This window comes from Ruegeria sp. HKCCD6428 (assembly GCF_013110595.1).
In the GTDB taxonomy this organism is placed as follows: Bacteria; Pseudomonadota; Alphaproteobacteria; order Rhodobacterales; family Rhodobacteraceae; genus Ruegeria.
On sequence record NZ_WVQX01000015.1, the window covers coordinates 1 to 42615 of the forward strand.

The following is a 42615-nucleotide window of genomic DNA, read 5'->3' on the forward strand; positions in this document are numbered from 1 at the left end:
CCTCGTCAGGCTCATAACCTGAAGGTCGCAGGTTCAAATCCTGCTCCCGCAACCACCTTGGTCGAACAAAGTGCCGAACAAGCCGCCTTAGGGCGGCTTTGTTCATTTTGGGCCAACCCAATCATTGCTGCCAGGGCACCCTCCAGTTCGATCTGAACGCCCTCGTTGGGGTGCTCGACCGTGACACGTTCGATAAGGCCCCGGATGATCTCCAAGGCCCCGGTGCGGATCGACGGATCCGATAGAGCCTGCGCCAGATCTGCGACTTTGGAGCGATAGAGTTGGGACAGATTCGGCTGCAGTCGCACCGATGAGGGCTTAGGTTCGAAGAGCTTTGCGTCAAGCTCGGCTATCTGCGCTTCGAGTTCTTCGAGCCGCGTTTGAAGCCCGGGGGTGCGAATGCCCTCAGCGATTGCGTCATAAAACCCATTCAGTTTGCGTGCAGCTTTGTCCCGTTCGGATTGTAGACGGGTCCGGGCTGCCTCCTCTGTACCAGCTTCTGCGTTGGCGGCTTCGTTGAAGGATTTGATAAAAGCGGCCACTGCGTCGGGCTGCATCAGACGCTGACGAAGTAAATCCAGAACGGCGTCTTCCAGGACATTGCGGCGAATGGATTGCCTGTGCGTGCAGGTGCCGAGTTTGCGGGCGGCTGAACAGGCGAGGTAATCGCGCCCGACAGTGGCGAGTGGCCCACCGCAGTTGCTGCAGAATACTAGACCTGTCAGAAGGTGCTTTTTGCGACGCTTCTCCCAAAACTTGGTTTGCTTGATGGCTTTGACGCGGGGATCAGCCTCGATCTCGCCTTGCCGCTGCTTGACCGCCTCCCAAAGTTCATCCCCGACGATCCGCAGCTCAGGGACCTCCGCGATGATCCATTTGGACGGATCGTTGAGACGGGAAACACGTCTGCCGGTCTCCGGGTCCTTGATGTAGCGCAGCCGGTTCCAAACAAGGCGGCCGATGTAGAGCTCATTGTTGAGAAGGCCCGTCCCACGCACTCGGTGCCCCCGGATGGCGGTGTCACGCCATAACTTGCCACGGGGACCGGGAATACCTTCGGCGTTCAGGCGGCGCGCAATGGCTTTCGGGGAGTGCCCTTCGGTGAAGTCATGTAACACCCGCCGGACGATCTCAGCTTCTGCTGCGTTGATCACTCGTTCTCCCGTAACGGGTTGGCCGTCCGGCCCGAGACGCCGGACGACGTCATAGCCGTAGCTGTTGCCGCCACCGGAGCGTCCAAGCTCGACACGCCCGCGCAAACCACGCCGGGTTTTGTCGGCCAAGTCTTTGAGGAACAGTTGGTTCATGGTGCCTTTGAGACCTACGTGCAATTCGCTGATCTCGCCCTCAGCCAGCGTCACGATGCAAACCCCTGCAAAGTTCAGCCGTTTGAAGATCGCAGCGATGTCTGCCTGGTCCCGGCTCAACCGATCCAGCGCCTCTGCCAAGATCAGATCAACCCGTCCTTCCTGGGTTGCATTGAAGAGCGCTTGTAGCCCGGGACGCAACATGGACGCACCAGAGACCGCCCGATCCGAATAGGCGTCGACAACAGTCCAGCCTTCCCGCTCTGCACGTTCCCGGCACAAACGCATCTGGTCATCGATAGATGCGTCTCTCTGCATCTGGCTGGAGAAGCGGGCATAGATTGCAACTCGGGTCATCGTCTGGTCTTTCTCTTTAAGTCGATCAAAGCCGCGTAGTCGCGGCCCGCTTCAATGGTTTGGGCGTGGATGTAGTGGCGCTCAGCCGTTCCGAAGCTCGCATGAGCCAATATTGGTCGGATCAGCTTCGCGTGTTCCGGAGAGGAGCGCGCCAATGTCGTTGCGGCGGCATCCCGGAAGAAATGCGGTGGAATGCGGCGACCCGTCAGCTTCAGGGTCTGCTCCGCGATCCGGGGGCTCAGCGCATCTTGCTTTAATGGTGCGCCTGTCCTGCCGACCCACAAGACATCGTGTTGTTGTTGGCCACGCTCCATTAAAAAGGGACGGGCTTCATTGACATAACGACGCAAGAGCGGCTCAACGCTCTGGGGAACATCAGCCTCCCATGGCTGCCCTGATTTGGTCAGATCCCCTGGGAGCGCGACGGTCATGGTGTTTGTTGTTACATGCAAGGATATGCCTATCCGAAGGCCCGCAAAGGCGCGTCGCCGCATCGGCATCAAAGCCATCATGGCTATCATGCTGCCATCCCGCAGGCATATCATACGGCGCAGCGGTGTTGGCTCCGCTTCTGCATGACCCGTCGCTAGAGACATTCCCGCCTTGAATAGAACCTCGCTGGACAACACACGCCCAAGTTTGCGATCCCGATCACCCCGTCCTGCGGTGCGCTTCAATCCCGCTTTCAATCTCCGCTGAGCGGACCAGTCCTGTGTCTGGTCAGCCGCGGAGAGGATACGCAACACACCGTCAATGAACATAAACCGGGTCATCGGCCGGGTGTGTGAGAGGTCCCTAAGCCAAGCGGAAAGGCGCGGCAGAGTCGCGCGTCGAGCCGGAGGCAGTGTGATCGCCTTCGCATTGCTGTTAATCAGCCATTGCAGCCATCGGGCATAGCGCAGTTCTAACGTCTTCAACGAGGTCGCACGCAGGTGTGAGAGCGCGCCGCAATCGTCGAGTGGGCCACCTTCTATCTGAAGGTTGAGCCACATCTCCCGGTCTTGCACGGGCCAAGCAGACAGAGGCAGAACAAGGCTCATCAGCGACGCCCTTTCTTAGCTTCTATCAGGTCAGCAAAGGCGCGTGTTGCCGAACGTGCCTCAAGACCGGAATACATGTTGATCGTGTGGCTGACCTCCGAATGTCCGAGCAACCGGCGCGCGACCTCATAGCCGCCGGGATTGGCGTCGAGCCAGTTCATCACCGCAAAATGCCGAAACAGGTGGGCATTCATCTCCAACCCCGTTTCCTTCCGGATCCGTTTGGAGACGCGCGCAGACAGAACGCCAGGATCAACCGAATGCTGATCATCCCTCCGGGGAAACAGCCAAGGCGTTCCCGCGGGGCAGAGTTCCGGACAGCGAGATTTGAGATGCACGTCGATCATGCGCAATACATCACGCGGGATCTCGAACTCGACAGGTCGCTCATTTTTGGTCTCGCCGTCTTCCAGAACCAGGTAGGCTCGGCCATCACCAGGACGGTGCAGGTGGCGTTCCAGGTGGATGCCAGCCAGGTTCTTCACGCGAACCGGGCAGACCAGCAAGATGGCGATGGCGAGTGCATCTTCGCGCGCCAGAGCCCAGCCATACGGTTTGGATGTGCCGCGTGGTCGCGTGAAAATCCGTTCAGGCAGGAGCAGCAGGCGCTGTTGATGCCGATCCTCTTGCAACACCCGCAGCCGGCTTCGGTTCTTTTGGGTCATGCCATTCTGAGGTTTGACCGCCAGGCGCGCGGCAAGCCCGGTCAGTGCATCGCGAGCGTCATCGGGTGCATTAAGTATCCGGGCCAGGTTGCGGAGCAGCGCGGCGATCTCACTGATCATCTTTGTGGTCTGGTTGTTGGTGCGCGATAACATCTGGCGCAAACCCTGTTCAGCCATCACCGGATTGATCAGGACGTCCAATCCGCCAATCTCCGCGATCGGGATACCAGAGTGAACGAGTTCGGAGGCAAATCGAACCAACTGTCTTTGGTATTGGGACAGGGTCGCGGGTCGGAGTACCCTGTTCTGACCGTCATCTGCCAGCGGGTCCGGAGTTGCAAGACGGTGCATCAATTTTGCAAGCTCGCTTTGGAACGGCGTAGGAAATGCTGTCACGGGAAAGGTGATGACCTTCTGGCGCGTTTCCAGAGGCAGGATGGCCTTGGGCCATTCAGAAATACGTCGGACCGCCAGGTTCCAGCCGTTGACCGCAGCCCGATATGCGACATCCGGTGATTTGCTGATCTCGTTATGCGCAAGGGCTTCTCGATAGGCCGCGGCATGGTCTGAACATACGTTGGCAGGCTCAACGCTCTGCCGGTTCAAAAAATGCACGAAGCGGCAGAGCGCGGGTTGCAATGTCTTGTCGCCGGACGCCAGTACATTCGCCCAGAGCGCGTGCCAATCGGGAGACAGATCATCGATCCGGTTGAAGCGCCGTTCCACCAGCCCGAAATGCGCGAGGGCGGCACGCGCATCACTCACCGCGTTTTGCCAACTCTTCGGTGTAAGACCGAGTGCTGCCGGTGTGACTTTGGACAGACGGGGCTGCAACCAGCGACTGTCGCAGGGCACATCCTCTGGCGGCAGCCCAAGGGCTTTGGCCACGCGGCGTAGACCGGAGATCATGTCGCGGCGGCGTCCGTCCGACAGAGAGCTATCGGAGCGCAGTTGGTCGATGAGCTCGGCGAACATCGGTGTGTCGGCTTTGACGAAGGCCAATCTCAATGGAACGGGGCTCTGGCTAGTCATCGGGTTTACGTTCCTTTGGACATGTCGGGTCTCGGGCGGACGGGTGTGGACAGGAGGTCCGATTCGGGAAAAGCGTAGCACAGAAAGTTAGAAACTTACGGGCAATCCCTCTTCCCGAAGATGCCATAACCTATTGACATTAATGTACATTAATGGTCTCGATTACCTACCAGCACTGTGCCTGCCTGTAGGCGGCATGAGCTGCCGGATCAATGCGGATGAGGCGTCCGCCAGGGCCCACCCGAATAACCTCAAGCAGGCCAGCCGCAATCGCACGGCGCACCGTCTTCTCGGAGCAATTGTCCAGTTCAGCGACGTCCTTCACCGTCAGCAGCTTGCGGGGTCGGTTCTTCTTGGCATTGATCTGTGGCATCCTGATGCGCCTCCTTTTGGTCAGAGGCGTCCCGGCCCAGTTCCTGTACTACCTGGGCAGCCAGCAATCGGACCAACTGGTCAATCGCTGTCTCAACCTGCTTGTGCGCGTGGTCGTCAGAAGGGGATATGGCAGGAACGCGTGTCATGCCATGACCATGACAACGCGGGCTTGCTCATTCTAAGTGTATTGATTGCCCAATTCCGGCGGCGCCCAACGCTCTTGCTCTTCGCGCTCAAGCTTGTCGCGAAAACCGTCAATGTCCACGCGGATCGTCTCACCGCTCAGGATTTGCCCCGGCTCGGTGATCATCTTCACGACAGCCTGGATAAAGTTGACGAGCGGACCTTGCCGTTGTCCTCCGGGGCGACCGTCTGAGTATGTCGTATAGGTTAGGGGGCGACCGGCATCCTTCCAGATGTAACAGCAGCTCTCGACAATGTACTGACGGCGTTTGTCGCGCGAGAACCGCTTGTCCCGAGGCGACATCTCTGCAATCGCACCAGGTGTCCCATGGATGCGTCGAATGTCATTGATGACATCCTGAGTAAGTGCCGTTGCGGTCTCGAGCTTGTCGAGCACTTGGGGAAGAAGGTCTGCGTCTTCTGGCGTCGAAGCGAAATAAGTCGAAAGCGAGCCCAATGCGTTCCGGAGCTCTTGGGGACCAATGGAACTCTGTTTGGCTTTCCGCAAAAGTTGCTTGAGGTACTTTTGACCTCGTTCAATCGCTTGCGAGCGTCGGACCTCAGTCAGGTTGATTGCGATGTCGTCGTCGTTATTGAGGCAGTTCCCAAGAAGCACAGAGAGTTCGCGTACGAGCTTAAATGGCAGGTCAAACCGTTCGGCCAAGCTCTCGATCATGTCATCAGAGAGAGCACCGCGTTCGCCATAACTGCCGAGCTTCCATGACATCGAGGACTTGATCCCATCCATGTGCGGATAGACGGAATAGTCACCTTCAGTATCTGTAACGTCTCGATTGTCCTTCAGACCGCTGTCCGCGTTGGCGCTCATGTTATTCTCCGTTTGGCACACTCTGGGGTTTGGTCGCACGTCCAAAAGCTTACGCGCATCAAGGCAGTACCGTTTGCTCAGAAAGGGCTGGTTGAAACAAGGCGACCCCTTCAAAGCTTGCACACAAATAAAAGAACGGGAAGAGAACAATTTGGCTAGGTTCTGTGTCGTGTCGCTGGCCCGAACCGCCTGCGCTATTGGAGGGCTGCGGCGCTTCGGGCCAGCTATGTTTTGTACAACTTGGGTCGGGCGAAACACAAAGATCCCCCAAAAAAAGCAGATCAATACACTTAGTCAGCAAGAGCGTAAAATCGGATGTTCCGGGTCGGGATGGATCTCCCCGTCTCCGTTGCGCCCGGTTTATTCTTGCTGCTTTCCCTCGCAAACGATCAAAAAAAGTGGTGACCACGGTGTGTTCACGACCGGCCTCCAATTGTGAACTATGGTTCGGGGACTACCCCATCCCGCACCGACGCGGCTCCTTCTGGCCCGGTGCAGAAACGCGACTACGGAACCCACCGGCCGACGGGCGTCTTCAGACACTCGTCGGACCGGGGACCGCCGAGACCTTGCGCGGTCAAAGCGGGGCAGGTGAGAAGCCTGCGGGGAAGCGGCTGGCCTCCGACAAAAGGCATCGCGCGGATACGAACCTGAAAGCGAAGGGCCTTCTCCCGCAAGACCGGGGGGAAGGAGCGGGGGCCGGATATTGCCTGGCAAAATGTCGGAATAAGTCCGATAAAATAAGACAGAAGCACAAGAGTCGCTCACGTCCTATCCAACAAATAGTCCAACACCGTCAGCAAAGTGCTGATGCAACTTGCGTTCCTACTGAATGATTGAGTGTCGTTTTTTTCAACCGATCGGCGTCGAGGCAAGTGGCTCAGAACTCACGGGAGTGGATCGGTCGTCCGCCAAGCCTGCTTTCTCCGCCGTTGGTCGAATGCTAGGTTTAGTAGAAAGACCAATAACGGTGGTTTTGGCCGCCAGCTACTTGGCAACAACAAAACCCTTGAAAAGTTGTGAAGTTCGTTTGGCCACCAAGCGGCCGTTCGCTGTGATTGCAGTACTTAAGCCCAATTGCGACAGCTTTGCGCGGAAAGCGATCTTCGCGAAGCCTGTGCAGCATCCCCGAAATCGGACCTCCAACTAGGTTACAGAGATCAGCAGGTTAGTGCGATGCTTAGAAAAAATTTACAGGCCTCAATAATCATGCCGTGCTCTGGTGATCTCAGGGGCAATAAACATGGATGGGGTCGCGGAATCTTCTGTTGTTTGAGTATCGTTCGAAATAAACAAGGGCTAAAGCTTCCGACCAATCACCAAAAACGGTAAGTCTTTAAAATGCCATTGAATCTACTGAGAATTGAAATCCTACGGGACCATTGCAAGCGTCATCTTGAAGCTCTCGAAGCCTGGCTTCGTCGACTAATACATGATGAGTTCAAGAACGAGTACGGAGCAAACTATTTGGACGCCAAGTTGCCCGATGGAAGTTTTCTTCTGAACTCAAGCATCAGGAAACATATTAATGCTCGCATGGCCGATCAACCAGAGAGGTTCGCTAGACCCATTGATGCCGCGATGTTGGATCAGGCGATTGCAATTATCTCAAATCCTCGCCATTTCGACGCCCATTTCCGTGCCCCGCTAGAAAGAGCTTTCCCTCTTGGAGATAGGCATGCAAAGGAGACGCTGTCACGGCTCATCGAACCAAGAAATCGTTTGTACCATGCAAACCCGATTTCTACGCGCCAAGCTGAACAGATAATCTGTTATGCTGGTGACACCATTGACTCTATCAAAGCTCACTACAGAGAAATTGGTATGGAAAAAGAATATATTGCCCCTATGATAATTCGATTGTCAGATAACTACGGAAGTGAATACCACGAAGGTGATTTTCAACGAAATAGCACGGGACGCGCGAGCTTGGGTATTCCAGGCGATGCCCAGCTTAGATTAAGACCAGGTGATGTTTATAGAGCGCAGGTCGAGATACATAATCCTGACCCTGAGTCTAACTACCATGTAGATTGGGTGATCACTCAGAACGATGGCGTTACACCCTCTGGTACTGACCTCATTCTAAATATCACCACGGACCACGTCAGAAAAGATTTTTCTATTTGGTGTCGCGTAGTTAGTGACAAAGATTGGCACCGTTGTGGTGACGTAGATGATTCGCTGCATATCCCGCTAAAGATATTGCCACCCGCCGACTAATGGGTTTTCAGCCATGTTCAACGAAATGGTGGTTCGCACTATGGTGTGAGGTAGATTGAATTTTAGTGATAGTTCAGTTTAGAACGCACACCGTTTCTGGTCCAATGTATACGTGCCGCACATGCAAAAGACCGAAGCTCGGTCGACGGCAGCAATGGGCTCATATGACTTGTTCATGCTCACCGCAGAGAAAGTTGGCAGCGAGCCCCAAATGCCCCTGATCCACGAACATCGGAAAACAAAAAACTGCAAGTAATCGGCATTCTATGCAGCTAAGTGAGCTACGAGACGGTATGAGCATAAGTCCGAATTGTTAAATCCGGTGCGTCGGGCATGGCAGAGCAGAAGTGAACCACTACAATGCCGTTAAACAGATACTGCGGACCTTAGTTGTTCTTTGCCAATTTGGCATTTGGAGCCGCGTAGAAGAGGGGTGCCTCGCTCGAGAACCAAGAATTCATCGCCTAACGAATAAGCAAACTCAAAGAACTGCTCGACCAAGATTATGGCCATTTCACCCTGATCACGCAGCAGACGAATGACTTCGCCAATCTGCTTGATGATGTTGGGTTGAATGCCCTCGGTCGGCTCGTCCAACAGCAAGAGTTTTGGCTTTGTGATCAACGCACGTGCAATGGCAAGTTGCTGCTGTTGACCACCAGACAGGTCGCCTCCGCGCCGCGACAGGAACTCTTTGAGGATCGGGAAAAGGTCAAAGATATAGTCGGGGATGGTGTGATCGCTGCGGGGCAGGCAGGCAAAGCCGGTTTCGAGGTTTTCGCGCACCGTCAAAAACGGGAAAATCTCGCGCCCTTGCGGAACGTAAGCCACGCCTTTTCTGGCCAGCTCGAAGGATGTGGTGTTGCCGATCTCTTCGCCGGTTAGCACATAGTCGCCACCGCTGCGGGGATGCGTGCCGGATATCGCTTTCAAAAGGCTTGTTTTTCCGACGCCGTTTGTACCCATCACGCAGGTCACCTGACCCTCACGCGCGGTGATGTCGACGCCGTTCAAGATCTGGCTGCCGCCATAGTGCAGAGTCAAATCAGAGATGTTCAGAAGGTCAGCGGCCAAGATAAACCTCGATTACTTTCTCGTTCCGGGTGACATGGTCCAACGATCCTTCGGCCAGGACCGAACCCTCGTGCAGCACGGTGACTTTGCAGTTCAGGCGACGGACAAACTCCAAATCGTGTTCGACAACAACGACGGCCCGGGTTTTGGCCGCTTCGACAAGAATGTCGGTCGTATGCTTGCGCTCTGCCGGGGTCATCCCGGCCGCAGGCTCATCGACCAGCAGCAATTGTGGGTCCTGAGCCAGCAGCATCCCGATCTCGAGCCATTGCTTTTGCCCGTGGCTAAGTTCACCCGCCTTGCGGCCCAAGGCGCTCTGCAGTCCGATTTCCTCGGCCAGCGTTGCGACTTTCTCATGATCTTCCTGACGCGCCCGGAACCGCAGCACAGCCAACGGCCCGCGTTTGTTTTTCAGGGCAAGCATCAGGTTTTCGCGGATGCTTTGGTCTTCGAACACAGTTGGTCGCTGGAACTTTCTTCCCACTCCGGCCTGCGCGATCTGGCTTTCGCTCATCGACAGTAGTGAGACAGATTTCTCACCCCACAGAACATGACCATCTTCCGGCTTGGTCTTGCCCGTGATGATGTCCATGAACGTCGTCTTTCCCGCCCCGTTCGGGCCGATGACAGCGCGCATTTCGGCCGGACCGATTTGGAACGTCAGGTTGTTGATGGCCTTGAACCCGTCGAAGGATACGGAAACGCCAGAGACTTCGAGCAGCGTGCTCATTCATTCGCCTCCTTTTCGCGCAACGACCCAAGGTCTGGTCCCAGGTCGGCCCCATGTCGATCCGGTGCGCGGCGTTCTGTAAGCTTGTCGATCAGTCCCCCTATGCCGCGGGGCGCGAACAGCGTGACCGCAACAAACGAGAAACCAAGCAGGATGGTCCACCAATCGACCCATTGGATCGTATAGAACTCTAGCGAGATGTCGGGGGTTTGCCCGCCTGTAAACCATGTCGACAGCAACGAGACAAAGGCCGCACCGATCACCGCTCCGTACAGCCGTCCGCGTCCGCCGATTGCCACCCAAACGGCCAGGTAGATTGACGCGATGGGCGCAATTTCGGCCGGGTTAATGATGCCCGCTTGCGGATAGTACAAAGCGCCCGCGATACCGCAGATCACGGCGGTGAAGGTGAAGATGAAAAGCTTGTAGGCCTCGACTGAGTATCCAAGGAACCGAACGCGGCTTTCATCGTCTCGGATGGCGCGAATGACCGATCCGAATTTGCCGGACACCACCCATGCGCAGACAAGGTAGCCAAGGCCAAGCGCTAGGGCGGACGCCCAAAAGAACAGGATCGAAACCGTTGATTGCGGCACCGAGTCCAGACCCGGCAGGTTCTGCAGCCCCGACAAGCCGTTATTCCCGCGCAGCCCACTGTCGTTCTGGAACAGGTAAAGGGACAGCGCCAGCGTCATCGCCTGCGTCAGGATCGACAGGTAAACCCCGGTCACCCGACTGCGAAACGCCAACCACCCAAAAACAAGCGCCAGCAGACCGGGTACCAACACCACCGCAGCCAGTTGTAGCGGTAAGGAATGTGCAAAAGCCCAGATCGGGGGAAACTCGGACGCACCGACAACGCCGAAAATCTGAGCGGCAATGCCATCCGATATTTCCTGGACCGTCGGCGGCAATGCAGACGCCGCGAGGCTGTCGACCACGATAATCTCGGTCCGGGCGTACATCAGCCACATGCCGATGGCGTAGCCGCCAATGCCAAAAAATGCCATGTGCCCCAGCGACAGGATACCTGTGTATCCCCACACCAGATCCATCGCCAGTGCAGCAAGACACAGGCACAGCGTTTTGCCCAAAGTTTTGATAAAGCTGGTGGAAATCAGCCCGATGCCAAACCCTTCGCCCAAAACAGTAATGATAACCGTAAACAGGGACAGGATGATCAGAAAGATCGCGACAGAGGGATAGCGCAGCACCAGCGGCTTGCGTACAGGCTTGGCTGTAGAAGTCATGTCAACCATATCACGCTTCCGCCGCCCGACCTTTGAGCGCGATGATACCGCGCGGTCGGAATTGAATGAACAGGATGATGAAAAGGATCATGTACGTCTGCGCCGCCAGCGTATTGGACGGGTTGAGCCACTCGATCCCCTTTTGCAGCGTTCCGACCATCGTCGCACCCAGCAGCGTGCCCCAGATGTTGCCAACACCGCCAACGACAACTGTCATAAAGCTTTGCACAATGTAGTCAGAGCCCATCTCGGAAGTGACTTTGGCATAAAGCCCGATGGCCACGCCGGCGATGCCCGCGATGCCTGAGCCCAGGCCGAATGTCAGCATGTTGATCCGGTCCGGGTTAATACCCATGGAGGACGCCATGCGGGGGTTTTGAGTGACCGCTCTCACCTCAAGCCCCACCCGGGTTCGGTTCATGACGATAAGGAACAGGGCCAGAAACATCAACGCCAGAACGAAGATCGCGATGCGGATATAGCTGATCGAGACGATGTCGTTCAGCACCATCGACCCGTCCAACCATGCCGGAGCAGTCAGAGGACGCGCCTGCGTGCCAAAGATGTTCTTGGCCAGTTGCTGCAAGGCAATGGAAACGCCGAAGGTTGCCAGCAGCGTCTCTAGCGGCCGGTGATACAGCCACCGAATGACCAGCCGCTCCAGTAGAACACCGGCCCCGAAGGTCACCAGAAACGCGCAGGGAATGGCCACAAGGATCGAAAGCGTCAGGTCAGGAATGAACAACTGCACCACATAGCCGGTGTAGGCGCCCATCATGATGAACTCACCATGCGCCATATTGATCACGCCCATGACTCCGAAGGTGATCGCAAGACCGATCGCCGCAAGGAAATAGATCGAGGCCAAAGACAGCGCGTCCAGCACCAGATCCGCTGTCTGGTTCAAAGCAACTTGCGTTTCAATGTTGTCCAAAGCCGCCTGTGCAGCAAGAGCGATGGGCAAGGGGGCTGAGACGTAAACCTTGAAAAACTTATGTTTTTGAACAGCTTCGGCAATATCTTCCTGTGTCACCAGCGGGGTCGCAAGACCTTGCTGGGCCAACACCTGATACGCGGCCTCTCGGGCGACGTCCTCGTCAAGGCTCGCCACTTGTACACCCGCAACAGTATCGCCGTTTATGTTGGCGATCAGGGCTTGCTTTACCGCTGCTGCATCCACCGGCTCCGGGGCCAACCCGTTTGCGACAAGCAGGTCATAGGCCTGGTCCTGCGTCAGATCGTCCGATCCGACCTCAATGCCAACCGCACCGTCCGGGATTTCATCTGCGACCTTGATTTCGGATGAAACCAAAGGATTGAGCGTTGCCCTGACATCAACACCCAGATCGCCGGCAAAGCTGTCGATTGCAGCAAGCCTCGCGGCCTCATCCTCATCAAAGCGAATGGTGAGCAAGCGTTCCAACCGGTCTTTGCGCGCCTTGAGGTTGGCGTCTTGTTCAGCCTCGTTGGAACCCCGCAGGGCAGACAGGTGCGACGCTTCGGCGTCTCGCTCAATCGCTGTCAAAGCAGCGACGCGTGTCCTTGGATTGGGGTCGTTCAACTGAAACTGCACCAGAGCAGACGCGATCAACCCGCGAATGCCAGAATTGGGCTTGAGTTGTTTGTATTTCTTTTTCTCGACAACCCCGATCTCGGCCCCGTCAGATACATCGAAGACTTGCAACCCACCGTCAGCCTTTGAGGCAAAGACAAAAAGACCGGTTTCTTTGTTGAACCACATGTCCTTGGCCTGCCAACGCTCCAGAACGGTCTGCGCTTCCGGCAGCCCACTTTGCGCCAGCGCGTCGATCGCAGGGCCAATCGTCTTGCGAGAGGATTTCTGGATCACCTCCGCGTGAGACTGCAATATCTGCTGCACCGGGGCGTCTGCGGATTGCGCTTGCAAAAGGGTAGGGGCCACAAGGACCAGCAGGGCAAGCACTGCCCGCCTGAACGGAAGCGTCATTTAGGAAGACCTTTGTATTGAGCCTCGGGGCACAACTCGCGCGCCCCGAGGAATTCAGGTTAAGACCTTAGTAGTTGGACTTGATCTGTACGCAGCTCTCGGTTTCGGTGTTGTACATCCCGCAACCCAGCTCTTTCCAATCCGACACGAGAACAGCGGACTCAGGCAGATAGTCGGTCCAGGCGTCGCCCGGAACTTCTTCGGTCTGGCTGATGATGTCGAACTGACCGTCTTCCTGGATTTCACCGATCAGGACCGGCTTGGCCAGATGGTGGTTGGGCAGCATCACAGCGGTGCCGCCTGTCAGGTTCGGGAATTCCTGACCGTACATGGCGGTCCGAACGGCATCGACATCGGTGGTGTCGGCAGCCGTCGCCGCGTTCACCCACATGTTGAAGCCGATATAGTGGGCCTCCATCGGGTCATTGGTCACACGGTCCTCACCCATTCGGGCTTTCCAAGCTTCAACCCATGCTTCGTTCGCATCGCTTTCGGCCGACTGGAAATAGTTCCAGGCCGCCAGGTGACCGACGAGGTTGGTGGTATCCAGACCGGCCAACTCTTCCTCACCGACCGAGAATGCGACAACCGGAATGTCATCAGCCGAGATGCCCGCAGCAGCAAGTTCCTTGTAGAACCCGACGTTCGCGTCGCCATTGATTGTCGAAATCACGCCGACTTTCTTGCCATCCGCGCCAAGTGCAACCACGTCGGCCACGATCTTGGACCAGTCCGAATGACCGAACGGCGTGTAGTTGACGAAAATGTCCTCTTCCGCGATGCCCTTCTGCTTCAGGTAACTTTCAAGGATATTGTTCGTGGTCCGCGGATAGACGTAGTCGGTTCCCAGCAGCGCGAATTTCTCAACTTCCAGCTCATCCAGGAAGTAATCCGTGGCTGGGATCGCCTGCTGGTTCGGCGCAGCACCTGTGTAGAACACGTTTTTCGAGCTCTCTTCACCCTCATACTGAACCGGATAGAACAGCAGGCCGTTCAGTTCTTCGATCACCGGCAGGACGGATTTGCGGGAAACCGATGTCCAGTTGCCAAAGATCACGTCAACCTCGTGGACTGTGAGCAACTCACGCGCCTTTTCGGCAAACAGTGGCCAGTCCGAGGCCGGGTCTACAACGACGGCTTCAAGCTCACACCCCAGAAGACCACCCGCTTCGTTTTGCTGTTCGACTAGCATTTCCATCGTGTCTTTCAGCGTGGTTTCCGAAATGGCCATGGTACCGGACAACGAATGAAGGACGCCAACCTTGATCGGGCAATCAGCCAGTGCAGGCAATGAACTGGCCAACAGGACTGCGGCGGTTGTGGTGAGAATTTTGGTGTGCATCAGCATTTCCTTTTATGCGACGCGCAGCAGGGTTGTTCGGGGCGCCGAAACGTCCCATATACCCCCCACGCATAATTGCGGTGTGCGAGGGCGTCTTCAGGTTCCTAGGCCGGGCACCTTCGCACATGTTCCAAGCCGTCTTGCGGCACTCCATAGTGCTAGGACAGTTCTTTGCAGCTCTTAGAGTCTCATAGCCCGAGTTCTTGGATTGATTGAGGGTATTGCCCAATTTCGCGGCAATGCAGCACGTCGCGCTTAAAAATGCGGCGGCGCAGCGAAGCGGTCTTTAAGCGCCGCCCAAGATCAACAGATTGCATTGATCCAAGTACTGCTTGGCAGCTCGGCGCGCCGCACTTGCTTTCACTTCATCAGAAGTAAAGGTTGCGGTTTGCAGCAAACGTGCGTGGGCGTGTTTGGAATTCACCCTGTGGCCTAGGACAAATTCGGCATTATTTGCTGTCGTAGTCGCTTCCAGCAACGAGATAAACCTACCGCGCCGCAGTTCATAATCCTGAGCTTTTGGATCGTTCAAAAGCCACGCGTGTTCCATTTCAGCCGAGAAGCGACCTGCACAACCTGCAAAAGATTTTACGATCCCACTTTCTGCGTAGAGCAATCCAGAAGTCACCAGGATGCACACAATAGAAAGAAAGAATGTTCTCAAAATGCACATATTTTAATCATCGCCACAGTAATTGCGTCCGTCAAGGCAGCACTTTGAAATCAACTGTGTCCAGTTTACGGATTACTCTGAATAGAAAGCCCCAGCATTTTCAGGCTCAAATTTGATTAATCACACCGATTCCGCAATGTACGGCCAAGCTTGCACCAATCTTCTGGATAGGCCGAGCTAACACTTACTATCGGATTCAAATATCTAAAGCTTCGCACTAGTTGGAAGTTGCAATGTCTGATTTGAGTCCCAATTGAAACCCTCGATCCGCTGACCAAGACCGAAACTGATTCCGCCAACCAGTCGTTCACTCCGACCAAACTTGCTGCAATGTAGCTAAAACGGCTCAGTCCGCGAAGAAGCCATCAGACGCCGGGATGCGAATGTCTGGAATGCGACGTTTGAGACTTGTTGCACAAGCGAGACTCTGGGTGTTGACGAAAGTCCGGTAAGGGCTCAAAGGACCTGTTCTGTCTCACCGCAGAGAATGACTGCAGTGAGCCCACTTCTACCGATGCTGCGCGTTGCTCGAACGTCAGCTTTGCGTTGAGCATTCTAGGTGCGTTGTCAGGCTCATAGATTAAATCCAGAAACTGGTTCTAATGGTTCTGACCCACTGGAGTCCCAGTACTAGCTGCCATTTCGAAAGCGTTGCAGTGTCTGCGGATAATTCGATGGAAAACTCCAGACAGCTTCGCCCGGAGCACGCACAAGCCCGCGCGCTTGAGGATCTCGGTCTGTAAGCAGAGAAATGAACAGGTCACTGCTGGCCCAGGGCGAAGACCGAAAGTACCAATGCCCGTTTCCTGTATCGGCTGCTTCGGCCTCGGTCACATCGATGATATGTAGGGTTTTCATCTCAGACAGTCGGCGCTGGAACAGAGACCCATTTATTGCTTCATCGGAAACTTGACCCAGACGGTCGCGGCCGAAGACCAACCGTGACATCGCCAGCGCTGAATCGGTCTGCGATTGATAGAGTGTCACACCTATAACGGCATCCAGAAGGCCGTCTTCAATTGATTGCAAGAAATAGCTTCGATCAAGATCGCTGCTGATCAGGATCAACTGCCCCAGCCGCGGCTTTGGCCCAGGCCGCAAAGCAATCTGATAGGCGGCTTCAAATGCGAGCCTTGAGCCTGCGCTGTATCCTATAAGGTGAATGCGCCGGGCGTTGGTGTTTGCCGACAAGTATTCGACAAGAGACCGCAAATTGCGGCGCGTCGCCAATGCAGATTCCTGATCCCGAAAATACGCCAAGCGATTGGGTGTAGCGGGCCAGTTGTAGCTGATGAAGGCGCCCTGATAGCCCAGAAAGTGTTGCAACTCTTTGGAGACAAGGGTCGAGTAATCAAAATCGACATTGTAGCCATGGACATAGATGAAAATGTCTTTGTTGCGAGAGGCTGCAAGGTGATCGTCAATCCATTGGGCAAACCGAAGTCCGGCTGCCTTCATCTCCTTTTGCGAAGGTGGATCGTTCATGTAGCGCGTGACACTGAACGGCATGACACCAATCTCTTGTACGTCAGACAAGCTGAGCGTGTAGTCCTTAGCGCGGTCGCGCGTCATGGTAACGTGGCGAAGCTTTTTCAACGTCGCCAATGGGGGGTTGCTTTGCACTTCGGCAATGCCGGTACGCAGAATGTGACCGCGCTCATTGTTGTAATAGGCTTGTGGGTCGCCGGGAACCGCGGGCAGCCGATCTGTAGCGTAGAATAGCTGCGAACGCTGCACGAAATTGTCTTCCGTGATGTCCTTGTAAGGGTCAAAAGCAGCCTCGGCATAGACCGTTGGGGAGGGCATCAGTTCAATTTCGTCATAGATGTTTGGCCCGCAGGCAGCGAGGACACAGAACGAACACACGGTTGCCGCAGGCAAAGCTCTGGCAATCAGTCGCCTCGTCGTTCCTTTTCTGAATTGCCTTTGTCCGACTGTTCGCATCCGGCTGCAATTGTCGGTCCCAAGCATGTCGGCACCGCTGCTCGCGCCTTGGCGCAACTTCGATACTACAGACCTGTTTGTGTTCGGCATGGCCGCCTTTCGCATAATGCCCTTACTCAGAAGCTGTAGGTCACACCCAACACGGGTCCGAATTGTGAGAGCTTGAACCTGCTGTCAACTTCACCTTTGTCGACCATGATGTAGCGATAACCTGCGCGCAAATTCCACTTTGGAGCGATCGCATAACCTACCGTTGCCAAAAACTGTGCGGTTTCGCGATCTGAGCGAAATCCACCATAGTCGGCCAAGGCAACGGCCGACCATCGGTCATTGATCTGATACCGGATACGGGCCGCAATCAGAGGGTCTATCCAATCGTCGCTGGCACTGGAACTTGGTGCCGGGGTGGGGCCGCCGACCAGAGTGATCGTGCTGCTCGTCTCAAACCAGCGAAACCCGCCACCGAGATCGACGGCCAGGTTTTGGTCTTGATAGGCCGTGTAAGCGGCATATCCACTTAAAAACTGCGTCTTCAGACTGGTTTCAGCGCCACTGAACACCGGGCCGGGAGTGTCATTGTCAAAGGACAGGTCTGTGCGCATGTAGTCCGCGATCAGCGACCACCGGCCACTTCGCGCTTCAAGTGTACCCATGAATGCCAGATCAAGGTTTTCAACCGCTTCACTGAAGCTGAGTTCCGACTCCAGCGATCCAATGGTTGTCTTGGTGTCCGCCGCGTAGATGTAGAAGCTGCCGGAAAAACTTCAGTCGGAGTCCTGTGCCACTGCTGTTGATCCGCCGGGCAGCATCGTCGCCGCAACCAGAAAACTGCTTGCGATACACCGTATTTTTAAGCACGCCATGGCCCGCTCCCCCCTTTGCCTATCCCGAGTTCGAGGCGCGGCAAAAGATGGGCCGCGCCGTTGTCCTGTTACGTTTCACAATCGCATTCGACCGGGTCGAGTATCGGAACAGATGCCTTAACGCTATTCATTTCACGGGCGCGAAACTCTGACGGTGTTTGACCCGTCCATTTCTTGAAGGCCCGTGTCATGGCCGTCGCGTCAGAGTATCCCAAATGATCAGCGATATCGCCCACCGACAATTCAGACTTGGAAAGCAGATGTTTCGCCTGGTCACATTTGGCTTCGATGACGATGCGCGACAGTGATGTCCCATAGGCAGCAAGCCGTCGGTTGAGAACCGCGCCTCGAAAACCGCATGCCTTGGCGAGCGCCGTAGCCGACAAGTCCGTGCGCCCGACCCTTGAGTTGGCAACGCTTTGGATCGAACTCAACAAGTCTGTAGGTACAGGGTTTTTTTCGTCCTGAGTGGTCAACACGTACTCGGTCGCGGTTCGGTTAACCAGTTCAAACAAAAGCCAGGCACTTGGGAAGCGGATGGAATACCCGTCTGAGCCCGCACCTACCGCCCGGATACCGTAGAAGTAAGACGGGAGCAGATCAGGACGGTTCACACGCACAAGAACCTTATTTGCTTCCCAACGCTGACCTGCGGTTTCATGCAGCAACGTAGCCCATCGGCTGATCTGAAACGCATCCATATAGGCGGGCGAACAGCATGGCGTGAACCTGCGTTTGGCGGACAGCACGGCGAACTCTCCAGAGACATCGAGTGTCATGGTGACCGCGTTTGTGTTGTTTCCCGCATGAACGCAAAACCTGGCAATGAAATCGGCCAGCGACTTTGCTACGCGAAAGGCCTGTCCGAATGGGGATGCAACGGTCGGATCTGAAGTTTGACCAACAAGTGCTGGAAAGTCTGGGGATGTCTTTTGTGCGACGGCTTCAAACACGGCATAGACAGTGTCGTGCGGAATGAAACAACTCGGAGCGTTCAATTCCGAGAAGGATAGATCGAATTCCGCTAGGAGACTTTCTACAGATTGACCGGATTCTTGAAACGCAAGCAAAAGCGGCACGATAACCCGCCCGCGTGTAAGCGGCGGTGTTCTGTGTTGAGCATGTGCGTCATGCCCTGTCATCATAGCTCCTTAAGACCCCGCAATTGAAAGGTCGGGCACGTCAAGCATAGACCAGCGCGGCTCTGTGTCCCTGACCTGCGTCAAAGCGGAAGTCACTTTTTGAGGTAAAAAAGTCAGGTGCCCGCTGGTAGGGGCTCAATCGAATTGAACCACGCTACCCGCAGAGAGTGCGCTCTAAGAGATTGACATCACCACACGAATAATAGGACCGCCGTCGGGTCAATATGCAAAGAGAGTTTCTAGTTGTTGGCCGAAACGCTATCGCTACCTGTCATTTTTAACCAGTTTTCGGAAGCGGTCGCTCCAATCTGTCAGGGCATACATTCGAACTTTGTGGTTTGTTGGAGAGAGATGGCCAAGGCTCCAATTGTAGCATTTTAAAAAACAACAAAATGAGAGGCGTGAGAATGCGCTTTTGATCAGGTGCCGGGACCATCAAGCAATGCATTTCTGTAATTGGCTAGTGGAGCGGGCAAACTATGAATCTCACGCACAAACGCTGGAAACTTGCTGCTTTAGCTGTCCTGATTGGAAGCACAGCGACCGCTCAGAGCTTTGATACCACGGTCGATGCACTTGCTGAGACATATGAAGTGCCCATTACCATAAACAACTTTGTTCGGGCTGCTACAGACAATGAACTGAAGACGTACAATGGCCTGGCCGGAGGCGTAAATCAGTTCTTTCACTTCAAAGAACCCACCCCCATCGACAATCAGCCCACCATTCGGATGAATCGCGACACACTCTACAGCGTTGCGGTTATTGATATCAGCCAAGGCGCAACCTTGACTCTGCCCGATGTGGGCGACCGATACATGACGACGATGGTGGTCAATCAGGATCATTTCATCAATGAAGTGTTCGACGGTGGCGGTGTGTTCCAGCTTGACATGGGTACATTCCATACCCCCTACGTACTTGTTTTCATGAGAATACTGGTGGATGCCGAGAACCCCAAGGATGTTGCGGCGGTCAATGCAATTCAGGACGGGTTCACCATTGATGCTGCCTCCGCAACGCCCTTCGAAATGCCCAATTACGACGCGGAGAGCTTTGAGGCGCTGCGCCAAGCCGCAATTGAGCTGGGCAGGTTCGCCACAGACAGCGTCCGGACATTTGGTAAGGCAGATCATGTAGACCCATTACGCCATTTCCTTGGCACAGCAGTCGGCTTTGGTGGGCTGCCAGAAGACGAGGCCTTTTATCTTAATATCGAGCCCGGCCTGCCGCTTGGGGAATACAAAATCCAGGTCCCGGCGGATGTGCCAGTGAACGCATTCTGGTCCGTGAGCCTTTATAATGCAGACGGGTTTTTTGAACTCAATTCCCTCGACACGTATGTGGTCAACTCGGTCTCAGGCACCAAGAATGACGATGGCAGTGTGACCGTGCACTTCGGCGGTTGCAACGACGGACGTGTGAACTGTCTCCCGATCATGGATGGCTGGAACTATGCCGTGCGCCTTTATCAGCCGGGCCCAGAGGTCATCGACGGAAGCTGGGTCTTCCCCTCCGTAGAACCCGCAAACTGAACAACAGGATGCTTACGATGAAAAAGCTTCTTCTGACAGTCGCGCTTACACTCCCGACAGGCGTTTGGGCCGAAGACATGGTCGATGTGACCGTCGACACCCTTGTGCGCGCCGAGACAGATCACATGTTTCGGACCAACATGGCCAATCTCGGCCTCGCTGTTGGCGAATTGGGGCATATGCGCGAAGCCACCACACCGGATAACCAGCCCGTCATCCGCATGAACCAGGACACGCTCTACTCCGGCATTCTGCTGGATTTGAGCGAACCCGTCGAAGTGACACTGCCTAAAGCGGATGGCCGCTATATCTCGATGCATGTCATCAATCAGGACCACTTCATGTATGCCGAGGCAGAGCCCGGCACGTATCAAATCACACAGGAAGACCTTGGTACGCGCTTTGGTTTCATCGCGTTTCGCACATTCGTCGATGTGACTGACCCGGATGATATTGCCGCCGCGCAAGCGGCACAGGATGGAATTGTCGTCAGCGGCGGTGGAACGGGCCCGTTTGACGCGCCCAACTGGAACACCGAACAACTTGCCACTGCGCGTCAGGCGATAAACGATTTATCCTTGCTGGGCACCGATTCAGCCCGCGCCTTTGGCAGAACAAAGGACGAGATTGATCCGGTTCAGTTTCTGGTCGGTGCGTTCTCGGGTTGGGGCGGTCTTCCGCCTGAGGCCGCGATCTATCTGTTGGACGCGGTCGATCAGAATGACGGCGAAACACCGCATGCGGTAACCGTCAAGGATGTGCCGGTTCGGGCGTTCTGGTCGGTGACTGTCTATAACGGTGACGGCTTTCTGGAAGCCAATGATCTGGGCGTAAACAGCTACAACGGTTACACAGCCGAAGCAGCAGAAGACGGCTCGGTCACGTTGCATTTCGGTGGGTGCGACGATGGCCGCGTGAACTGTCTGCCGATCACTTCGGGCTGGAACTATGCGATCCGCCTTTATGAGCCGGAGGATGCAATCCTGAACGGCAATTGGACCTTCCCGAAGTTGGAGCCGATCAACTAGGCCACTCGCCCAACCTGCATTTCAAAAGGAGTACACGGCTATGCGTCGATCCCATACTCTTATGGGGCTGCTTTTTGCAGCCAGTGCCGGAACCACAACCGTTGCAGACGAGGCATCCGATCTGGCCCAGGAACTGGCCAACCCGCTTGCGGCAATCGTCTCGGTTCCGTTTCAATTGAACCATGATGAAAATCTGGGCGTCTCTGATCAGGGCTCGCGCACCACGCTGAACTTTCAACCAGTCGTGCCCTTTCAACTGAACGATGACCTTAACCTGATCACCCGAACTATCATTCCTTACATCTGGCAGGAAGACGTTGTGCCGGGCACACGCCAGGAGGGGTTCGGAGATATCCTTTTCTCTGCGTGGTTCTCGCCAATCGGAACCGGGGACATAACGTGGGGCGTGGGTCCCGTTGTGCGCTTTCCAACCTTTAGCGACGTATCGAGTGATACATGGGCTGCTGGGATCACCGGCATTGCACTGCGACAGACCGGTCCGTGGACCTATGGTGCGCTGGCCAATCATCTGTGGGATCTAGAAAGCAACCCCGACACCCCCACGAATGTGAGTTTTGTCCAGCCCTTTCTTGCTTATTCCACCGAAGGCGCGTGGACCTATTCGCTGCAAAGCGAAAGCGCCTATGACTGGGAAACTGATGCCTGGGCTGTGCCTATAAACGCTTCGGTCTCCAAGCTGGTCCAATGGGGGGCGCTGCCGGTCAATCTGCAAGCGGGGGCGGGCTATTGGCTCGAAGCGCCCGAAGTGGGTGCCGAAGGCGTTCGCTTGCGTTTGCAGGCTCAGGTCGTCTTGCCCAGAGGGCGCTGACGTTTGGCTGAAGAACTTTTTATGAAACGTCGAAAATAGGGAGGTCTTGATGGCCGATCAGATGCAACGCAATGCGCAAGCGCATGTCGAGCTTGACCCTGACCATTAGGATCTGATTGTCAGAAGCTGCAATCGGCTCATTCGACACGCCGTTCGGGTGATGTCTTTGTTCATGGTCGTTGTGATCGGATTTGCCGTCATCGACGCCGGTTACTCGTTCTACATCAAGCTTGTAAGTCCACCGGTCCTGATTCTTGACGTCAGTGTTCTGTTGGAGGTTTTTGCGGCCGCGCTTGTTGTGCTGATCGCTATCGAGATTTACACGAATGTCACGCTCTACCTGACGGCCGATGTCATACATGTGAAGCTGGTAGTTGCAACTGCCCTGATGGCCGTTGCCAGAAAGGTCATTACACTCGATACGACGGACCTTGAGCCGCTTTATTTCGTTGGGTATTCTGGACTCGGTCTGGCGTTTGGTGTCACGTATTGGTTGCTGTGGCGTGGCAAGTAGATATTTCAAAGGACGCCTGTATCGACGCTGGCATAAGCGAGATCGCCGACATTAGTGTTTTTTTGAAGCCGCAATCGCCTCCTTATTCAGCCAAAGAAGAAACGCTCGAAAATCTTAAAGAAATCCGGAAGCAGACCTTGGCACCTGCCCGGTGAAAGTTCCCTTTGTCCCGCATAGCGGTCGCTCGCGATATTCAGGCGAACGTCAGAATCGAGCCCATTTTTCCGGATACTGCACGATGTTCCAATGACTGTTTTGGGCAGAAATCGGGCTTTGCAAAGCTCCGTGAATCGGCCCGTATTGGACCCTTGATGATGCTCCACCAAGCTTCAATTCGGCTCCAAGAAACGGAACTTGTTTGATAGTGCAGAGATTAGCGATTTTGTTTAAGGATTGCACCGTTTCGCATAATCAACGAAAGCTCTGAAACGGGGCGGCATATTGCGCTTGGATAGATAGTTCAGGGAGAACCGGGGCAAATCAGCGGTCTGGCCTTCCAGAACCTGAACCAACCTGCCGTCTTCCAGCAAGCTCTCGACAGAGCTTGCAAAGATATAGGCCAGCCCAAGCCCCGCCTTTGCGCCTTCAAGGATGGAGGTCACGTCGTTGGTGACGATCTTGGGACGCGGCATGACCGAATAGGGGCCGTCTGTGCCTGCAAATACCCACGGGGCCAGCTTGTCAGCACCTGTAATAGCAAAACAGACCCCGCTATGTGCCGCCACATCGGCCGGTTTCTCTAGGGGCGGGCAATTGGCTAGATATTCGGGGGACGCGACAATCGTCATCTTCAGTGTAGGGCCAATTGCGATGGCATATGTATCAGGATCAAGCAGGGTCTCAGCACGGATAGCAGCATCAACCCCGCTGGTTACGAGATCGACTTTTGTTTCGTCATAAATTAGTTCAATCGCCACCGCCGGATGTTCTTTTGCAAATCCTGTGATTAGGGCATCCAGAAACAATTGGCCCGCGGCGGTCGGGGCCGTTAGCCGAAGCGTGCCCGACAGATCTTCGTTTAGGTCGTGAATACTTTTCAGTGCTGTTTCCAGATCATTGATTGCTGGCAGGCTACGGCGAAAAAGAAGTTCGCCCGCTTTGGTCAGGGCGATGGCCCGGGTCGATCTTTCGATCAGGCGCACGCCAAGGCGATCTTCGAACCTCTGGACAGCTTCACTTACCGAACCCGCTCCAAGTTTCAGTTTTTCAGCCGCCGCGCGGAAACCGTTCTCTTGAGCAACCGCCACGAATATCGACACGTCGTTCAACTCATTTCGCCTCATTGTTAGATATTCCTTACATCGCGATCTAAAAATGGCTGTTTATCTAACAAATATCCCTGACTATCTTGCTTGGCAATGGAAACCACACGCTTCGCCACACGCAAAACCGGAGCGAGAAAGTCAAAAGGACAAAGCTGATGAGCACGATGAAAATCTGGGACCTACACATGACATATGACGGCCCCATGACCGAAGAATTTGCCGAGGGCACTAAGCGGTTGGCTGAAAGCATTGCGCAGGAAGCTGGTGTGATCTGGAAAATCTGGACCGTTGATGAAAGCAGTGGTGATTTCGGTTCGACCTATTTGTTCCGGGATCTCGCCGCCCTGGAAACCTACAAGGCGATGCACGTGAAGCGTCTGGCGGCAATCGGTGTCACCGTAACGTCGGACCATGTGTTTGATATCATGGAAGACCTCAGCTCAATCACCAACGCCCCCTTGCGCGAGGTAGTCTGATCAGGATCCCTCTTAAACTTGCGCACATACAAGGAGCTTTCAAATGAGCAATCGAACATTCCTGACCCTTCACAGCACAATCTATGCGTTGTTTGCCTTTGCGCTGTTTTTTCTGCCTGGTTTTCTGTGGCCAAACTACGGATTGGAGCTGAATGACCGCTACGCCTGGTTCCTGTCGCAGCACAACAGCATTTTTCTTGGAGGGATTGCCATTATTGGCTTTCTTCTTAGGGATGTGACCGACGGTGCAACCGCCCGGAAGCTGCTGACCGGGCTGATGGCAACCAACGCACTTGGTTTTGTCGTAACGCTATATGCGGCGCTGACAGGTATCTTCACTGGCTTTGGTTGGTCGGATCCCGCATTCTTTGCGTTTCTTGCGGTGATGAGCTTCCTGCAACTCAAGAAACTTAGTCAGTCCTGATGGTAGGGAACGCGGCTCGGAGCTTTCCGCTCCGAGCTTTCTGCCAATAAGAAGTGGATTTATGTTAAGATCTAGAGCGGAGCTTTCAACAAAGCCACGTGTTTGCCCCCGCAATTAAGGTTCGCTACCTTTCCTGCATGTGAGAATGTAATGTCTGTATTGGGCGCATAGCTGTCTTTGGAGCGATCACATCAAAAGTCCGCTTCGTCCGCTCACCTACCATTTGCCGCCTGGTTCTGAACGTCCGGAATGTGCCGCTTGCGGTCTACTACATAGGCGAAAGGCAGAAGTGGGAACAAGGGCAGCTTCGGGCGCGAGCTACGTTTGCCCCCATTCCCTTGTCGCCGCAGTTAGAAAGCCAAGTCGCTGGAGAATATACGCCATGCGGGACACAGCCGCCCTGGCTTCATCTGGCTCAATGACCTCATAACCGCTCTGTCGAAAGGTGGCTTTCGGATGTTCTCCTCCAGTTTTTCTAAGATCGAGCTTTGACACACACTTGGCGCTATTTGAACTTTCTCAAAACAACGATAGTTCGGCAAAGGCCAAATCCAGCTCCCGCAACCAATAATTCCAGCAGACCGTTCGATCTACAAACAGTCCACTCGACTGTTCGCTAAACGATCAAACCTCGTCAGGCTCACAACCTGAAGGTCAGAGGTTCAAATCCTGCTCCCGTACCTAATTCTTAAAGCCACCGTTGGATCCACCAACAGTCCCTTAGACCGTTTGACCCGAAACTAATCCTCAATTGGCTAATAGACTCGAATTGGTTGAACGGTTGGTAGGCATCGATGAGTCAATTCCTATTTGGACCTGCCCACCGAGCGGAAACAAGGCTCTAAGCGACGGATTTAACTTCATTCGACTTTCGGTGTTAAAGAACTTTGCTTCCAACTCACATGAACTAACAGTAGAAATCACTGCTCAACTCGGTCTCGGCGAAGCGGCTTGCCGGGCTCGAAAATTGCAAAATTTTTCGAAAAACCTTAAACTCAGCAGATTAAGGTTAAAAGCCATTTCCGGTTTTTGACAGCAAAGTCATACGAATACAGAAAATTCTCGGCTGAAATTTTTTTCGTGGTGCCAAAAATATGACTGGAAAAAACACCTTTATTGACATGCACACCCACCTGTTCACGGCGCGTTATTTGCCGTTGCACAGTATCTTCTACTCGTTCTTATCGCAGTATTGGCTTTCGCTTGGCTTGGCCGTGCTGGCGGTTCGTGTGACCCGTATGAGCGACTTCAGCAGACCCGCGACGGAAGAACCTGATCAGGACGATTTGATCGACGCATTGCTCAATCACGATGTGGACCAGCTTATGCGGGCCATTGCACATCCGGTTCGTGAGAAGATTAGAGAGTTTCAATCGACACCCAACCCCAGCCACCGGGATTGGAAGGACATAGAGGAGCTGATCCGAGCCCTGAACGATATTGACCATGATATCAACTATTCAAGGGCGGGCGACCTCCCAATAGGTGTTCAGCTTGTGGGCGGTGGCAGAATTTCTGACAGGTCCGCTTTTGGAGACAGTGGCACGGACCCTGATTTGCTGGATCGGTTTATGGCCGAGGCCTTCCGGGTCGCTGGTCAAAAAGCGGCAGAAAGCGATTTCTTTCATGAAGCTGAACACATGCGCTCAGGTGGGTTGTACAAACCTGGCTCTGATGCAGGCTTTCGTGCCGCAGGCATTCCAACCGATCAAATCGGTAGCATCTTTCAGTTGCTTGAATTCATTGTCATCATGACCTTGTCCGAGCGAAACCGGTTCAAAGCGCTCAAGAGGGATTTCAAGAAGAATGGTCAGCCGAGTGACCCGGAAGCCAGCCTTTTCGTGGGCGTCCTGCTGGATATGCACCGCGCCTTCGAAAAACTCAAGAAGCCTGGGATGCTTGGGTTCTTACCGCCGTATTTTGACTTCACCGAACAAATGGACCGGATGCAGTTGCTCGCGGCTGAGAACCCGAATGAATTGATCAATTTTGGTGCGGTTGACCCGTTTCGAGGCGGGAACTGGAAACAGATCGTCGATTCAGGCGTTGCACTCGGAATAACGGGCTACAAAATCTATCCGCCCTTGGGGATCCGCCCGATCGATATGCGCGGCTACCAGACCCCGGTCGCCTCTGGGCGAAGTCTGGACAAGTACAGAGAAAAAGCATCGAACCCTGCGCCCTACCCGATGGCACAGGCCAAGATGGGTGACATCATTCGCCATTTCTCCAGCCACAACCTGCGTTTGTTTGCCCATTGCAACCCGATGGGGTTTCAGGTGGAGGAAGGATACGGCATCTACTCCGATCCTGCGTTATGGAAGCACGCGATGGAGACCCACAATGCCCGGAACCTTTGGTTGTTCCTGGCTCATGGTGGTGGCGCAAAAGAAGTAGATTGGATGGGATGGGCAGCTACCAACAATTTTGACCAAACATTTGCCTATCGTGCTATTCGCTTGGTTGAGGAATTCGACAATGTTTATCTTGGCTTGGGTCATATTTTGGGAATTCTGGATCCAAAGCTTAAGACAAAGATATTCCAGCGGCTAAAATCAGTACTAGTGGGCAAGAGAACCAAGAACGCACCGCACCATTTCCGGGACAAAGTGTGTTTTGGAACGGATTGGGCGATGCCCCTGATGGTCGGCAGAACCCGTGAATACCTGATCGAATTTGACACGTTCTTCAGCGATCCACAGATCAGTCCTTGTGCACCTAACTTTTTTGAAGGGAATGCAAAAAAATTCTTGGGTATTTGATGGGTTTTCAGGCTGAGAGTGCCTGACCGGCGCCCAAGACAACCTGAATTTCCGATGGCCCTGTTTCAAGCGGATTCCCGGTGCAGGGGGCGATTCAGGAATATTATATTGTGCATTATAAATACATGTTATGTTGGTTGGGGGGTATTTTTATGAGTCGTATTTTGGAAGAGTCCTATAGGGCTTACGAACCTCGTCCTTTTACTGCGGATCAGCGCAAGGATGTCACCTTGTTGTTTGGTGGGGTCACATGGCGCGCCGAAAAACTGCTGGAAGGCCTGTTCAAAAGTGCGGGTTACAATGCGCAGCGCCTGCCTGATGTGACAGTTGAAGACTTGTACCTGGGACGTGAACTGGCGGATGTCGGACAGTGCTGCCCCACCGCCTTCACAACGGGCAACTTGTCGAGTTTTCTCAGAAACGAAGCCGAGGCTATCGGTGCTGACGAAGTAGCCGAAAAATATGTTTATGTGACCGCCGGGGCCTGCGGGGCCTGCCGTTTCGGTCAATATCACCAAAGCTATGAGCTTGCGCTGAAGAACCTGGGGCTCGAGGCGTTCAGGATGTTTCTGGTTCAGCAGCATGAAATCGATCAGTCGAAAGGCAAAGACGCCGGTTTGCAGACTGATATTCACCTGCTGCTGAGCACGGCCTTGGGCATGATGGCAGCGGATGCCATTCAGGATCTGGAATACCAGCTGCGGCCCTATGAGCTAGAGCAAGGCGCGACCAACCGGGCGGCGCAGAAGGCGGTTTCCGAGATATACGACGCCATGTTGAGTAGGCCGAAGCAAATGCCGAAATGGGGATCGGTCCTGTGGCATTCGACGACCAGACGCTTTCTGAAGGCCATGAGGCGTGCACGCGACCACTTTGAAGACATCCAGCTTGATCGATTGAGGGTCAAGCCCATGGTCAAGATCACCGGCGAGTTCTATCTGGCCACCGCCGAAGGGGTGCAGAACTACAATATGCACAAATGGCTTGAAGGCGAAGGCGCCGAAGTTCAGCCGGCACCGATGGTCGTATGGTTCGATTACCTGATGCGGTATGGCGGACAAAAGCTAAAGCTGGGCTTCGGGATAAAAGACAAAGCGCGTCAGAACTATGCTCTGTTGAAACTTGGGCAGCGCTTTTTCAGGTTCAAATACGATCAGATGCGCCGGATGCTTGGGGGCGTTCCCCGTCCGATGCCCGATCAGGACAAGCTGCGGAAACTGGCGGCTCCTTTTTTTGACAACATGATCAACGGGGGTGAGGGTGATTTGCTGATCGCCAAGGCGATCTGGGCGCATACCCAGCGAAAAGCACATATGATTTGCGAGCTGTCGCCCTATGGCTGCCTTCCCAACACAATGAGCATCGGCGCAATGGCGGCCGTACAGGGCCGGTATCCCGACATGCTCTATGCCCCAATCGAGGTGAAAGGGGACAGCGACGTACACGCTTTGTCGCGGTGCCAGATGGTGCTGGCAGACGCCAAGATCCGCGCGCAGGAGGAATTTGAATCTGCTCTTGCCGCCGCCGGGTTGACTGCGGACGAGGCCAGAAGGCGCGCCAAAGAGCATCCCAAGGTCAACACGCCATTTTGGAAAGTTCCCCATCGTGGCGCCGTGGGTACCGCATCCAATGTCGTGCTTGAGCTGGGAAATGCCACGTTGTGAAATTCGCTGGGGTAGATATTGGATCGACAACTGTAAAAGGCGTCGTGGTAGAAGATGGCGAAGTCATCTGGAAAGCCTATGGTCGTCACAAAACACGCCAGGCCGAGAAAACCCTTGAACTGCTGTCGCAGATGGAGCTGGAGGCCGGCCTGACCGCCGGTCGCGATGTTGTCACGTTTACAGGATCCGGGGCAGGGACACTGGCAGATCATGTGAACGCGCGGCAAATCCAGGAGGTTGTCGCCGTCGCCGCCGCCGTCGAATCGTTGCATCCGGATGTGCATTTCGTGTCTGAAGTTGGCGGTGAAGACATGAAGACGTTATTCTTCACGCCAACCTCCGCAGGAAAGGCCAAACAGGTCTATATGCAATCAGCGTGCAGTGGCGGTACGGGCACCTTTATCGAAAAGTCCGCACGAAAACTGAACATTTCCCCGGACGAGCTGACCACTCTGCCATTCGATGGTCAAACCCTTCATCGGATCAGCGCCAAATGCGGGATCTTTGCAGAGACTGACGCAAACAGTCTGGTCAAGGCCGGAGTTCCCAAGACCGAAATCATCGCAAGCTTGTTTGACGCGGTCGTGCGGCAGAACCTGGCGACTTTGACAAAAGGCAACACCCCCACACCATCAGTGCTTTTGCTGGGTGGGCCGAACATGTTCTTTCAAGGTCTTCAGCAGGCATGGGCAAGCCATTTGGCCGCGCTCTGGGACGAGCGCAATGTCGTATTGAAAGCAGGACAGAGCGTCACCGATGCAATCCTGGTTCCCGGCGATGCTTTGTACTATGCAAGCCTTGGTTGCGTCGAGATCTCTCGTCGGGAACAAAATGTATCCCGGGCCTATTCCGGCACGGATGGCCTGAAATGGTGGGTGGAAACGGGCCAACACGGTGAAAAGGCCAAGACCGGGCAGGAGGCCTTGGCCCGGAACGGTGAACTCGTCCGGTTCCTTGAGGATTTTACCCAACCCGTGATCCAGATGCCCCAGCCCGTTGCGGCCGAGACATACTATGTCGGGTGCGATTTCGGCAGCACCACGGTCAAGGCGGTGGCGTTGGACCGCGACGCGGAAATCAAGGCTTCGGTCTATCAACACAGTCAGGGAAACCCGATCGAAGATGCCAAGTCCGTTTTCCGCAAGTTGCGTGATGCAGGGATCGAGGATATCGGCGCTCTTGGCCTGACGGGGTACGGGAAAGATCTGCTGAAGGATGTTTTGGGGGCGGACGTGCCAGTGGTTGAGACTGTCGCACATGCGGCTGCTGCCATGCACATACATCCCGATGCAGACGCGATATGCGACGTCGGTGGGACCGATGTCAAAATCATGTTGTTGCGGCAGAAAGCGGTCGTCGATTTTCGGCTCAATTCCCAATGTTCTTCCGGCAATGGGGCGTTTCTTCAAGGCGTTGCCGAACGCTATGATGTCCGGCTTGAGGACTATGCCGAAAAAGCCTTCAGCGCCAAGCGGATGCCGAAACTGATGATGGGGTGCGGCGTGTTCCTTCAGTCCGACATCGTGAACCAGCAACGCAAAGGGTGGGCGGCAGAAGAAATCATGGCAAGCCTTGCTGCGGTCCTGCCCCTGAATGTTTGGGTCTATGCCGGGCAGTTTCAGAACCTCAAGGCCATCGGGAGGAAGTTTGTCCTGCAAGGTGGAACACATCGAAACCTGGCGGTCGTCAAAGCCCAGATCGATTTCATCAGGGGTAAAATTCCTGACGCGGAAATTACCGTGCACCCTCATGCTGGCGAGGCTGGCGCGTTGGGCGCCGCCCTTCTTGCGCTTGAACATGTGAACACCGGGCAAACGTCCCGGTTCGTCGGGCACGACCGCGTCGAAGAGTTGGAATATGTCAGTACAACCAACAACAAAACCACCTGCAAGTGGTGTGCGATGAACTGTAGCCGGGCCTTTGTGGATGTTCAGATCCCCGGCGGTCGTGGCCGGGCAAACAGCAAGGTTCCTCTGGCGGAAGGGTGGGAGCGGGTGATTACCGGCAATTCTTGCTCGAAAGGGTTGATTGAAGACGCAGCCGAGATGAAAGCGCGAAAAAAGCAAATCGACGAGGAAGCGAATGCCAATCCAAATATTGCAGAAAGCGTTCGCGAAGGCGCCTTTCGCTAAGTCCAAACCACCCAAGCGGGATTTTCGGATCGGCATCCCTCGGGTCCTAAACCAGTGGTCGACGCACAGGTTTTGGACGACATTGTTCGTTGAACTGGGAATAGGTCGCCGCAATATCGTCTATTCGTCGGACACGTCGGAAGCACAGCAGCTGAAATTCGGAAAAGGGCGTGGTGCTGTTGATTGCTGTTACCCCGTCAAGTGCATGTCTGGCCACTATGGTGAATTGCTGGACGGGCAAAAGCGCCCCATTGATATCCTGTTCGTTCCCATAATCCTGACTGTCCCATCCTTTTTGCGGGGTCATGTCCGGGAAAACATGGCCTGCCCACGCGTCATTGCCGGCCCCGAAAGTACACGAGCCGGATTTCGGCGGGAAAAGGACGTGTTCAAGGAACTGGGCGTACATTATCTTTCGCCGGCCGTGTCCTTGGCAGACCCACAAATTGCGACCCGGCAGTTGTACGACGCCCTGAAGGGTGTAATCACCGACTTGCGCTTGGCTGAACTGCGCGCTGCGGTTGCCAAAGCCTATGACGCCCTTCAAGAGTTTGATCAGAGTCTGCGGCGGCAAAGTCTGGCGGTACTGTCCGAATGCGCCACACAACATCGACCTTGCATCCTGGCCTTGGGCCGCCCTTACCACATGGACACCGGAATTGGCCACGCCATTGAAAGTGAGTTGCAGGCCTTTGGTTATCCGATCCTCTGGGGTCAGTACCTGCCATTGGACGCAGAGATACTGGATTGGTTATACGGCGATCTGATCAAAGCTGGCCGAATTCAAAGCCCTTTTGACATTTCGGATATTTGGAAAACATCCCACAGCGCAAACACCAACGAACTTCTGTGGGCTGCACGCTATGGATCCATTATGCCGTGGATAACCTGTTCAATCCGGTTCTCCAGTTATGAATGCGGAATGGATCAGCCGACTTATTCACCAGTCCAGGAAATTACCGAAGCGCTTGGAACGCTTTTCTTTGTGTTTCAGGATCTCGATGAGACGAAACCTGCCGGATCTGTTCGAATTCGCGTGGAAACCATTGCTTACTATTTGGAACAGAAATCACCGAAAATCATTCAGAGCAAACTGGAGGCCCTGAAAACTGCACCACCTGAATTGCTGTTGCCAACTTGATCCAATGGCCGGTTTTCAGGGTGGTAGGGCACCCGTTTGCGGTCGCGAGGCCAAAAGCGGTTCAGGCTGTGTTGACGTCGCGACGCGAAAGTAGCTTCTGAACAAACAACCTGGGGCTTATCGACTAAGATGGGGATTTGGGGGATATTTCGCATAGAGTTGGCGCGGGGGCGATGCTTTGCTGAAACACATTGTGGACTCTGAAAATCCGATCGACGATGGAAAAATAAGACGAAAGATGCAGGTTGTTAACGTTGCTGCCTTTATTGCGTCGCTTGGGTTCGGTTTCACAGCTTTCTACCAGTTCCAACTTGGACCAGACTGGAGATATCTTGCATGGGTAAACTTTGGTCTTGGCTTCGCGGCGCTTTTGACGATGACGCTGGATCGCTTCGGCCTTGAGGTCAAAGTCGCTTATTTTACAGTGTGGTTGTTCCTGTTTCTGGCCCATGACATCAGCGTCGGCAAAAACGGTGAAGATCATCTGGTCTTGCTTGTCGGCCCGCCCTTGCTTTTTTATTTTCTAGGGGCCGCATATTGGCGTTGGATCACTTTGATAACGATCCTCAGCGCAGCTTTGTTTATTTACATATCGCTTGTCGTTCCTTTGCACATACCGCCCGGCGAAACGATTTGGGATATAATTGCGCAGTCATATCAGGACGGATTTGTAAGGCAACCTCAGGATGTTATTTTCATTGTGCTGATTTTGGGAATCGTCTCGGCGCTTTTTTTCACCTCATATTCTGCAAATGCCGCAATAGATCGTTACGAAGACGCTTTGGAAAAGGAATTTGCTGTTTCCGAGCGGTTGATAAATGTTCTGCTGCCTTCACGTATTGCCAAGCGCATCAAAGCACATCCGGACAGGCTAATTGCTGAAAGAATTGATGACGCCACAATTCTGTTTTCTGATTTGTCTGGATTTTCTGAATTCGCGGCCGCCAATGGGGCAAGGGCGACGGTCAAATTGCTGGGCTCCGTATTCTCAGCATTCGATGAACTGGTTTTGAGCTACAAGCTGGAGAAAATCAAAACCATCGGTGACAGTTACATGGTTGCAGGTGGTTTGGACCCCTCGGTCAAAGAGGCGCAACCGGATTCTGTTCGCATGGCGGCGTTGGCGATTGATATGATTGCGACGGTCGAGCGGGTGACAGACAATCTGCATCCAAAGGTGTCCCTGCGGGTCGGAATTCACAAAGGCCCGGTAATCGCAGGTGTAATCGGCGGCGACAAACCGTTTTTTGACGTTTGGGGTGATACAGTCAACATCGCCTCAAGAATGGAAAGCACCGGAGAGCCCGGGCGCGTTCAAATCTCACCCGAGGTAAGAGATGAGATAGCCGAATATGTGGATTGCGAGAGACGAGAGGTTATCAATATCAAGGGAAATGGCGAAATCCAACCGTATTGGCTGCTGAAAGTCCACGACAAACCTGCGACTTCACACTCGTCCGAGCGGCTCATCAAAGGCTGAAAACCTTATCTTCTCGGTGAAACGTTCCAAGGTCAGTGCGGGTTCAATCAGTGACTGGAATGGGACGAACCTGGGTCAGCTGAAACAACGGACCGCTCCGAGGCAGCTGCGAGCCGCAGCCGGATGGCCTGTTGAGACGGTGAGAGCATACCCTTGAAGCCAGACCTTTTTTCAAAAACGAGCCGCCGGTTAGTGATCCCGGCGGCCCGGACTTGAAGCATTACAGTGAAACTGGGACAGCCGTAGTCAGCGGTTTCATGCAGCGATTTCCTGCTCGGGTGCGCTGAGCGAGATGACAAGCACCACGGCCGCACCGTTCAACCAGTAAAACACCGCATCCAGTCCTGAGAACCCCAAAATGCTGGGTGCAAACAGGAAGGTGATGCCGACAATCAAATCTACGGCCAGATGGAACTTGTAGGGAAGGACCCGCCAAATCCCAAGGTGGTGGTCCGTCAGTACCGTCAGAACAAACGCAGCAACACCGGTGACAACCGACAGCCACAGGGCCAGTGGATTGGATTGGCCCAATCCCAACAGGAACGGCAACGTCATGAGGGCAATGGCGACAGGGTAGTCGAGGTAAGCATGGACAGAGCGGGTAACGAAACGCAGGGACATGAGATCTTCCTTTTCTCAATCAATGATAAAGGGAAGGTAGGACGCCCAAGCCGAACGCTGAATTCCTGATCGTCTCTGATACCGTGCAGATCGTTCAGAAAACCTGGGGGATCAATGCATCGCCCGGTACGCAGCCGGTGACAGCCCAACCTGTTTCTTGAACACGCGTGAGAAAGCCGCCTCGGAGGCATACCCAACCTCGGCCGCTGCATCTGCCACGTTCCATCGTGCCTCGGTCAGGCCGTGGCATGCGATCTGCATCCGCCAATCCGTGAGGTACTGCATCGGCGTAGTATCCATCTTTTCAGAAAAAAGCTGAGCAAAGGCAGTGCGCGACATACCCGCCACACGTGCCAAAGACGCGACGCTCCAGTCCTTGGCCGGGTCCTGGTGGAACGCGGTCAAGGCCCGCGAGATGCGCTGATCAGCAAATCCTGCCAATGCGGAATCCTGCGGGCTCTGACGCTCCAGATAGGCCCGGATCGCCTGAGCGAACAGGGCTTCGGACAGTTTCAGCGCGATAAGGTCGCCACCGATTCTTGCGCCTGAAACCTCAGAGCCGATCATGCGCAGGGTGGCTTCCATCCACGATCCGGCCTCTTCGCCATAATTCTCGATCAGGATATAGGGCGGCAGGCGGTCTATCAGCATATGCCCGGTGCCTTTTCGGCCGGCCGGGCCGGAAAAAGAGAAATGACCGCAGATCAGCTGTGTGTCCCGTTCCTCGTCATCACCGCCATAGACCAGCACGCCTTCGCCTGTGTAGCCCGCGCGCTCCAGCACCTGCTCCAGGGGCAATGCGTCCAACGGCTTGACCTCGGCACAGAGCAATGCGTGCGGCGCCCCGTGGGGGATCAGGATCAGGTCCCCCTGCCTCAACCGCAGGGTTTCCCCCGTGGTCGAGACATGAACCTTGAGCTCGCCACGCTGCACAAAATGAAACCGCGCCACGTTTTCGAACCCCGGCACCTGAATTCCGAAGGGCGGTGTGAATGACGTGCGGAAGTAAAACGTGCCGCGCAGGGAAAGGCGGGTGAGAATATCGCTGAGAAGGTCCAACATGTGCCGAAGATACGCATTCTGTGCAATCCGTCCAGATGGCCGAACGGTTTGCACAAAATTTTGCACGTTTGGCAACAAAAAGCCCCCGACAAAGCGGGGGCAATAGCTTACGAGCGAACCAGTTTCTCGTAGTCTTCGGCGATTTGGCGGGTCAGGTCGCCGACCTCGAATGTATATTCGCCGATCTGTCCGACAGGCGTGACCTCGGCCGCGGTACCGGTCAGCCAGCACTGTTCGAAGTCAGCCATTTCTTCGGGCTTGATGCGGCGCTCATGCACGGTGATGCCCTTGTCTTTCAGCATCTGGATCACCGTCTGGCGGGTGATGCCGTTCAGGAAGCAGTCTGCCAGCGGGGTATGCACCTCGCCATCCTTGACGAAAAACACGTTTGCGCCGGTGGCCTCGGCGACATATCCGCGCCAGTCCATGAACAATGCGTCCGAGCATCCTTTGGCCTCGGCCTTGTGCTTGGAAATGGTGCAAATCATGTAAAGACCCGCCGCCTTGGCATGGACCGGGATGGTTTCCGGGCTGGGGCGTTTCCATTCGGCGATGTCCAGCTTGGCACCCTGCATCTTGGCATCGCCGTAATAGGCACCCCAAGGCCAGACTGCGATGGCCATGCGCACCGGATTGCGCGCCGAGGCCACGCCCATGTCCTCACCCGAGCCACGCCAGACCAGCGCCCGCACATACGCATCCTGCAAACCGCTGGCTTTCAGCGCTTCTTCCTTGGCGGCTTCGATTTCATCAACCGAATAAGGCATCGGCATGTCCAGCGCTTCGGCCGAGGCGATCAGGCGCTGGGAATGTTCGCGGCTTTTGAAGATCTTGCCGTTGTATGCGCGCTCGCCTTCGAATACCGATGACGCATAGTGCATTGCGTGGGTCAGAATGTGCACATTGGCCTCACGCCAGGGCACCAGCTTGCCATCCATCCAAATGGTGCCATCACGATCATCATACCCCGCCATGCGAAACCTCCTGAACCGGGTTGAGTTTTCGATTGTTGCGCGATTTAGGTCCGGTGCGGACATAATATTGCGCAAAAACTGCAATTCGATACCGCTCTACTCTTGGAATGTCAATAACGCTGACATAAACTCGGCCCGGTAGTAACGAATGAGGCATGATATGTCCGACATCCGCCCGGCCCCGCGTTATGGGGGCGAGAGCCTTTTGTTTTTGACCGATGAGCAATTGAGGCAGGGGATCGAGGCCATGTTCTTCGCCTATCGTGGCTTTACGGCTGATCCCGACCGCATCCTCGCAGAGATGGCCTATGGCCGCGCCCACCATCGGGCAATCCACTTCATCAACCGCGCGCCGGGCACGACGGTCAACAATTTGTTGGCCATCCTTGGCGTAACAAAACAGTCTCTGAACAGGGTTTTGCGAACCTTGATCGAGGATGGTTTGGTGGAAAGCCGCGTGGGTACAGTGGACAAACGAGAACGCCACCTATTTCTGACAGAAAAGGGGCAGTCGCTGGAAACCACGTTGTCGGATGCTCAGCGGGCAAGAATGCGCGCCGCTTACAAGGATGCCGGTCCCGAAGCCGTGGCCGGTTTTCGCAAAGTGCTTGAAGCAATGATGGATGCTGATATGCGTCATGCCTATACGAAACTTCGGGATACGACCACATGAGCGATATGGATGCCCATCTGCTGATTGTTGACGACGACGAGCGCATTCGTGATCTGCTCAAGAAGTTTTTGATGCGAAACGGGTTTCTGGTTACTGCGGCACGGGATGCGGCCCACGCGCGGCGCGTATTGTCGGGGTTGGATTTCGACATGATCGTCATGGACGTGATGATGCCGGGCGAGGATGGTGTCAGTCTGACCCGCGCTTTGCGGGAAACGCATACGACACCGATCCTGCTGCTGACGGCAAAGGGCGAGACGGAACACCGGATCGCGGGCCTCGAGGCTGGGGCGGATGATTACCTGGCAAAACCGTTCGAGCCGAAAGAGCTGCTGTTGCGGATCAATGCGATCCTGCGCCGGATGCCGGAAACACCGGCAGAAGAAACCACGGCGAAGATCCTGAACCTCGGGCCCATCCGCTATGACATTGAACGCGGCGAGATGTGGCAGGGCGAAGATCCGGTCCGTCTGACCGCAACCGAAAGCCAGTTGATGAAGATATTTTCGGCCCAGCCCGGAGAGCCGATCAGCCGCGCCAAGCTGGTCGAGGATCTGGGGCGCGACAAAGGTCAGGCGCAGGAGCGCGCAGTGGATGTGCAGATCACGCGCCTTCGACGCAAAATCGAACAGGACCCCAAGCAGCCACGCTATTTGCAGACTGTGCGGGGCGCAGGGTATATGCTTGCGCCGGATTGAGATGCCGCTGCGCGGCGTTTTTTGACCTTCGGCGAGGATATTTGTAGTCAGATGAAGATGGGATCCCAATGACAACCGCCCTTTTGACCCACGCCGATTGTCTGGGCCATGTGACACCTGACGGGCACCCGGAGCGGGTGGCGCGGCTGGAGCATATTCTGCATGCATTGGAAGCGCTGGAGCTGAAGCGGGTGACGGCTCCGCTGGCTGCGGATGACGATCTTCTACGCATTCACCCCGAGAGCTATATCCGCGACATTCGGGGCGCGCGCCCTGCGGACGGGTTCGCACAGATCGACGGGGATACGTTCCTGTCTCCGAGATCGGTGGACGCAGCCTACCGCGCGGCGGGTGCGGCGGTGCGGGCCGTTGATCTGGTTTTGGGTGGTGAAGCCTCGAACGCATTCTGTGCCATTCGCCCGCCGGGGCACCATGCGGAAACCGAAACGGCCATGGGCTTTTGTCTGTTTGGAAATGCAGCATTGGCGGCGAAACACGCGCTGGACCATCACGGCTTGAATCGTGTGGCCGTGGTCGACTTTGACGTGCATCACGGCAATGGAACTCAGGACCTGTTGTGGGATGAAGCGCGGGCTTTGGTGATAACCAGTCAGCAGATGCCTTTGTGGCCCGGATCGGGCCGGCCCGAGGAAACGGGTGTTTACGATACGGTTCTCAACATCCCTCTGGCGCCCGGCAGTGGTGGCGCCGAGATGCGTGCCGCCTATGAAACGAAGGCCTTTCCGCGCTTGCGGGCCTTCAGGCCGGAACTGATTATCATTTCCGCCGGGTTCGACGCCCATCAGGACGACCCGCTGGCCAATCTGAACTGGGCCACTGATGACTTCGCCTGGATCACCGCAGAGCTGTGCAGGATTGCCGACGAGGTTTGCGACGGTCGTATCGTCTCGACTCTGGAAGGCGGGTATGATCTGAACGCACTGGCCCAGGCCACACGCGCCCATGTGGAAGAATTGATAAAGGCAGCCCGATGACCCAGACTCCCGTAGACCAGATGACATTCGAACAGGCGATGAAAGAGCTTGAAGCCGTAGTTGGCCAGCTGGAACGTGGCGATGTCGCGCTGGATCAATCAATTGCGCTGTACGAACGCGGCGCGGCGCTGAAAAAGCGGTGCGAGGAGGAGTTGAAGCGCGCGGAAGAAAAAGTCGCAGCGATCACTCTGGACGCCAGTGGTCAGCCGACCGGTACGACGCCTGTTGAAGGTATGTGAATGTTCCCCGAAAGACTTGCGCAGGATGCTGCCAGCATTCAAAGCCATTTTGATCTGGTTTTGGGCGTGTTTGCAGACGTGGATGTCACCCGGGCCATGGCATATGCCACCCGAGGCGGAAAGCGGTTGCGCGGATTTCTGGCATTGGAAAGTGCCCGACTGCATGATGTTGAAGAAGACCGGGCGATCTGGCCGGCTACGGCCATAGAGGCGCTGCACGCTTATTCCCTGGTGCATGACGACCTGCCCTGCATGGATGACGATGACCTGCGCCGCGGGCGGCCCACCGTTCACGTAGAGTGGGATGAGGGCACGGCTGTTCTCGCCGGGGATGCCCTTCAGACGCTTGCTTTTGAACTTTGCACCTGTTCGCAGGTTGGGTCCGCAGACATTCGCGCAGACCTTGCCCTGACCCTGGCCAAAGCCAGCGGCGCACAAGGTATGGTGCTGGGACAGGCGCTGGACATTGCCGCGGAAACGGCCGCCGAACCGCTGTCGCTGGACGAAATCACGCGTCTTCAGGCCGGAAAGACAGGCGCCCTGATCGAGTGGTCAGCCTGCGTTGGCGCCGTTATGGCCCGATCCGATCCTGACCCGTTGCGCCGATATGCCCGGGCAATGGGTCTTGCTTTTCAGATCGCAGATGACATCCTTGATATTGAAGGCGATGCCCAAAAGGCGGGCAAGCGATTGCAAAAAGATACTGAGGCAGGGAAAGCCACTTTTGTTTCGCTTTTGGGTCTGCCTGCTGCCAAAGCCCGCGCAAGTGAGCTGGTGGATCAGGCCTGCGCCGCTTTGGACGGGTTTGGTCCGAGGGCGGAAACCTTGAAGGAAGCCGCCCGCTTCGTTATTGCCCGGGACAGCTAAGCCAGGAACGCGCCACATGTCTGACCGCCCCAATACGCCCCTGCTGGATCTTGTGAACCGCCCTGCGGATCTCAAGCAGTTCTCGGACGCGCAACTGCACCAGGTCGCACAGGAGTTGCGGGCCGAAACAATTTCGGCGGTTGCCGTTACCGGCGGGCATCTGGGGGCTGGCTTGGGGGTTGTTGAACTGACCACCGCCTTGCACGCCGTGTTTGATACGCCCCGAGACAAGATCATCTGGGATGTGGGTCATCAGTGTTATCCGCACAAAATCCTGACCGAACGACGTGATCGCATCCGCACATTGCGCATGAAAGGTGGGCTCAGCGGCTTCACCAAGCGCAGCGAAAGCCCCTATGACCCATTTGGTGCGGCGCATTCCAGCACGTCGATCAGCGCTGCTTTGGGTTTTGCTGTTGCGCGGGATCTGGGTGGTGTAACGCCCGAAGGGCTGGGCGATGCAATTGCGGTGATCGGCGATGGTTCGATGTCTGCGGGCATGGCCTTTGAGGCGATGAACAATGCAGGCCACCTGAAAAAGCGTTTGATCGTCATTCTGAACGACAACGAGATGAGCATCGCGCCGCCAGTTGGTGCGTTGTCCAGCTATTTGTCGCGTATCTATTCCGAAGAACCGTTTCACGATCTGAAAGCTGCTGCAAAAGGCGCTGTCTCATTGCTGCCCGAGCCATTCCGGGAGGGCGCCAAGCGCGCCAAAGAGATGCTGAAAGGCATGGCGGTGGGCGGCACGCTGTTCGAAGAGCTTGGGTTTTCCTATCTCGGCCCGATAGATGGCCATGACATGGACCAGCTGCTGCCTGTTCTGCGTACGGTCAAATCAAGGGCAACCGGGCCGATTCTGATCCATGTATTGACGAAAAAAGGCAAGGGGTATGCCCCTGCCGAGCAGGCCCGCGACAAAGGCCATGCCACGGCCAAGTTCGATGTGGTTACTGGGGAGCAAAAAAAGGCACCTTCAAACGCGCCCTCTTATACGTCTGTATTTGGCAAGGCGCTGGTCGATGAGGCCGCGCGTGACGACAAGATCGTCGCCGTGACCGCTGCGATGCCCGACGGAACTGGCCTCAACCTGTTCGCCGAGCGCTATCCGTCACGTTGCTTTGATGTGGCGATTGCCGAACAGCACGGCGTGACGTTTTCGGCTGCGCTTGCCGCAGGAGGAATGAAGCCGTTCTGCGCAATGTATTCGACCTTTCTCCAGCGTGGTTACGACCAGGTGGTACATGACGTGGCGATTCAGCGCCTGCCCGTACGTTTTGCAATCGACCGGGCAGGTTTGGTCGGGGCTGACGGCGCCACCCATGCGGGATCGTTCGACATTGCCTATTTGGCCAACCTGCCCGGTATGGTCGTCATGGCTGCCGCTGACGAGGCCGAGTTGATGCATATGGTGGCGACCGCCGCCGCGCATGACGAAGGCCCCATAGCGTTCCGCTATCCGCGCGGCGAAGGTGTCGGGGTCGACTTGCCCGAACGCGGCGAGGTTCTGGAAATCGGCAAGGGCCGCGTTATCCGGGAAGGTGCGCGGGTGGCTCTGCTTTCATTCGGTACACGTCTGGCAGAGGTTCAGAAGGCGGCGGAATCCCTTTCAGCCAAAGGCATAACGCCCACGATTGCCGACGCTCGTTTTGCCAAACCTCTTGACCGTGACCTGATCCTGGATCTGGTGTCCCGCCACGAGGCGTTGATCACCATAGAAGAAGGGGCCGTTGGCGGTTTTGGCAGCCATGTCGCTCAACTTTTGGCGGATGAAGGTGTATTTGATCGGGGCCTGAAATACCGCTCGATGGTTTTGCCTGATATCTTCATCGATCAAGCCAGCCCCGCGGACATGTATGCGGTGGCCGGCATGAATGCCGAGCATATCCAAGCGAAAATTCTGGACGTTCTGGGTGTCGCCTCGATCGGAGAGAAACGCGCTTAACGCGCCTGTCGGCAGGGCAGCGGACGTTGCGAGGACCGAAATCCGTTTGACTTGGATTTATCTGGTGCCGCTGAGGGAAATCCAAAACCAAAATCTTGGAGCACCACGGAACACTCATGTTTTCTGACCATATCTAAAAATACGTTTCTATGTTTCCCGCTACTCCGTTCTGCACCACTATACCCCATAGCTAGGCTCAGGATGCATTGATTTTCGCTGCGCTGCGTGACTCACGGCTCCAAGAACGGAGGGGAGACATGAGCGATCTTTATTGACGAACCGACGCGCAGATGGCG

The 42615-nt window shown here is 55.3% G+C and carries 36 protein-coding genes; 18 read left to right on the forward strand and 18 right to left on the reverse strand.

The window, feature by feature from the left end:
• Positions 1-11: 11 nt before the first annotated feature.
• From GS620_RS21040 to GS620_RS21060, 5 genes are all read right to left on the reverse strand, one after another.
• Complete coding sequence (locus GS620_RS21040) at positions 12-1664, reverse strand: recombinase family protein (RefSeq protein WP_171330331.1); 1653 nt, start codon at positions 1662-1664, stop codon at positions 12-14.
• Positions 1661-2704 carry a tyrosine-type recombinase/integrase gene (locus tag GS620_RS21045; protein WP_171232747.1) on the reverse strand — a complete coding sequence of 348 codons (1044 nt, stop codon included), beginning with the start codon at positions 2702-2704 and terminating at the stop codon, positions 1661-1663. The genes GS620_RS21040 and GS620_RS21045 overlap by 4 nt, the downstream gene beginning before the upstream one ends.
• Positions 2704-4401, reverse strand: a complete 1698-nt coding sequence (locus tag GS620_RS21050) for a tyrosine-type recombinase/integrase (RefSeq protein WP_171617648.1) — start codon at positions 4399-4401, stop codon at positions 2704-2706. Before GS620_RS21050 ends, GS620_RS21045 begins: the two co-directional genes overlap by 1 nt.
• A gap of 166 nt (positions 4402-4567) precedes the next feature.
• The gene (locus tag GS620_RS21055) at positions 4568-4774 is read right to left on the reverse strand and encodes a helix-turn-helix domain-containing protein (RefSeq protein WP_170619977.1); all 207 of its coding nucleotides are present in this window, start codon (positions 4772-4774) and stop codon (positions 4568-4570) included.
• Positions 4775-4954: 180 nt separating this feature from the next.
• The gene (locus GS620_RS21060; RefSeq protein ID WP_171617649.1) at positions 4955-5788 is read right to left on the reverse strand and encodes a hypothetical protein; all 834 of its coding nucleotides are present in this window, start codon (positions 5786-5788) and stop codon (positions 4955-4957) included.
• Positions 5789-7129: 1341 nt separating this feature from the next.
• On the opposite strand from GS620_RS21060, the gene GS620_RS21065 reads away from it, so the two are divergent.
• On the forward strand, positions 7130-8011 hold the full coding sequence (locus GS620_RS21065) for a hypothetical protein (protein WP_171617650.1): 882 nt from the start codon (positions 7130-7132) through the stop codon (positions 8009-8011).
• A gap of 366 nt (positions 8012-8377) precedes the next feature.
• Here GS620_RS21065 and urtE read toward each other — a convergent pair whose 3' ends face one another.
• The 9 genes from urtE to GS620_RS21110 form a co-directional block, all read right to left on the reverse strand.
• Entirely contained in the window at positions 8378-9085 is a 708-nt protein-coding gene (gene urtE / locus GS620_RS21070) for an urea ABC transporter ATP-binding subunit UrtE (protein WP_171617651.1), read from the reverse strand.
• The gene (urtD, locus tag GS620_RS21075) at positions 9075-9815 is read right to left on the reverse strand and encodes an urea ABC transporter ATP-binding protein UrtD (protein ID WP_171116861.1); all 741 of its coding nucleotides are present in this window, start codon (positions 9813-9815) and stop codon (positions 9075-9077) included. The genes urtE and urtD overlap by 11 nt, the downstream gene beginning before the upstream one ends.
• Entirely contained in the window at positions 9812-11065 is a 1254-nt protein-coding gene (gene urtC, locus GS620_RS21080) for an urea ABC transporter permease subunit UrtC (protein ID WP_171172764.1), read from the reverse strand. Before urtC ends, urtD begins: the two co-directional genes overlap by 4 nt.
• A gap of 10 nt (positions 11066-11075) precedes the next feature.
• The gene (gene urtB, locus GS620_RS21085; RefSeq protein ID WP_171329814.1) at positions 11076-13031 is read right to left on the reverse strand and encodes an urea ABC transporter permease subunit UrtB; all 1956 of its coding nucleotides are present in this window, start codon (positions 13029-13031) and stop codon (positions 11076-11078) included.
• Between the two features lie 67 nt (positions 13032-13098).
• Positions 13099-14373 carry an urea ABC transporter substrate-binding protein gene (gene urtA, locus GS620_RS21090; protein WP_171116857.1) on the reverse strand — a complete coding sequence of 425 codons (1275 nt, stop codon included), beginning with the start codon at positions 14371-14373 and terminating at the stop codon, positions 13099-13101.
• Positions 14374-14659: 286 nt separating this feature from the next.
• Complete coding sequence (locus tag GS620_RS21095; RefSeq protein WP_171116855.1) at positions 14660-15046, reverse strand: hypothetical protein; 387 nt, start codon at positions 15044-15046, stop codon at positions 14660-14662.
• Positions 15047-15676: 630 nt separating this feature from the next.
• Positions 15677-16852, reverse strand: a complete 1176-nt coding sequence (locus GS620_RS21100) for an alpha/beta hydrolase (RefSeq protein WP_170400931.1) — start codon at positions 16850-16852, stop codon at positions 15677-15679.
• Between the two features lie 254 nt (positions 16853-17106).
• Positions 17107-17643 (reverse strand): outer membrane protein, encoded by a 537-nt coding sequence (locus tag GS620_RS21105; RefSeq protein WP_171617652.1) that lies wholly within the window; start codon positions 17641-17643, stop codon positions 17107-17109.
• Positions 17644-17921: 278 nt separating this feature from the next.
• The gene (locus GS620_RS21110) at positions 17922-18998 is read right to left on the reverse strand and encodes a helix-turn-helix domain-containing protein (RefSeq protein ID WP_367397145.1); all 1077 of its coding nucleotides are present in this window, start codon (positions 18996-18998) and stop codon (positions 17922-17924) included.
• Positions 18999-19474: 476 nt separating this feature from the next.
• Here GS620_RS21110 and GS620_RS21115 point away from each other — a divergent pair, with 476 nt between their 5' ends.
• The 4 genes from GS620_RS21115 (at position 19475) to GS620_RS21130 (ending at position 22901) form a co-directional block, all read left to right on the forward strand.
• The gene (locus GS620_RS21115; RefSeq protein ID WP_170334888.1) at positions 19475-20530 is read left to right on the forward strand and encodes a DUF1214 domain-containing protein; all 1056 of its coding nucleotides are present in this window, start codon (positions 19475-19477) and stop codon (positions 20528-20530) included.
• A 17-nt stretch (positions 20531-20547) separates the two neighbouring features.
• Positions 20548-21558, forward strand: coding sequence for a DUF1254 domain-containing protein (locus tag GS620_RS21120; protein ID WP_170694911.1), 1011 nt, complete (start codon positions 20548-20550; stop codon positions 21556-21558).
• A 40-nt stretch (positions 21559-21598) separates the two neighbouring features.
• Complete coding sequence (locus GS620_RS21125; protein WP_170400928.1) at positions 21599-22387, forward strand: transporter; 789 nt, start codon at positions 21599-21601, stop codon at positions 22385-22387.
• Between the two features lie 160 nt (positions 22388-22547).
• Positions 22548-22901 carry a phosphate-starvation-inducible PsiE family protein gene (locus tag GS620_RS21130; RefSeq protein ID WP_170334894.1) on the forward strand — a complete coding sequence of 118 codons (354 nt, stop codon included), beginning with the start codon at positions 22548-22550 and terminating at the stop codon, positions 22899-22901.
• A gap of 386 nt (positions 22902-23287) precedes the next feature.
• Here the strand turns inward: GS620_RS21130 and GS620_RS21135 are convergent, their stop codons facing one another.
• Positions 23288-24184 (reverse strand): LysR family transcriptional regulator, encoded by an 897-nt coding sequence (locus tag GS620_RS21135; RefSeq protein WP_171617653.1) that lies wholly within the window; start codon positions 24182-24184, stop codon positions 23288-23290.
• 137 nt (positions 24185-24321) lie between these two features.
• Between GS620_RS21135 and GS620_RS21140 the strand changes: the two genes are divergently transcribed.
• The 7 genes from GS620_RS21140 to GS620_RS21170 all read left to right on the forward strand — a co-directional run bounded on the left by GS620_RS21140 (position 24322) and on the right by GS620_RS21170 (position 34245).
• A complete protein-coding gene (locus GS620_RS21140; protein ID WP_171364712.1) occupies positions 24322-24642 on the forward strand; it encodes a monooxygenase in 321 nt (106 codons plus the stop codon).
• Between the two features lie 43 nt (positions 24643-24685).
• Positions 24686-25066 (forward strand): hypothetical protein, encoded by a 381-nt coding sequence (locus tag GS620_RS21145; RefSeq protein WP_171329884.1) that lies wholly within the window; start codon positions 24686-24688, stop codon positions 25064-25066.
• A gap of 1094 nt (positions 25067-26160) precedes the next feature.
• Complete coding sequence (locus tag GS620_RS21150; protein ID WP_171617654.1) at positions 26161-27828, forward strand: hypothetical protein; 1668 nt, start codon at positions 26161-26163, stop codon at positions 27826-27828.
• A gap of 152 nt (positions 27829-27980) precedes the next feature.
• Complete coding sequence (locus GS620_RS21155) at positions 27981-29492, forward strand: hypothetical protein (protein ID WP_171233943.1); 1512 nt, start codon at positions 27981-27983, stop codon at positions 29490-29492.
• Positions 29489-31624, forward strand: coding sequence for a BadF/BadG/BcrA/BcrD ATPase family protein (locus tag GS620_RS22365; RefSeq protein ID WP_171617655.1), 2136 nt, complete (start codon positions 29489-29491; stop codon positions 31622-31624). Before GS620_RS21155 ends, GS620_RS22365 begins: the two co-directional genes overlap by 4 nt.
• Complete coding sequence (locus tag GS620_RS21165) at positions 31575-32765, forward strand: acyl-CoA dehydratase activase-related protein (protein ID WP_171171913.1); 1191 nt, start codon at positions 31575-31577, stop codon at positions 32763-32765. The genes GS620_RS22365 and GS620_RS21165 overlap by 50 nt, the downstream gene beginning before the upstream one ends.
• A 178-nt stretch (positions 32766-32943) precedes the next feature.
• On the forward strand, positions 32944-34245 hold the full coding sequence (locus tag GS620_RS21170) for an adenylate/guanylate cyclase domain-containing protein (protein WP_171617656.1): 1302 nt from the start codon (positions 32944-32946) through the stop codon (positions 34243-34245).
• 255 nt (positions 34246-34500) lie between these two features.
• Here GS620_RS21170 and GS620_RS21175 read toward each other — a convergent pair whose 3' ends face one another.
• The 3 genes from GS620_RS21175 to GS620_RS21185 all read right to left on the reverse strand — a co-directional run bounded on the left by GS620_RS21175 (position 34501) and on the right by GS620_RS21185 (position 36902).
• A complete protein-coding gene (locus GS620_RS21175) occupies positions 34501-34866 on the reverse strand; it encodes a hypothetical protein (protein WP_171617657.1) in 366 nt (121 codons plus the stop codon).
• 111 nt (positions 34867-34977) lie between these two features.
• Complete coding sequence (locus GS620_RS21180; protein WP_171617658.1) at positions 34978-35928, reverse strand: AraC family transcriptional regulator; 951 nt, start codon at positions 35926-35928, stop codon at positions 34978-34980.
• Positions 35929-36035: 107 nt separating this feature from the next.
• The gene (locus tag GS620_RS21185; protein ID WP_152459689.1) at positions 36036-36902 is read right to left on the reverse strand and encodes a branched-chain amino acid aminotransferase; all 867 of its coding nucleotides are present in this window, start codon (positions 36900-36902) and stop codon (positions 36036-36038) included.
• 160 nt (positions 36903-37062) lie between these two features.
• On the opposite strand from GS620_RS21185, the gene GS620_RS21190 reads away from it, so the two are divergent.
• The 6 genes from GS620_RS21190 (at position 37063) to dxs (ending at position 42319) form a co-directional block, all read left to right on the forward strand.
• Entirely contained in the window at positions 37063-37575 is a 513-nt protein-coding gene (locus GS620_RS21190) for a MarR family winged helix-turn-helix transcriptional regulator (protein ID WP_152459690.1), read from the forward strand.
• Positions 37572-38273, forward strand: a complete 702-nt coding sequence (locus GS620_RS21195) for a response regulator (protein WP_152459691.1) — start codon at positions 37572-37574, stop codon at positions 38271-38273. Before GS620_RS21190 ends, GS620_RS21195 begins: the two co-directional genes overlap by 4 nt.
• A gap of 68 nt (positions 38274-38341) precedes the next feature.
• The gene (locus GS620_RS21200; protein WP_171617659.1) at positions 38342-39268 is read left to right on the forward strand and encodes a histone deacetylase family protein; all 927 of its coding nucleotides are present in this window, start codon (positions 38342-38344) and stop codon (positions 39266-39268) included.
• On the forward strand, positions 39265-39507 hold the full coding sequence (locus tag GS620_RS21205; RefSeq protein ID WP_152459693.1) for an exodeoxyribonuclease VII small subunit: 243 nt from the start codon (positions 39265-39267) through the stop codon (positions 39505-39507). Before GS620_RS21200 ends, GS620_RS21205 begins: the two co-directional genes overlap by 4 nt.
• On the forward strand, positions 39508-40374 hold the full coding sequence (locus GS620_RS21210) for a polyprenyl synthetase family protein (RefSeq protein WP_171617660.1): 867 nt from the start codon (positions 39508-39510) through the stop codon (positions 40372-40374).
• 16 nt (positions 40375-40390) lie between these two features.
• Complete coding sequence (dxs, locus tag GS620_RS21215) at positions 40391-42319, forward strand: 1-deoxy-D-xylulose-5-phosphate synthase (RefSeq protein ID WP_171617661.1); 1929 nt, start codon at positions 40391-40393, stop codon at positions 42317-42319.
• The last annotated feature ends 296 nt before the right edge of the window (positions 42320-42615 follow it).

What these genes read in the sequence shown, in the direction of transcription:
- GS620_RS21040 (WP_171330331.1), bottom strand. Translation starts at nt 1,664, where the DNA reads ATGACCCGAGTTGCAATCTATGCCCGCTTCTCCAGCCAGATGCAGAGA.
- GS620_RS21045 (WP_171232747.1), bottom strand. Translation starts at nt 2,704, where the DNA reads ATGAGCCTTGTTCTGCCTCTGTCTGCTTGGCCCGTGCAAGACCGGGAG.
- GS620_RS21050 (WP_171617648.1), bottom strand. Translation starts at nt 4,401, where the DNA reads ATGACTAGCCAGAGCCCCGTTCCATTGAGATTGGCCTTCGTCAAAGCC.
- GS620_RS21055 (WP_170619977.1), bottom strand. Translation starts at nt 4,774, where the DNA reads ATGCCACAGATCAATGCCAAGAAGAACCGACCCCGCAAGCTGCTGACG.
- GS620_RS21060 (WP_171617649.1), bottom strand. Translation starts at nt 5,788, where the DNA reads ATGAGCGCCAACGCGGACAGCGGTCTGAAGGACAATCGAGACGTTACA.
- GS620_RS21065 (WP_171617650.1), top strand. Translation starts at nt 7,130, where the DNA reads ATGCCATTGAATCTACTGAGAATTGAAATCCTACGGGACCATTGCAAG.
- urtD (WP_171116861.1), bottom strand. Translation starts at nt 9,815, where the DNA reads ATGAGCACGCTGCTCGAAGTCTCTGGCGTTTCCGTATCCTTCGACGGG.
- urtC (WP_171172764.1), bottom strand. Translation starts at nt 11,065, where the DNA reads ATGACTTCTACAGCCAAGCCTGTACGCAAGCCGCTGGTGCTGCGCTAT.
- urtB (WP_171329814.1), bottom strand. Translation starts at nt 13,031, where the DNA reads ATGACGCTTCCGTTCAGGCGGGCAGTGCTTGCCCTGCTGGTCCTTGTG.
- urtA (WP_171116857.1), bottom strand. Translation starts at nt 14,373, where the DNA reads ATGCACACCAAAATTCTCACCACAACCGCCGCAGTCCTGTTGGCCAGT.
- GS620_RS21095 (WP_171116855.1), bottom strand. Translation starts at nt 15,046, where the DNA reads ATGTGCATTTTGAGAACATTCTTTCTTTCTATTGTGTGCATCCTGGTG.
- GS620_RS21100 (WP_170400931.1), bottom strand. Translation starts at nt 16,852, where the DNA reads ATGCCCTCCCCAACGGTCTATGCCGAGGCTGCTTTTGACCCTTACAAG.
- GS620_RS21105 (WP_171617652.1), bottom strand. Translation starts at nt 17,643, where the DNA reads ATGGGTACACTTGAAGCGCGAAGTGGCCGGTGGTCGCTGATCGCGGAC.
- GS620_RS21110 (WP_367397145.1), bottom strand. Translation starts at nt 18,998, where the DNA reads ATGATGACAGGGCATGACGCACATGCTCAACACAGAACACCGCCGCTT.
- GS620_RS21115 (WP_170334888.1), top strand. Translation starts at nt 19,475, where the DNA reads ATGAATCTCACGCACAAACGCTGGAAACTTGCTGCTTTAGCTGTCCTG.
- GS620_RS21120 (WP_170694911.1), top strand. Translation starts at nt 20,548, where the DNA reads ATGAAAAAGCTTCTTCTGACAGTCGCGCTTACACTCCCGACAGGCGTT.
- GS620_RS21125 (WP_170400928.1), top strand. Translation starts at nt 21,599, where the DNA reads ATGCGTCGATCCCATACTCTTATGGGGCTGCTTTTTGCAGCCAGTGCC.
- GS620_RS21130 (WP_170334894.1), top strand. Translation starts at nt 22,548, where the DNA reads ATGTCTTTGTTCATGGTCGTTGTGATCGGATTTGCCGTCATCGACGCC.
- GS620_RS21135 (WP_171617653.1), bottom strand. Translation starts at nt 24,184, where the DNA reads ATGAGGCGAAATGAGTTGAACGACGTGTCGATATTCGTGGCGGTTGCT.
- GS620_RS21140 (WP_171364712.1), top strand. Translation starts at nt 24,322, where the DNA reads ATGAGCACGATGAAAATCTGGGACCTACACATGACATATGACGGCCCC.
- GS620_RS21145 (WP_171329884.1), top strand. Translation starts at nt 24,686, where the DNA reads ATGAGCAATCGAACATTCCTGACCCTTCACAGCACAATCTATGCGTTG.
- GS620_RS21150 (WP_171617654.1), top strand. Translation starts at nt 26,161, where the DNA reads ATGACTGGAAAAAACACCTTTATTGACATGCACACCCACCTGTTCACG.
- GS620_RS21155 (WP_171233943.1), top strand. Translation starts at nt 27,981, where the DNA reads ATGAGTCGTATTTTGGAAGAGTCCTATAGGGCTTACGAACCTCGTCCT.
- GS620_RS21165 (WP_171171913.1), top strand. Translation starts at nt 31,575, where the DNA reads ATGCCAATCCAAATATTGCAGAAAGCGTTCGCGAAGGCGCCTTTCGCT.
- GS620_RS21175 (WP_171617657.1), bottom strand. Translation starts at nt 34,866, where the DNA reads ATGTCCCTGCGTTTCGTTACCCGCTCTGTCCATGCTTACCTCGACTAC.
- GS620_RS21180 (WP_171617658.1), bottom strand. Translation starts at nt 35,928, where the DNA reads ATGTTGGACCTTCTCAGCGATATTCTCACCCGCCTTTCCCTGCGCGGC.
- GS620_RS21185 (WP_152459689.1), bottom strand. Translation starts at nt 36,902, where the DNA reads ATGGCGGGGTATGATGATCGTGATGGCACCATTTGGATGGATGGCAAG.
- GS620_RS21190 (WP_152459690.1), top strand. Translation starts at nt 37,063, where the DNA reads ATGTCCGACATCCGCCCGGCCCCGCGTTATGGGGGCGAGAGCCTTTTG.
- GS620_RS21195 (WP_152459691.1), top strand. Translation starts at nt 37,572, where the DNA reads ATGAGCGATATGGATGCCCATCTGCTGATTGTTGACGACGACGAGCGC.
- GS620_RS21200 (WP_171617659.1), top strand. Translation starts at nt 38,342, where the DNA reads ATGACAACCGCCCTTTTGACCCACGCCGATTGTCTGGGCCATGTGACA.
- GS620_RS21205 (WP_152459693.1), top strand. Translation starts at nt 39,265, where the DNA reads ATGACCCAGACTCCCGTAGACCAGATGACATTCGAACAGGCGATGAAA.
- GS620_RS21210 (WP_171617660.1), top strand. Translation starts at nt 39,508, where the DNA reads ATGTTCCCCGAAAGACTTGCGCAGGATGCTGCCAGCATTCAAAGCCAT.
- dxs (WP_171617661.1), top strand. Translation starts at nt 40,391, where the DNA reads ATGTCTGACCGCCCCAATACGCCCCTGCTGGATCTTGTGAACCGCCCT.